This window comes from Streptomyces sp. NPDC033178 (assembly GCF_055577685.1).
On the sequence record NZ_JBVIPT010000001.1, the window covers coordinates 742,022 to 797,762 of the forward strand.

55 protein-coding genes (2 of these 55 cut by a window edge) are annotated in these 55,741 nt (G+C 70.8%); 37 read left to right on the forward strand and 18 right to left on the reverse strand.

Features of this window, described 5'->3' with window-relative positions:
• Positions 1–374, forward strand: the 3' end of a protein-coding gene (locus ACZ5VQ_RS03575) for a serine hydrolase (RefSeq protein WP_469103474.1). 1,246 nt of this gene lie to the left of the window's left edge; only the last 374 of its 1,620 coding nucleotides appear in the window; its start codon lies beyond the left edge, outside the window; the stop codon is at positions 372–374.
• Here ACZ5VQ_RS03575 and ACZ5VQ_RS03580 read toward each other — a convergent pair.
• Positions 361–1,341, reverse strand: a complete 981-nt coding sequence (locus ACZ5VQ_RS03580) for a D-2-hydroxyacid dehydrogenase (RefSeq protein ID WP_469103475.1) — start codon at positions 1,339–1,341, stop codon at positions 361–363. The two genes, ACZ5VQ_RS03575 and ACZ5VQ_RS03580, sit on opposite strands and share 14 nt — an antisense overlap.
• A 460-nt stretch (positions 1,342–1,801) precedes the next feature.
• Between ACZ5VQ_RS03580 and ACZ5VQ_RS03585 the strand changes: the two genes are divergently transcribed.
• From ACZ5VQ_RS03585 to ACZ5VQ_RS03620, 8 genes are all read left to right on the forward strand, one after another.
• A complete protein-coding gene (locus ACZ5VQ_RS03585) occupies positions 1,802–3,157 on the forward strand; it encodes an MFS transporter (protein WP_469103476.1) in 1,356 nt (451 codons plus the stop codon).
• Between the two features lie 63 nt (positions 3,158–3,220).
• The gene (locus ACZ5VQ_RS03590; RefSeq protein ID WP_469103477.1) at positions 3,221–3,886 is read left to right on the forward strand and encodes an HAD-IA family hydrolase; all 666 of its coding nucleotides are present in this window, start codon (positions 3,221–3,223) and stop codon (positions 3,884–3,886) included.
• A 42-nt stretch (positions 3,887–3,928) separates the two neighbouring features.
• Complete coding sequence (locus ACZ5VQ_RS03595) at positions 3,929–5,323, forward strand: NAD(P)/FAD-dependent oxidoreductase (protein WP_469103478.1); 1,395 nt, start codon at positions 3,929–3,931, stop codon at positions 5,321–5,323.
• 220 nt (positions 5,324–5,543) lie between these two features.
• Positions 5,544–7,157 carry a PucR family transcriptional regulator gene (locus ACZ5VQ_RS03600; protein WP_469103479.1) on the forward strand — a complete coding sequence of 538 codons (1,614 nt, stop codon included), beginning with the start codon at positions 5,544–5,546 and terminating at the stop codon, positions 7,155–7,157.
• A 99-nt stretch (positions 7,158–7,256) separates the two neighbouring features.
• Positions 7,257–7,466 (forward strand): heavy-metal-associated domain-containing protein, encoded by a 210-nt coding sequence (locus tag ACZ5VQ_RS03605; RefSeq protein ID WP_469103480.1) that lies wholly within the window; start codon positions 7,257–7,259, stop codon positions 7,464–7,466.
• A 131-nt stretch (positions 7,467–7,597) separates the two neighbouring features.
• Positions 7,598–9,439, forward strand: coding sequence for a hypothetical protein (locus tag ACZ5VQ_RS03610; protein WP_469103481.1), 1,842 nt, complete (start codon positions 7,598–7,600; stop codon positions 9,437–9,439).
• 25 nt (positions 9,440–9,464) lie between these two features.
• Positions 9,465–9,872 (forward strand): hypothetical protein, encoded by a 408-nt coding sequence (locus tag ACZ5VQ_RS03615; RefSeq protein WP_469103482.1) that lies wholly within the window; start codon positions 9,465–9,467, stop codon positions 9,870–9,872.
• Between the two features lie 73 nt (positions 9,873–9,945).
• Positions 9,946–10,734, forward strand: coding sequence for a hypothetical protein (locus ACZ5VQ_RS03620; protein ID WP_469103483.1), 789 nt, complete (start codon positions 9,946–9,948; stop codon positions 10,732–10,734).
• A 28-nt stretch (positions 10,735–10,762) separates the two neighbouring features.
• Here the strand turns inward: ACZ5VQ_RS03620 and ACZ5VQ_RS03625 are convergent, their stop codons facing one another.
• Complete coding sequence (locus ACZ5VQ_RS03625) at positions 10,763–12,232, reverse strand: FAD-binding protein (protein ID WP_469103484.1); 1,470 nt, start codon at positions 12,230–12,232, stop codon at positions 10,763–10,765.
• A gap of 156 nt (positions 12,233–12,388) precedes the next feature.
• Positions 12,389–13,399: a LacI family DNA-binding transcriptional regulator gene (locus tag ACZ5VQ_RS03630; protein WP_469103485.1), complete on the reverse strand. Its 1,011-nt coding sequence runs from the start codon at positions 13,397–13,399 to the stop codon at positions 12,389–12,391.
• A gap of 133 nt (positions 13,400–13,532) precedes the next feature.
• Between ACZ5VQ_RS03630 and ACZ5VQ_RS03635 the strand changes: the two genes are divergently transcribed.
• Entirely contained in the window at positions 13,533–14,687 is a 1,155-nt protein-coding gene (locus tag ACZ5VQ_RS03635; protein WP_362079073.1) for a Gfo/Idh/MocA family protein, read from the forward strand.
• Between the two features lie 52 nt (positions 14,688–14,739).
• Here ACZ5VQ_RS03635 and ACZ5VQ_RS03640 read toward each other — a convergent pair whose 3' ends face one another.
• A complete protein-coding gene (locus tag ACZ5VQ_RS03640; protein WP_469103486.1) occupies positions 14,740–16,167 on the reverse strand; it encodes a carotenoid oxygenase family protein in 1,428 nt (475 codons plus the stop codon).
• 84 nt (positions 16,168–16,251) lie between these two features.
• Here ACZ5VQ_RS03640 and ACZ5VQ_RS03645 point away from each other — a divergent pair, with 84 nt between their 5' ends.
• The 8 genes from ACZ5VQ_RS03645 to ACZ5VQ_RS03680 all read left to right on the forward strand — a co-directional run bounded on the left by ACZ5VQ_RS03645 (position 16,252) and on the right by ACZ5VQ_RS03680 (position 24,918).
• Positions 16,252–16,767 (forward strand): PadR family transcriptional regulator, encoded by a 516-nt coding sequence (locus ACZ5VQ_RS03645; RefSeq protein WP_469103487.1) that lies wholly within the window; start codon positions 16,252–16,254, stop codon positions 16,765–16,767.
• 66 nt (positions 16,768–16,833) lie between these two features.
• Positions 16,834–17,217 carry a cupin domain-containing protein gene (locus ACZ5VQ_RS03650; protein WP_469103488.1) on the forward strand — a complete coding sequence of 128 codons (384 nt, stop codon included), beginning with the start codon at positions 16,834–16,836 and terminating at the stop codon, positions 17,215–17,217.
• 12 nt (positions 17,218–17,229) lie between these two features.
• On the forward strand, positions 17,230–17,949 hold the full coding sequence (locus tag ACZ5VQ_RS03655) for a formylglycine-generating enzyme family protein (RefSeq protein WP_469103489.1): 720 nt from the start codon (positions 17,230–17,232) through the stop codon (positions 17,947–17,949).
• Positions 17,950–18,254: 305 nt separating this feature from the next.
• Positions 18,255–18,857 (forward strand): hypothetical protein, encoded by a 603-nt coding sequence (locus ACZ5VQ_RS03660; RefSeq protein ID WP_362079058.1) that lies wholly within the window; start codon positions 18,255–18,257, stop codon positions 18,855–18,857.
• Between the two features lie 156 nt (positions 18,858–19,013).
• Positions 19,014–21,596, forward strand: coding sequence for a tetratricopeptide repeat protein (locus ACZ5VQ_RS03665; RefSeq protein ID WP_469103490.1), 2,583 nt, complete (start codon positions 19,014–19,016; stop codon positions 21,594–21,596).
• Positions 21,597–21,659: 63 nt separating this feature from the next.
• Positions 21,660–23,063 (forward strand): Si-specific NAD(P)(+) transhydrogenase, encoded by a 1,404-nt coding sequence (gene sthA / locus ACZ5VQ_RS03670; RefSeq protein ID WP_362079052.1) that lies wholly within the window; start codon positions 21,660–21,662, stop codon positions 23,061–23,063.
• Between the two features lie 153 nt (positions 23,064–23,216).
• The gene (locus tag ACZ5VQ_RS03675; protein WP_055611488.1) at positions 23,217–23,837 is read left to right on the forward strand and encodes an L-threonylcarbamoyladenylate synthase; all 621 of its coding nucleotides are present in this window, start codon (positions 23,217–23,219) and stop codon (positions 23,835–23,837) included.
• Between the two features lie 313 nt (positions 23,838–24,150).
• On the forward strand, positions 24,151–24,918 hold the full coding sequence (locus tag ACZ5VQ_RS03680) for a sulfite exporter TauE/SafE family protein (protein ID WP_469103491.1): 768 nt from the start codon (positions 24,151–24,153) through the stop codon (positions 24,916–24,918).
• Between the two features lie 94 nt (positions 24,919–25,012).
• Here ACZ5VQ_RS03680 and ACZ5VQ_RS03685 read toward each other — a convergent pair whose 3' ends face one another.
• From ACZ5VQ_RS03685 to ACZ5VQ_RS03695, 3 genes are all read right to left on the reverse strand, one after another.
• The gene (locus tag ACZ5VQ_RS03685; protein WP_469103575.1) at positions 25,013–25,696 is read right to left on the reverse strand and encodes an NUDIX domain-containing protein; all 684 of its coding nucleotides are present in this window, start codon (positions 25,694–25,696) and stop codon (positions 25,013–25,015) included.
• A gap of 109 nt (positions 25,697–25,805) precedes the next feature.
• Positions 25,806–26,606, reverse strand: a complete 801-nt coding sequence (locus ACZ5VQ_RS03690; RefSeq protein ID WP_469103492.1) for a fibronectin type III domain-containing protein — start codon at positions 26,604–26,606, stop codon at positions 25,806–25,808.
• A gap of 10 nt (positions 26,607–26,616) precedes the next feature.
• Positions 26,617–27,219, reverse strand: a complete 603-nt coding sequence (locus ACZ5VQ_RS03695; protein WP_469103493.1) for a hypothetical protein — start codon at positions 27,217–27,219, stop codon at positions 26,617–26,619.
• A 321-nt stretch (positions 27,220–27,540) separates the two neighbouring features.
• On the opposite strand from ACZ5VQ_RS03695, the gene ACZ5VQ_RS03700 reads away from it, so the two are divergent.
• The 5 genes from ACZ5VQ_RS03700 to ACZ5VQ_RS03720 all read left to right on the forward strand — a co-directional run bounded on the left by ACZ5VQ_RS03700 (position 27,541) and on the right by ACZ5VQ_RS03720 (position 36,055).
• Positions 27,541–29,598: a galactose-binding domain-containing protein gene (locus ACZ5VQ_RS03700; protein WP_469103494.1), complete on the forward strand. Its 2,058-nt coding sequence runs from the start codon at positions 27,541–27,543 to the stop codon at positions 29,596–29,598.
• Between the two features lie 26 nt (positions 29,599–29,624).
• Positions 29,625–30,278: a TetR/AcrR family transcriptional regulator gene (locus ACZ5VQ_RS03705; protein WP_307518849.1), complete on the forward strand. Its 654-nt coding sequence runs from the start codon at positions 29,625–29,627 to the stop codon at positions 30,276–30,278.
• Positions 30,279–30,604: 326 nt separating this feature from the next.
• On the forward strand, positions 30,605–31,984 hold the full coding sequence (locus ACZ5VQ_RS03710) for a cytochrome P450 (protein ID WP_469103495.1): 1,380 nt from the start codon (positions 30,605–30,607) through the stop codon (positions 31,982–31,984).
• Positions 31,968–32,975: a (-)-alpha-amorphene synthase gene (locus tag ACZ5VQ_RS03715; RefSeq protein WP_469103496.1), complete on the forward strand. Its 1,008-nt coding sequence runs from the start codon at positions 31,968–31,970 to the stop codon at positions 32,973–32,975. Before ACZ5VQ_RS03710 ends, ACZ5VQ_RS03715 begins: the two co-directional genes overlap by 17 nt.
• A 170-nt stretch (positions 32,976–33,145) precedes the next feature.
• A complete protein-coding gene (locus ACZ5VQ_RS03720; protein WP_469103497.1) occupies positions 33,146–36,055 on the forward strand; it encodes an ATP-binding protein in 2,910 nt (969 codons plus the stop codon).
• A gap of 76 nt (positions 36,056–36,131) precedes the next feature.
• Here the strand turns inward: ACZ5VQ_RS03720 and ACZ5VQ_RS03725 are convergent, their stop codons facing one another.
• Positions 36,132–37,064, reverse strand: coding sequence for a M56 family metallopeptidase (locus tag ACZ5VQ_RS03725; RefSeq protein WP_469103498.1), 933 nt, complete (start codon positions 37,062–37,064; stop codon positions 36,132–36,134).
• A gap of 6 nt (positions 37,065–37,070) precedes the next feature.
• Positions 37,071–37,460, reverse strand: a complete 390-nt coding sequence (locus tag ACZ5VQ_RS03730; RefSeq protein WP_055617888.1) for a BlaI/MecI/CopY family transcriptional regulator — start codon at positions 37,458–37,460, stop codon at positions 37,071–37,073.
• Positions 37,461–37,681: 221 nt separating this feature from the next.
• Here ACZ5VQ_RS03730 and ACZ5VQ_RS03735 point away from each other — a divergent pair, with 221 nt between their 5' ends.
• The 3 genes from ACZ5VQ_RS03735 to ACZ5VQ_RS03745 all read left to right on the forward strand — a co-directional run bounded on the left by ACZ5VQ_RS03735 (position 37,682) and on the right by ACZ5VQ_RS03745 (position 39,380).
• Entirely contained in the window at positions 37,682–38,257 is a 576-nt protein-coding gene (locus ACZ5VQ_RS03735; RefSeq protein WP_384082720.1) for a TerD family protein, read from the forward strand.
• Between the two features lie 114 nt (positions 38,258–38,371).
• Positions 38,372–38,974, forward strand: a complete 603-nt coding sequence (locus tag ACZ5VQ_RS03740) for a hypothetical protein (protein ID WP_469103499.1) — start codon at positions 38,372–38,374, stop codon at positions 38,972–38,974.
• Between the two features lie 94 nt (positions 38,975–39,068).
• On the forward strand, positions 39,069–39,380 hold the full coding sequence (locus ACZ5VQ_RS03745) for a twin-arginine translocase TatA/TatE family subunit (protein WP_362079023.1): 312 nt from the start codon (positions 39,069–39,071) through the stop codon (positions 39,378–39,380).
• A gap of 15 nt (positions 39,381–39,395) precedes the next feature.
• On the opposite strand, the gene ACZ5VQ_RS03750 is transcribed toward ACZ5VQ_RS03745, so the two are convergent.
• The 6 genes from ACZ5VQ_RS03750 to ACZ5VQ_RS03775 all read right to left on the reverse strand — a co-directional run bounded on the left by ACZ5VQ_RS03750 (position 39,396) and on the right by ACZ5VQ_RS03775 (position 45,045).
• Positions 39,396–40,442: an alpha/beta hydrolase gene (locus ACZ5VQ_RS03750; RefSeq protein ID WP_469103500.1), complete on the reverse strand. Its 1,047-nt coding sequence runs from the start codon at positions 40,440–40,442 to the stop codon at positions 39,396–39,398.
• An 84-nt stretch (positions 40,443–40,526) separates the two neighbouring features.
• The gene (locus ACZ5VQ_RS03755) at positions 40,527–41,300 is read right to left on the reverse strand and encodes an ABC transporter permease subunit (protein ID WP_469103501.1); all 774 of its coding nucleotides are present in this window, start codon (positions 41,298–41,300) and stop codon (positions 40,527–40,529) included.
• A complete protein-coding gene (locus tag ACZ5VQ_RS03760; RefSeq protein WP_469103502.1) occupies positions 41,300–42,232 on the reverse strand; it encodes an ABC transporter ATP-binding protein in 933 nt (310 codons plus the stop codon). Before ACZ5VQ_RS03760 ends, ACZ5VQ_RS03755 begins: the two co-directional genes overlap by 1 nt.
• A 76-nt stretch (positions 42,233–42,308) precedes the next feature.
• Positions 42,309–42,977 (reverse strand): response regulator, encoded by a 669-nt coding sequence (locus ACZ5VQ_RS03765; protein WP_469103503.1) that lies wholly within the window; start codon positions 42,975–42,977, stop codon positions 42,309–42,311.
• Positions 42,974–44,173: a sensor histidine kinase gene (locus tag ACZ5VQ_RS03770; RefSeq protein ID WP_469103504.1), complete on the reverse strand. Its 1,200-nt coding sequence runs from the start codon at positions 44,171–44,173 to the stop codon at positions 42,974–42,976. The genes ACZ5VQ_RS03765 and ACZ5VQ_RS03770 overlap by 4 nt, the downstream gene beginning before the upstream one ends.
• Before the next feature lie 80 nt (positions 44,174–44,253).
• A complete protein-coding gene (locus ACZ5VQ_RS03775) occupies positions 44,254–45,045 on the reverse strand; it encodes a LysR substrate-binding domain-containing protein (RefSeq protein WP_469103505.1) in 792 nt (263 codons plus the stop codon).
• A gap of 37 nt (positions 45,046–45,082) precedes the next feature.
• Between ACZ5VQ_RS03775 and ACZ5VQ_RS03780 the strand changes: the two genes are divergently transcribed.
• From ACZ5VQ_RS03780 to ACZ5VQ_RS03790, 3 genes are all read left to right on the forward strand, one after another.
• Entirely contained in the window at positions 45,083–45,508 is a 426-nt protein-coding gene (locus tag ACZ5VQ_RS03780) for a DUF5997 family protein (protein WP_469103506.1), read from the forward strand.
• A 62-nt stretch (positions 45,509–45,570) separates the two neighbouring features.
• Positions 45,571–46,281 (forward strand): AAA family ATPase, encoded by a 711-nt coding sequence (locus tag ACZ5VQ_RS03785; protein ID WP_469103507.1) that lies wholly within the window; start codon positions 45,571–45,573, stop codon positions 46,279–46,281.
• Positions 46,282–46,378: 97 nt separating this feature from the next.
• Positions 46,379–47,416 carry an LLM class flavin-dependent oxidoreductase gene (locus tag ACZ5VQ_RS03790; RefSeq protein ID WP_469103508.1) on the forward strand — a complete coding sequence of 346 codons (1,038 nt, stop codon included), beginning with the start codon at positions 46,379–46,381 and terminating at the stop codon, positions 47,414–47,416.
• 35 nt (positions 47,417–47,451) lie between these two features.
• Here ACZ5VQ_RS03790 and ACZ5VQ_RS03795 read toward each other — a convergent pair whose 3' ends face one another.
• Complete coding sequence (locus ACZ5VQ_RS03795) at positions 47,452–47,760, reverse strand: GNAT family N-acetyltransferase (RefSeq protein ID WP_466774094.1); 309 nt, start codon at positions 47,758–47,760, stop codon at positions 47,452–47,454.
• Positions 47,761–47,923: 163 nt separating this feature from the next.
• Here ACZ5VQ_RS03795 and ACZ5VQ_RS03800 point away from each other — a divergent pair, with 163 nt between their 5' ends.
• Positions 47,924–48,733: an SAM-dependent methyltransferase gene (locus ACZ5VQ_RS03800; RefSeq protein WP_469103509.1), complete on the forward strand. Its 810-nt coding sequence runs from the start codon at positions 47,924–47,926 to the stop codon at positions 48,731–48,733.
• A 71-nt stretch (positions 48,734–48,804) separates the two neighbouring features.
• Here ACZ5VQ_RS03800 and ACZ5VQ_RS03805 read toward each other — a convergent pair whose 3' ends face one another.
• A complete protein-coding gene (locus ACZ5VQ_RS03805; protein ID WP_469103510.1) occupies positions 48,805–49,602 on the reverse strand; it encodes a VOC family protein in 798 nt (265 codons plus the stop codon).
• A 187-nt stretch (positions 49,603–49,789) separates the two neighbouring features.
• On the opposite strand from ACZ5VQ_RS03805, the gene ACZ5VQ_RS03810 reads away from it, so the two are divergent.
• The 7 genes from ACZ5VQ_RS03810 (at position 49,790) to ACZ5VQ_RS03840 (ending at position 54,826) form a co-directional block, all read left to right on the forward strand.
• Positions 49,790–50,002 (forward strand): DUF4287 domain-containing protein, encoded by a 213-nt coding sequence (locus ACZ5VQ_RS03810; RefSeq protein ID WP_469103511.1) that lies wholly within the window; start codon positions 49,790–49,792, stop codon positions 50,000–50,002.
• Between the two features lie 83 nt (positions 50,003–50,085).
• Positions 50,086–50,634, forward strand: a complete 549-nt coding sequence (locus ACZ5VQ_RS03815; protein ID WP_469103512.1) for a HEAT repeat domain-containing protein — start codon at positions 50,086–50,088, stop codon at positions 50,632–50,634.
• 281 nt (positions 50,635–50,915) lie between these two features.
• Positions 50,916–51,590, forward strand: coding sequence for a response regulator transcription factor (locus ACZ5VQ_RS03820; RefSeq protein WP_469103513.1), 675 nt, complete (start codon positions 50,916–50,918; stop codon positions 51,588–51,590).
• A gap of 8 nt (positions 51,591–51,598) precedes the next feature.
• Positions 51,599–53,275, forward strand: coding sequence for a hybrid sensor histidine kinase/response regulator (locus ACZ5VQ_RS03825; RefSeq protein WP_469103514.1), 1,677 nt, complete (start codon positions 51,599–51,601; stop codon positions 53,273–53,275).
• Positions 53,276–53,358: 83 nt separating this feature from the next.
• On the forward strand, positions 53,359–53,664 hold the full coding sequence (locus ACZ5VQ_RS03830) for an Atu4866 domain-containing protein (RefSeq protein WP_469103515.1): 306 nt from the start codon (positions 53,359–53,361) through the stop codon (positions 53,662–53,664).
• A 231-nt stretch (positions 53,665–53,895) separates the two neighbouring features.
• Positions 53,896–54,459 (forward strand): hypothetical protein, encoded by a 564-nt coding sequence (locus ACZ5VQ_RS03835; protein ID WP_469103516.1) that lies wholly within the window; start codon positions 53,896–53,898, stop codon positions 54,457–54,459.
• A gap of 145 nt (positions 54,460–54,604) precedes the next feature.
• On the forward strand, positions 54,605–54,826 hold the full coding sequence (locus ACZ5VQ_RS03840; protein ID WP_469103517.1) for a hypothetical protein: 222 nt from the start codon (positions 54,605–54,607) through the stop codon (positions 54,824–54,826).
• Between the two features lie 344 nt (positions 54,827–55,170).
• On the opposite strand, the gene ACZ5VQ_RS03845 is transcribed toward ACZ5VQ_RS03840, so the two are convergent.
• A protein-coding gene (locus ACZ5VQ_RS03845) for a sensor histidine kinase (protein ID WP_469103518.1) crosses the window boundary here: on the reverse strand, positions 55,171–55,741 show its final stretch. The gene runs 1,340 nt beyond the window's last position; only the last 571 of its 1,911 coding nucleotides appear in the window; its start codon lies beyond the right edge, outside the window — the gene reads right to left on this strand; it ends in the stop codon at positions 55,171–55,173.

A 55,741-nucleotide genomic window follows, 5' to 3' on the forward strand; every position in this document is an offset into this window, starting at 1 on the left:
AGGTGTACCAGCAGCAGTTGGACGCGGACCGCTCCCCCACCGACTACAGCCAGCCGCCGGGGAACGCGGCCGCCGCCCGGTCCGACGACACGTACACGGGCACGTACGAGAACGACTACTACGGTCCGCTGACCGTGACGGCCGCGGACGGCGAACTCACCATGAGCCTGGGGCCGAAGCCGACGACGTTCCGGCTCACCCACTTCGACGGCGACACGTTCAGCTTCCGGACGGCCGGGGAGAACGCGACCGGACTGTCCGGCGTCACGTTCGACGTCGGTTCGGGATCCGAGAACGCGGGCGGCGCGCAGGCGTCGAAGGTGACCGTGGAGGCCTTCGACGAGAACGGCCTGGGCACCTTCACGCGCCCCTGACCTCCCGTACGTAGCCGCGTTCCTTGTCGACCACGTTGCGCAGTTCCCGGCCCTCGGCCCTGCGGGTCAGGTTGTCGAGGAACAGGTCCGCGAGGTCGTCGCGCCAGCCGGTGACCTCGCCGGCCGTGTGCGGGGAGACGATGACGCCGGGCAGGTCCCACAGGGGTGAGGCGGCGGGCAGCGGCTCGTGGGCGAAGACGTCCAGGGCCGCTCCGGCCAGGCGGCCGTCGGTGAGGTGCCGGACCAGTGCCTCCTCGTCGACGAGTCCGCCCCGGCCCACGTTCACGAGCCGCGCGCCCGGCTTCATCGACGCGAGCACGGACGCGTCGACCATGCCCCGGGTGGCCGTCGTGAGGGGAGCCGCGAGCACCACGTAGTCCGCCGCGGCCAGGGCGGGACGCAGCCCGGAGAGGGCGTGCACCCTGCCGAAGTCGGGGTCCTCCGCACACTCCGTACGTCCTACGGCGCTCACCCGCATGCCGACGGCGCGGAGCATGCGGGCCACTGCACGGCCGATGGGGCCCGTGCCCCACACGAGGACGGTCCGTCCGTCGATGCGTTCGCTGTCCCGGGGCCGCCACTCGTGGCGCCGCTGGTGTTCCCAGGTGCCCGGGAAGTCCTTGGCGAGGGCCAGGATCAGGCCGAGTACGTACTCGGCGATGGGCCGGTCGTAGACGCCGCGCGAGTTGGTCAGCACCACCCGGGGGTTGTCGACCAGGGCCGCGAAGAGCAGTGAGTCGACACCGGCGGCGGCCACATGCACCCAGCCGGGTGCGCTCGACGGGTCCGCGGGCCAGGCCGCCTCGACCGCCGGAGTGATCGAGTGCCAGCAGAGCAGGGCGTCCGCGCCGGGCAGGAGGTGCGGCAGTTCCTCCTCGGTGGCGTACACCGTGTCCGCGAGGCTTTCGATGCCGGCGGCGTTGTGCGGCAGGATGCCGCGGTGCAGGACGACAAGCCGGTCGGCCAAGGCGGTTCTCCCACGGCGTGAGTAGGTGCGGGGCGGCTGGTACCAGGTACCGCTCCCACCCTCCGGGGGTCGTGGCGGAAGGGTCAACGGCCACGGTGTTCTCCCGGGACGGCCGCTGTGGACGGTGTGTCAACCGGTCGGCGGCCACGGAACACACTGTCCACCCGCCGTCTCCCAAGAGAACACCGTGTTCATTGACGGTGGATACGCGCTGAACCAGGGTGATGGCCAACCCCGGACCGCCTCGCCCGGCCACCCCGGTGACGACCGGTCCGCACCGCGTACAGCGCTGTGCGCCTTCCTCCGCCCTCGCATCCCCCAAAATCTCGCGGATCCCCCGCGTTCCCCCGTATCTCCCGCATCCCGCTTTCCAATGCTTGACGTACGAAGCCTCCTTCGCCCGGTCCCCCTGCCGGCGCGCGTCCCCCTCGCCTTCCCGCGTCCCCCAGGAGCCTCAAGCATGTCCCTGACCTCATCGACCACCGGCGGGGCCTCGTCGCTCGACGACGCGCCCGTCAGTTCCTTCCACCGCCGGATCATGGTGGTCGCCATGGGCGGCCCCTTCTGTGACGGCTATCTGCTCGGAGTGATGGGTGTCGCCCTCGGCCTCATCACGCCCGCACTCGCCCTCGACACCTTGTGGACGGGCCTGATCGCCGCCTCCGTCCTGGTCGGCGTGTTCATCGGCGGCGCGGTCTTCGGTCCCATCACCGACCGGGTCGGCCGCCATCTGATGTACGTCCTCAACCTGGCCACCTTCGTGGTCTTCTCGGCGCTCCAGTTCTTCGTCACGGAGGTCTGGCAGCTGCTGGTGCTGCGGCTGCTCATCGGCATCGCGATCGGCGCCGACTACCCCATCGCCTCCGCCCTCACCACCGAGCTGGTGCCCCGCCGGATGCGCGGCCCGGCCCTGTCAGGCCTGGTCCTCGCGTGGTGGGTCGGGTACGGAGTGAGCTACTGGGTGGGCTGGGCGCTGACCGGCCTCGGCGACGACTCCTGGCGCTGGATGCTGGCCTCCGGCACGGTCCCCGCGCTGGTCTTCCTCTTCATGCGGGCCGGCATCCCCGAGTCCCCGCGCTGGCTGGCCTCGCGCGGCCGCACGGACGAGGCGAAGGCGGTCGTCCGCAAGCACCTCGGCCAGGAGGTGAGCGACGAGGAGCTGCTCGCGGAGGGCCGCCAGGAGAAGCGGGGCGGCTCCGGGCTCGGCAATCTCGTCGAGATCTTCAAACGCGGCTACACGGTCCCGGTCATCTTCTGTTCCGTCTTCTGGATCTGTCAGGTGGCGCCCGCCTTCGCGGTCCGCTCCTTCCAGCCGCAGATGCTGTCCGCGTTCGGCGTGGGGAGCACGTACGGCGCGAGCGCGTTGATCACCACCATCGCGGTGGCCGGCATCGGGCTCGGCCTGGTGGTCGTCAACCGGATCGGCCGCCGGTCGCTGCTGATCAGCAGCTTCGTGTGCATCAACGTCTCGTTGATCGCGCTTGCGGTCCTGCCGCTGCACTGGGCCTTCGTCGTGGTGGCGCTGTTCGCCGCCTTCCAGTTCTTCGAGGCGGCGGGCAGCGGGCTGCAGTTCGTCTACCCGAGCGAGCTGTTCCCGACCGACCTGCGGGCCACGGGCGTGGGCATCGCCACCGCCATGAGCCGCGTGGGCTCCGCCTCCTCCACGTTCCTCCTGCCGATCGCCGCCGAGGACCTGGGCGTCCGCGGCACGCTCGGCATCGCCGTGGCGATCACGCTCGTGGGACTCGTCGTCTCCTACTTCCTGGCCCCCGAGACCAAGGACCTGGGCCTGACCGAGGCCAGCAACCGGTCCTGAACCCCACTCACCCCCCTTCCCTCTTACGCCTCAACCCCCGTCCCACACAGAGGAGTTCACTCCATGCGCAAGGTCGTCAGCTTCGACTGCTACCGGACCCTCATCAACTTCGACACCCGGACCGCCACGCACGACATCGTCAAGGACCGCCTGGCCGAGTTCGGAGTCGACCCGGACCAGTTCCACCACGACGCGTACGTCATGCGCTTCCAGGGCGTCGTCGACGACTACCGCCCCTACCGCGAGGTCGTCCGCCGCACCCTGCGCAACGTCATGCTGCTGCACGGCCTGGAGTACCGGGACGAGGACGGCGAGGCGCTGATCGAGGCCATCAAGAAATTCACGCCGTTCCGCGAGGTCCCGGACGCGCTGCGCCGCCTCAAGGGCGAGTACGACATCGCCATCCTCTCCAACAGCGAGGACGACCTCATCTCGTACGCCGTCGACGAGCTCGGCGTGGAGTGGGACTACGTCCTCACCGCCGAGCAGGCCGGAGCGTACAAGCCGCTCCCGCAGGCTTTCGAGTACCTGATGAAGGCCACAGGACGCGGCCCCGAGGACATCATCCACACCGCGCAGGGATGGGAGTACGACATCATGCCGACCAAGCGGTACGAGGGCATGCGGCGGATCTGGGTGAACCGGTACGGCTTCCCCGGCTCGGCCGCCTACCAGCCGTACGAGGAGATCAGCGACCTCTCCGAGCTGCCTCCCCTGCTCGGCGTCTGACCTTCGTCGTCTCCTCGTCCAGCCGCCGTGAAAGGACACCCCGTGAGCGCCACCACGCTCGGCCTGCCCGGCCCGGTCAACGGCCGGGTCTCCCACTGGTTCGCCGAACTGCCCACCCCACGCGCCGCGTTGCCCGGTGACCGCGACGCCGATGTCTGCATCGTGGGCGCCGGACTGACCGGACTGTGGACCGCGTACTACCTCAAACTGGCCGACCCGTCGCTGCGCATCACCATCCTGGAGGCCGAGTTCGCCGGGTTCGGCGCCTCCGGCCGCAACGGCGGCTGGGCGTCGGGGCTCGTGCCCGGCGCCCGCGACCGACTGGCGAAGCAGTACGGGCGGGATGCCGTGCTCGACTACCAGCGCGTGATGAACGAGTCCGTCGACGAGATCGTCGCCGTGGCCGAGCGCGAGGGCATCGACGCCGGCATCGTCAAGGGCGGCATCCTGCGGGTGGCCCGCACCCCCGCGCAGGCGACCAGGCTGCGCCACAAGACCGCGGCCGACCACGAGTGGGGCGTGCCGGACGCCGTGATGCTCACGCCTGAGGAGGCCGCGGACCGCATCCGGGTCGACCGTATGACGGCCGCGGCCTGGACCCCGCACTGCGCCCGGCTGCAGCCCGCGGCCCTGGTCCAGGGGCTCGCCGCGACGGTCGAACGGCTCGGCGTGACCCTCCACGAGAAGTCCCCGGTCACCGCCATCGAGCCGGGGCGGGCGGTCACCGCGCACGGCACGGTCAGTGCACCTGTCGTCCTGCGTGCGACAGAAGGGTTCACGGCCTCGTTCAAGGGGCTGCGCCGCGCCTGGCTGCCCATGAACAGCTCGATGATCGCCACCGAACCGCTACCGAAGGAGGTGTGGGAGGAGATCGGCTGGGCGGGCCGGGAGACGCTGGGCGACACGGCGCACGGGCACATGTACGCGCAGCGCACCCCGGACGACCGGATCGCGATCGGGGGCCGCGGTGTCCCGTACCGCTTCGGCTCCCGCACCGACGACGCGGGGCAGGTGGACGACCGGACCATCGGCCAGCTCACCGACACGCTCCACGAGATGCTGCCGCAGACCGCCGGTGCCCGGGTCGACCACGCCTGGTGCGGTGTGCTCGCCGTGCCCCGCGACTGGTCAGCCACCGTGGGACTCGACCGCGCCACCGGGCTCGGCTGGGCCGGCGGCTATGTCGGACACGGTGTGACCTCCACGAACCTCGCCGCCCGCACCCTCACCGATCTGGTGCTCCGGCGTGAGTCCCGGCTGACCCGGCTGCCGTGGACCGGGCACCGCCCCGGCACCTGGGAGCCGGAACCGCTGCGCTGGCTGGGCGTGCGCGGGCTGTACGTCGCCTACCGGTGGGCGGACCGGCACGAGGCGGGAGGGCGGGCCCGTACGTCTCCGATCGCCACGGTCGCGGATCTGATCGCGCGGCGGCCGTGACGCGTGCCGTTGGTTCTGGTCGCCTCTTCGCCCAAGGGCGCGTTGTGCGTTCGCGGCTGCCGGTTCTGTGTGGTTGCTCGCGCCGTTCCCCGCGCCCCTACGGGGCGGGGCACGGCGCTGAGCTGGGCAATCGGGCCTTGCGCCGGTCTGTCTCACCCTTCAGAGTGGTCCGGACATCGTGCCGGGTCGGTCGGCACGTCGTCGGACTGGAGCTGCCCCCATGCCGTTCCTCACGGTCGCGGACGTGCTGCGGCTGCCCGTCATCGCCGCCGGTCTGCCCCGGGTGGCGGCAGGCAAGGACCAGCTGTCGCGCACGGTCCGCTGGGTCCATGTCACCGAACTGCTCGACCCGGCCTCCTTCCTGGAGGGCGGCGAGCTCGTCCTCACCACGGGCATGCCGCACCCGGCCGATCCCACCCAACTGCGCGGCTACGTCGACCAGTTGGCGGACGTGGGCGTGGCCGGGCTGGTCGTGGAACTGGGGCGCCGCTACCAGCACGCGCCGCAGGAACTGGTCACCGCCTGCCGGGAAAGGGACCTGCCGCTGATCGTGCTGGCCCGCGGGGTTCGGTTCATCGAGGTCACCCAGACCGTCCACGCGCTGATCCTGGACGCGCAGGGCGAACTGCTGCGCCGCGCCCAGCAGGTGCGCGAACTGTTCACCTCGCTCACCCTGCGCGGCGCGGACCCGGAGGAGTTCGTACAGGCCGCCGCGGACCTCACGGGGTGTCCGGTGGTCCTGGAGAACCTCATCCACCACGCGGTGATCTGCCGGACCGCCGGTCCTCCGGACGGACAGGTCCTGGAGGCCTGGCCGCGACGCTCGCGCACCGCCCCCACGCCGGACCGGGCGGCGGCGAGCGGGCCCGAGGGCTGGCTCGTGGCGCCGGTCGAGGACCGGGGCAGACGGTGGGGGCGGCTGATCATGCTGCCGCACGTGTCCGGTCCGCCGATCGGCCCCGAGCAGACGATGATCCTCGAACAGGCCGCCACCGCCCTCACCCTGGCGCGGCTCACCGGCAAGCCCGAGTGGGACCGGCGCGCGCACAGTTCCGTCCTGATCGATCTGCTCCACTGGCGCTACCGGAGCCGTACCGAGGCGCGCCTGAGGGCCGAGGCGCTCGGACTGCCCACCACCGGCCACCGCCTCGTCCCGGTCGTCATCGACCACGCGGGCACGGCCGACGGCGACACCACGGTGACCGGGCACCTCGCCACGGAACTGCCCATCTCGGGGGTCAAGGCCCTGGTGGGAGACCTGTCCGAACACCGGACCGGACTGCTGCTCGCGCTGGCCCGCGCCTCGGCCTGGCAGCCCGTCGTGGAACGCGTCGGCCGGGATCTGCGCGGCGCGTTCGGGGAGGGGCTCGTGGTGGCGGTCGGCCCCGGAGTCACCGAACTCAGCCAGGTCACCAGGTCGTTCCGCGAGGCCGAACAGATCGCCGACGCGATCGGCCCCGGGACGGGCGACCGCCCCTTCCATGTCGCGTCGGACATCGGTCTGCCGGAACTGCTGTACTCCCTGCGCGACGACGTGCGCGTGCAGCGGTACGTGGAACAGCAGCTCGGGCGCCTCGTCCAGCACGACGCACGACACGGCAGCGACCTGCTCTCGACCCTGCGCGAATATCTCGTCGCCGCCGGCAACAAGTCGATCGCTGCCAAGCACGTCGGGCTCTCCCGGCAGGCCTTCTACCAACGGCTGCGGACCATCGAGCGGCTCCTGGGCAACGACCTGGAGTCCGGCGCCCATCGCACCCAACTGCACGTGGCCGTCACGGCGTTGGACGTGCTCGGCGGTGCGGGCGGGACCGTCCGACCGGCTTCCCTGTGAGTAGCCGGCGGGGGTGAACACCGCCGTCGGCGGACGCGTATCTGATCCCGGAGCGGCTCCCACAGCGTGCGTGCGCACGTCGGGAAGAGACGAGGGATCATGACTGAACAGCGGTACCACGTCATCGGAATGACCTGCGGCCGCTGTGCCGACGCCCTGGAGACCAAGGTCTGCGGGGTGTTCGGCGTCGACCGGGTCGGCATCGACCTCGACACCGGTTCGGTGACCGTGACGGGCGAGGCGCTCGACGGTTCGAGGGTGTGCGCCGCGATCACCGAGGCGGGCTTCGAGGTGGCCGCCGTTCTCTGACTCCTCCGGGACCCTGTCCAGCGGAAGCGCGGCCTTTCACCCTAACGAAGTGCCGGTGCCCGACGACCGGACGGACGGGGCCGGTCGTCCACTAGCTTCCTTCCCCTGACACCAGGGGACATAGGAGCGACGTGGCCGGAGTGAGCCTCCCGGAACATCCGTACAGCCGCACGGAGGCGACCCGGCTGTTGTGTGCCGGCGTCTATCAGGACGCCGGTTTCCGGCGCCGGGTCATCGATGAACTCGTGGATCACCAGGAGCGGCCCGTGGCCCCTCCGCTGGGGGTCGACGTCCTGCCCGTACTGGCCCATGCCGTGCGCGTCACACGGCAGGAGGCACGCACGGCGGGGCTGATGCTGGTCGCCTGGCTCGGGTTCCTGCTGTCCGACGTCGTGATGTTCTGGGACCGCGTCGCCGACAGCTGGGGCGACGGAGCCGAGGTCGGATTCGGCGACGTGTTCACCGCGTTCTACACCGGCGACGAGAAGCTCACCGCCGGAATGCCCATGCCGTGGTCGCAGTTCTACGCGTTCGTCGCCCTCGGCCTCTGGTTCGCCCACGCCGTGAAGTCGCAGAGCTCCGAGGGGCGTCAGGCAGGCCTTCCCGATCCGGTGGCCAAGGCGGCCGTGGGCTTCGGCCGCACGGTGACGTGGTGTGCGGTGATGTTCGCGGTCTTCTACTGGTATTGGTTTGTGGCCGGGGTGCTCCGCGGCACCGTACAGACTCCGTACCCGCTGCTGTTTCCGCTGCTCATCGCCCTGATCGCATGGTGGCACCAGGCAACTCAGCGCCGAGCCCTGTGCCGCTGGCTGTCACGCTGGACCTTCCAGAAGACGGCTCAACCGGAGCTGCCATCAGGGCCGTTGTACGAGGACCTGCTCGCCAACATTCAGCGCGAGCAGAAGGCAGCCCTGACGCTCTACGAGGCGGACAGCCCCTTCGTCGGACTGGGTGCGGGGCGTCGCGCCTGGTCCTTCGCGATGGAACTGCGCAAGCGCTCCGGGCCGCCGACCGGACCCGCCGCCCCGGCCGATGCCGCCTCGAACGGAGCCCTGATCCCGCACCAGGACAAGGGACCGCTCACCGCCGAGCGCGCACTCGCCATGATCGAGCCCCAGTTGCTGCGGCTGCGCGACTCGGCCGCACGCACCGGGAAGGACCGGCTCCGGAAACTGGAGATCGACCGGTTCGTGTATCTGCCGGGCGGTGTCGCCCGTGACGAGAAACTGCACGTCGGCGGCAGCCCGGACGCGAGCGCGACGGCCGCGGGCGGAGCCGGCGGGGACGGTCTGACGGTCTACGACCCCGTCCAGGTCGCCGCCCACCTGAAGGAAGCCGTCGACGAGGGCGGCGAGGGGCGGCGCGTGTTCCTGCGCGTCCGCATCGGCGCCTGGCACGAACAGGTCGTGGTGACGGTCCTGGTCCGCGTGCACACCCAGGGCGGCATGCTCGTGCTGGAGGTCTCGCCGTACGTACTCGGCCCGGTCCGCAAGGACTTCAGGAACGTGGACGCCCTGGTGGACCGGCTGCCCGAGGGCTGGGCGCGCGGCGCGGTGCGGGCCCTCGGCCACGGACCCACCACCGGCGTCAGCGCGGGCATCAGCGCCTTGAAGACCGTCTCCAGGGAACTCAGCACCGGCTGGACCACCCGCGAACCGGCCCCCGACGTGCCCCGGGTCTCGCTGCGCCAGCTGACCGCCACCTCCTGGCTGTCGCCCTATCAGGAGATGGACGTCACCCGGTACATCAAGACCGTCGAGGAGCGCATCGTGAACGGCGTGCGCCAGGCGCTCCACGCCCACGGCTACCAGACCGAGCAGTTCGAACAGCACGTCTACCAGGTCAGCGGTGGCAGCGTCTTCGTCCAGGCGATGTCCGGCGGCTCCGTCGCCACCGGCGCCCACGGCAGTGCCACCTCGCACAACACCGCCCCCGCACCGGCGCAGGGCACACCGCGCACCGATCCCAGCTAGGCACCGGACCCCAAGGACCCAGCACATGAGCGACACAGGACACCCCATCCCCGGCCGGCCGACGCAGGACGGCGGGGGCGTGCACATCGGCTCCATGAGCGGCGGCTCGATCGCCACCGGCAGCCATGGCAGCGCCTACTCCGTCAACCACACCGCGGCGGAGCCGGACGTGCGGCACGAAGAACTGCTCCGGGCCATTCGCGCCCTCCGCGAAGCCCTGCCCGCGCGGGAGCCGAGCGCCGAGGACACGACCCTCGACGGCGAACTGGCGGACGCGGAGGCGGAGATCACGCGCACCGGCGCCGCCGGGCCTGACCGCCTCACCCGCCTGCTGACGGGCGTACGCGGCTGGCTGGGATCACAGGCCGCGGCCGCCGGAGCCGTCGCCTCGGCCACAGCCGTCGTCCAGGGCATCGCCCAGCTCCTCGGATGACCGGCGCGATGACGACGCACGGCGGCAGGCAGCCGATGACGGGCGCGGGACGGCGACACGGAGGGCCGCGGCGATGAGGGTGTTCGACACCGAGCGGCAGGAGTGGGGCGGTTCCCGGCGCGAACGTCTCTTCCACACCGACCAGTACCTGGACGTGCCGCGGCAGAAGAGCGTCCGGCAGCAGACGGGGATCGTGCTCGCGGTCACCGGGCTCGCCTTCGGCATCTGGGCACTGGCCTGGAAGGACGAGCCGGAACCGTACAAGGACCCCGCCGCCCAACAGGACTCCTCGCAGACGACCTCGGGCGGGACCGGAGACGACGTTCCCGCGGACGGATCGCCCTCGCAGGACACCACCTTCGAGTCGTCGGCCGCCCTCCCCGAGGACTACGAGTCCCTCCAGGACCTCGCGGGGTATCGGGTGGCGCTGCCGAAGGGCTGGGAGCGCGAGAGCCGGTCGTCGCAGTACGGCATCGACATCGTCGACTACCGCAGTCCGGACGGCACCCGACGGCTTCAGGTGTTCCAGGTGATGGAGACCTCTCCGTACTCCTCGCTGCAGGCCGCGCAGATCGAGGCGGAGAAGCTCGACGGATACGAACCGGTCGCCATGGAGGAGGTCCCGAGCGCCGTGGGGCAGGCAGCCGAGCATGAGTACCGCGCCGACGAGATCGCGGGCGAGCTGGGCGGCGGCACCCGGCACGTCATCGACCATCGCTTCGAGGCGACGGACGGCGAACGGTACGCGCTGGTCGCGTACGGCTCCGAGGCCGACGGGACCGAGGACGAACGGGAGCTCGTGGACACGGCCCTGCTCTGGTTCTGCCCGCCCGGGCCCCGGTGCGACGACCCGGTCGGCTGACCGGGTCGTCGCAGCCTGACCCGCCCGGTCAGAAAATTCCCTGTCCGGGGACGAGGATCCCGCGCGGGTCGTACCTCTTCCGTGCGGCGGCGAACCCGGGCCAGGCGGGCCCGAAGTGCCGTCGCCAGTCGGCCTGGTCGAAGGGCACGGAGCCGACCGGGTACCGGGTGCCGCCGGCTGCGCGCACGAGGTCGTACGCGGACCGGTTGGCCGCCAGCAGTCGCCGGACCGACGCCGCGTCGTCGGGAGGGGTGGTCCGCAGGATCGCGAAGAGGTAGGGCACGGGGTCGTCGGGCATGCGCAGCAGCGGGGTCCGCAGGTGTTCGCGCACCAGCGGGTACAGCAGCACGACGCCGCCCGGACCCACGTCGTCCGGGGTGAGCGCGTCCAGGAGCCGGCCCGCCACGTCGGCCGCCTTCCGGCCGGGCAGGAGCAGGTTGAGCCATGGATGGGCGTACGCCCACAGCCCGGCTTCCTTGAGGGCGGCGACGGCCGGGGCGAGCCGGTCGAGGAAGTCGTAGTACGGGATGTCGGTGATCTCCGCGCCGGACGGGTCGTGCCGCAGGCCCCGCAGGAGCGCGGCGTCGTCGGGAACGTCTCCCGCGGGAGGTCCGTACGCGACGGCCTCGATGACGTACCCGCGGAAGGCACCCGTGGCATCCGGAACGATCTGCCCCTCGACGTAGGCGAACCGTCGGTCGCGCACGAGCAGGCGCTGGTCCTCCACGAAGGTCCGCAGATCGTCGTACGGCAGAAGGTAGTGGCGCACGGTCTCGGGCGCGCGGACCAGTCGTACGGTCGCGCCGACGACCACGGCGCACTGGCCGAGGCCGGCGAGTACGGCGAGGAACAGGTCTTGGTGGCGGGTCGGGGAGCAGCGCAGCAACTCCCCCGCGCCGGTGACGACTTCGAGCTCCAGGACGTTGTCGACCTGCGCGCCGTGGCGGTGGGTCTGGCCGCCGAGGCCGCCGACGGACAGCGTTCCGCCGACGGAGAGTTCGAGGTAGTCGGTGAAGACGGGAGGGGTCAGGCCGTGGACGAGGGTGGCCTTGGCGACGTCGCTCCACTTCGCGCCGGCGCCTACCCGGACGCTGTTGCTGCCGGGGCCGAGGGGCTGGATCGCGGCGAACGGAGTGGTCTCGACCACCAGGCCGCCGGCGACCTGTGCCTGACCGTTCGTGGCGTGGCCCTGTCCGCGTGGGGCGACCGGGATTCCGCGCCTGTCGCAGAACCGCACCATCGCCACGACGTCCGCGACGGAGCCCGGCCGCAGCACCGCGGCCGGACGGCGGTGCACGATGTGGCCGAAGTCGTCGGCGGCGGCGCTCAGCGAGGCCTCGTCGGTGTGGAGGGTGCCGTCCAGCTCGGGGATGCCGTGCAGCGGCCGGTCGGACGGGGTCACCGCCCAGCTCCGTGTGAAGGGGTCGAAGCCGATCACCGCGGTTCCGGCGGCGGCCAGGCCACGCAGCACGGAACGTCGGGGCGGTCTGCGGGACATGCGCTCCTCCAGGGGGAAGGACACGGTGAACCGGTCAGAAGCCGCCCACTCTAGAGCCGTTGGCGCACGAGGACACGGCCCCGCGCCGGGGCTCCCCGGGCTTCGTCCGGGTCGGGCGGTCACCCGTGCCGTCGGGGCTCGTGGCGTGCGTGACGCTCAGGCGTGGGGCTCGTGCGGGGCGGCCGTCGTGCCCCGTACCTCCAGCACCGGCGTGCTGAGGACGACCTCGGCTGGACGGGCGGGGTCGGCGATGCGGTCGAGCAGGCACTGTGCGGCGCGGCGGCCGACGTCGTGGCCGGCACTGTCCACAGTGGTGAGCCACAGGTGGCGCAGGCGCGCGAGGTAGGTGTTGTCGTAGCCGACGAGGGAGAGGTCGTGCGGTACGCGGAGGCCGAGTTCCTCGGCGGCCGACAGGGCGCCGACACAGGCGATGTCGTTGAACGCGAAGACGGCGGTGGGCCGTTCGCCGGAGCTCAGCAGCCTGACCGTGGCCCGGTAGCCGCCCTCCTCGGTCGGGTCGCCCTGTTCCACGACGGCCGTGTCGGACAGTCCGTGTTCGCGCATGACGGTCTCGAAGCCGCGGCGGCGCAGTTCGCCGACCATGCCCTGTCCCGCGATGTGGGCGATGCGCCGGTGGCCGAGCGCGATGAGGTGCTCGGTGGCGAGCCGGGCGCCGTGCTGGTCGTCGTTGGCGACGAGGTCGACGTGCGGCAGTACGGGTTCGCGGGCGCCCGCGACGACGGTGGGCACCCGCGTGGCCGCCGTGCGCAGCGCCTCGGGGCCCGGCAGCGTACCGACGGCGATCAGGCCGTCGACCCGCAGGTCCGTGAAGGCGCGGGTGAGGTCCTCGCCGAGGCGCAGGTTGAGGTGACCGTCGGCAAGGAGCATGCGCAGGCCGTGGGCGTGCAGCAGGGAGTTGAGGCCGTCGAGCAGTTCGACGAACCAGGGGTTGCGCATGTCGTTGAGGAGCACACCCACCGTGCGGGTGCGCCGCTCGCTGAGGCTGCGCGCTGCCGCGTTGGGCCGGTAGCCGAGTTCCTCGACGGCGGCCAGCACGGCCTGCCGCTTCTCGGGGCGCACCTGGCCGGATCCGCGCAGCACGAGCGAGACCAGGGATTTCGACACTCCGGCCCGTTCGGCGACGTCGCGGATCGTCGGGGGTCTCATGAAATGGACCGTTCCACAGGGATCGACGGGTTGTCAAAGGGACCTCATGGAGTCCTCCTGGGGTTGACACGTGCGGGAACGGGCCTTCAGTGTGAACCGGAAGAGTTCTGGACCGGTCCAAAGAAGGGCAGTCATGGTGAGTACGCTCGGCGTCGCCGTCGTGGGGTTCGGCTGGATGGGGCGGGTGCACACCCAGGCGTACGCCCGTGTGCCGCACCACTTCCCTCAGCTGTCCGTGCGGCCCGAACTGGTCGCCGTGGCCGACGAGGTGCCCGGCCGGGCCGAGGAGGCCGCCGAGCAGTACGGCTTCGCGACGGCGGCCCGGGACTGGCGGGAGGTCGCCGCCGACCCGCGGGTCCGGGCGGTGAGCATCGCCGCCCCGAACTTCCTGCACCGCGAGATCGGCGTCGCCATGGCCGAGGCGGGCAAGCACATCTGGATCGAGAAGCCGGTCGGTCTCACCGCCGAGGACGCGCGGGCCGTGGCCGGCGCCGTGGCGAAGGCGGGCGTGCAGGGCACGGTCGGCTTCAACTACCGCAACGCACCTGCCGTCGCGGCGGCCCGCGAACTGATCGCCTCTGGCGGGATCGGCACGGTCACACACGTCCGTATCCGTCTCTTCAGTGACTACGCGGCCCACCCCGAGGGCGCCCTGACCTGGCGGTACGAGCGTGAGCGCGGCGGCAGCGGAGTGCTGGGCGACCTCGCCTCGCACGGTGTGGACCTGGCCCGCTTCCTGCTCGGCGAGATCGCGTCGCTGGCCGCCGACACGGCCGTCTTCGTCCCCGAGCGTGCCCGGCCCACCGGTGCCACCGCGGGCCACACCCGCTCGGCGGGCGGCGAGCTGGGCCCGGTGGAGAACGAGGACTACGTGTCCTGCCTCCTGCGCTTCGCCTCCGGCGCCCGCGGTGTCCTGGAGGCCTGCCGGGTCTCGGTCGGCGAGCAGAACAACTACGGCTTCGAGATCCACGGCACCGAGGGCGCGGTCTCCTGGGACTTCCGCCGCATGGGCGAGCTGAGCGTCAGCCGGGGCACGGCGTACCAGGACCAGCCGGTCAGCACGCTGTACGTGGGCCCCGGGCACGGCGAGTACGCCGCGTTCCAGCCGGGCTCGGCCAACAGCATGGGCTACGACGACCTCAAGGTGATCGAGGCCTACAACTTCCTGCGCTCGATCGCAGAGGGCACCGCGTACGGCGCCACGGTCGAGGACGCCGTCCACAGCGCGGCCGCCCTGGACGCGATGTCCCGCTCCGCCGAGAGCGGGACCTGGGCGAGTCCCGCGTAAGGACCGAAGCCCGCGTGAGGGCCGAGGCACTCGCAAGGGCCGAGGCCCGTACCTACGAGGTGTGCCGGGTGAACAGCCCGTGGAAGCCGAAGGGGATGACGTGCGGCACGTCCGCGCGCGCCAGCACCTCGTACGTGCGGGCGTCCAGCACGAGCAGGAACGACGAGCCCCGCGCCGGGTCGAGGACCACCGACAGCACGACGCCGTCGTCCTCGCCCTCCGCGCCGGGCGCCGCCGTCGGTGCCGCCACGAAGACCGGCTCGCCCGGATAGCAGCCCTCCTCGGACCACTTCAGCGTCCGCCCTGTCGTCACGTCGACCTTCACGAGCTGGTTGAGGAAGTCGTCACCGCTGCGGTCGCGAGCGCCCACACCGTACGCGTAGCGGTAGTCGACGCCGTTGTGCCGGTCGTACGCGATGCGCGGCAGCTCCAGTGGCTCCTCCGACAGCCGCCGCACCTCGACGTCGCCGGTGCCGAGGCCGATGCGGTAGCGGGTGGGCAGCGCGAACGGGATCGCGTCGCCCGCGCGCAGTCGGTCCAGGTACAGCGCGTCGATGACGGAGGCGTCCTCGTACGAGCAGATGTCGAGGACGAGGTCGTCGCCGTCGTCGAAGGCGTTGATGTGGTGGAAGGCGAAGAACGCCGGCCCCTCGTACACACCACGCACCGAGCCGTCGCGCAGGTCCATGACCGTGAAGCGGGTGCCGCGCTGCGGCTCCCAGCGGTAGTTCTCGATGAACGGCCGGCCGCTGAGCACGATGCTCAGCGGGTTCACCACGAGCGGGAACTCCGCGAGGACCGCGTACCGGCCGGTGATCGCGAAGCTGTGCATGTAGGAGGGGCGGGCGGTCCGGCGGCTGCCGATCAGCTCGCGGGCCGTGCCCGTGGCCTTCTGCCGGTAGACGCGGTACTCGCTGGTGCGCGAGAAGTGCAGCAGGTAGTTGACCAGGTCGCCGGTGGTGGGGTCCTGGTGTGGGTGGGCCGTGGTCAGCTGGCCGCTCAACTCGTCCTCGTAGCCAACCACTCCAGCGGTCGCGAGCGTGTCCCGGTCGAAGGCGACCGGTATCGGCGTCTCGGTCAGCGCCACAAAGCGGTCGCCGAAGCGGGTGATGTTGACGTTCGCGTTCACGGAGGGCCTGCGCGAGAAGCGGGTGAAGAAACGGGCGAACAGTGAGCGGCACGGGTCGGTCGCGAACTCGGGGTAGGCGATCGTCCCCGACTCGACGGCACGTCGGGAAGCGGTGTCGAGGAACCTGTTGGCGTAGGAGACCCTCCCGTCGTCGATGGTGAAGCGGTGCAGCATCGCCTGTCCGTCGAACCAGTGCCGCAGGGAGCGCTCCCCCGCGTCATAGCGCGCCGGCCCGTTGCGCAGCAGGCTCCCCTCCAGCCAGCCGGGGAGCGTCCCCTTGACCGGCAGCTCTGCGACTTCGGCCTCGTCGTGCAGCCCCTGAAACCCGGCCGCGAAACCCGGTGTACTCATGATCGCCTCCCGACATGCCACAGTGGACTGTGCTCTTCATTTCATGGCACACCGTCCACAGTGGAATGTCAAGGGAAGAACGGGATGGCCGACCTCAACCCCACCGCGGCTTCGCTGCTCGGTTTCCTGCACGCCGGGGAAGCCAGCGGGTACGAGCTGGTGCACACCGCCGAGCAGCTCATCGGCGACTTCTGGACCCTCACCAGGAGCCAGGTCTACCGCGAGCTCGCGGCCCTCGCCGGCCGTGGGCTCGTCGAGGCCGGGCCCGCGGGCCCCCGGTCGCGGCAGCCCTACCGCCTCACCGACGAGGGCCGGGCCGCCTTCGCCGCATGGCTCGCCGAGCCGCCGGGCTCCGAACAGATCCGCTACCCGCTGCTGCTCACCATCGCCTTCGGCTCCGCCCTGGACCGGGACCGGCTGACGGAGTTCATCGCCGGGCACCGCGCCGACCACGAGAAGCGGCTCGCGGACTACCGGGAGAGGGTGGCCGCGGGCGCCCCCGACCGCTTCACGGAGGCCACGCTGGCCTTCGGCATCCGCTACGAGGAGGCGGTGCTGGCCTGGATGGACGAGCTGCCCGCGATCCTGGACGGACGGTAGGCCGGGGTACGCGCGAACCGCCCTCGGCACGGCACCGGACGCGGGCAACTGCTAGCGTCCGGGCGCGTGAACGACAGTGTGTATGTGGGAAACGCGGGCAAGGACGCGGCGCTGGACCGGGGGTGGCTGCTCGGGCACTTCAAGGACGCCGACGATCCGCGCCACAGCGAGGCCCTGGAGATCAAGTGGGGCGTGCACCCCAAGGGCGACGAGCGGACGCGGTGGGTCGAGGGCGAGGAACGCACGGCCCTCCAGGTCCTGGTGAGCGGCCGCTTCCGTGTGGAGTTCCCCGGCCGCAGCGTCACGCTGCAGCAGCAGGGTGACTACGTGGTGTGGGGGCCCGGAGTCGACCACTCCTGGTTCGCGGAGGAGGAGTCGGTCGTGCTGACCGTCCGCTGGCCGTCCGTGCCCGGCTACGCGGTCCCGGAGACGGACCGAGATCCTCAGTAGGATCGACAGCTCATGGACACGAGCACGGTGAACGAGATGATCGCTGTCCCGCCGGGGCAGGTGACGCTGTCGGACCGGCGGACGCAACGCAGTTGGCAGGTCGACCTCGCGCCGTACCGGCTCGGGGCGTTCCCGGTCACGCAGGCGCTGTACGCACAGGTCACCGGTGCACGGCCGAGCAGCACGGAGGGCGACCGGCTGCCCGTGGAGGGCGTGTCCTGGTGGGACGCGGTGCGGTTCTGCAACGCCCTGTCCCGGCAGGAGGGGTTCACCCCCGCCTATCGCTTCCACGCCGACTCCGAAGGCGTGGAAGGGCTGGAAGGCGCAGAAATCGTAGAAGGCACAGAAGGCATCGAGTGGGACAGGGCCGCGGACGGGTACCGGCTGCCCACCGAGGCCGAGTGGGAGCACGCCTGCCGCGCCGGTACGAACGGGCCGCGCTACGGGCCGCTCGACGACATCGCCTGGTACCGCGGCAACTCGGACGAGCGCATCCACGGCGTGGGCGGCAAACAGCCCAACCCGTGGGGCCTGCACGACATGCTCGGCAACGTCTGGGACTGGTGCTGGGACGTCTACGACGCCGAGGTCTACGGGACCTATCGGGTCCTGCGCGGCGGTGGCTGGTTCGACGAGCACTGGAGCTGCCGGGCCTCCGCCCGGCGCCGCAGCCACCCCAGCTACCAGGTCGACGACGTGGGGTTCCGCGTCGCGCGCTCCGTCACGCCCTGATCCGCCCACGGGGACGGGGAGTTGCCGGGATCGGCGGCGGACCCGGAGCCCAAGCCAACCCGGAACTCAGGCGAACCCGGAGCTCAACGTGTCCTCCACGCCTGGGCGCCGCGCCTCACACAACGTTCACATTTGTTGACGCAGCGCATTGGGTTGCACCAAGATCTACAACGGATCAGTGATCGCGCCCTCGGCGAGGTGCGCGAACTCCCCCATGCCCCGCCCGTGTTGACCGCGGCCCGCCAGGCCGCGCCGCCACCGGCAGCCGGGGCCTCCCCCACACCTTTCATCTCAAGGAGTCTGTCTTGCTGCGCCACAATTCCGCGCTGCGCGCCGTCGCACCCGCCGCCGTCCTCGCGCTCACCCTCAGCGCATGCGGCGGTGGCGACGACACCGGCACGGACGCGAAGAAGTCCTCCCGGCCCAAGGCCACCGCGTCGCAGGCCGAAGCGCCGTCCGGGGGCGAGCTGGCCACCGGCGAGAGTGCCACGGGGAAGGTCGAGGAGGAGGACGGGAAGGTCACCTACGAGATCACCGCCCAGAAGGTCGACCTCGGCACGGAGGCCGAGGCCGAGAAGCTGGTCCAGGACAAGGCCGACGCCAAGGGCTTGGCCCTCGCGGTCGCCCATGTGAAGTACACCCACAAGGCGGGCCCGGCCCTCACGAGCGACTCCGACGCGGGCGACGGCACCACCATCTGGGCCGACGGCCGACGCGGCACCCTCCTCCTCGGCTCCGCCGACGACGCGCCCGGCTGCGAGGACCCGTACGACGTCACGGCCTGGAAGTCCGGCGAGAGCCACGTCTTCTGCGAGTCGTACCTGGTGCCCTCGAACGCGAAGTCTCTTGAGGTCCACTGGTCGGAGGAGGACGGCGAGCCGTACATCTGGAAGTTCCCCAACGAGTAGGCGGAACGCCCCCGCATGGCTACACCGGCCCCTGAGCGGGAAAAGGAGGGTCAACAGCCGCACGGGGGTGGTGTCATGGCGTGGCGGGCGGGGTGGTTCGCGTCGGCGGGGGCCGGGGTGGTGCGCTTGGTGGCGGCCTTGGCCAGGCCGGTGCTCATGGCGGTTCTCGGGCCGCCGGGTGCTGCCGTCGCAGCGCCCGCGGGGGCCGCGGCGGCCTCGGGTGGACAGGCCTTGGACCGGGTCGCGGCGCGGCAGCAGGCGTTACCCGGTCTGCTGAGGATCTCGCGGCGGGGGCGTGTGCCGACCGTGGCCGACGCGCGGGATCCGATCTGGCTCGGTGTGCATCCGGCGCCGCCGGGCGGTGGTGGGGCGGCAGGTCTCGGCCGGGTGCCCGCGTTCATCGACCGGGACATGATGCCGCAGGTGGAGGCCGCGCTCAGTGCGGGTGAGGGGTTCGTCCTGCTGGTCGGCGAGTCGACGGCGGGCAAGTCGCGGCTCGCGTACGAAGTGATGCGCAAGCACTTCGCCAAGTACCGGCTCATCGTGCCCGACAGCCGGGAGTCGGTGGTCCCGCTGGTCGACCTCGTCGTGCGGATGCGCCGTGCCGTGGTGTGGCTCGACGAGCTGGACGTCTTTCTGGGGGTCGGCGGGCTCACCGCGGGTCATGTGCAGCGGATGCTGGGCTCCGAGGACTCCAGTGTGGTGATCCTGGCGACGATGAGCGCCCAGCAGCACGGCAAGTTCGGGGCCAGGTCGGGGGCCGACAACGAGCCCGGGTTCGACGTCCTGCGCAGCGGTCGTGAGGTGATCCGGCTGGCCACCACGGTGCGGGTCGACCGTACGTGGAGCGCGGCCGAGATCGCACGCGCCGAACGGCACACCGAGGACCCCCGGATCAGGGCGGCGGTCAAGGGCGCCGGCCGGCACGGGCACGGGGTGGCCGAATACCTGGCCGCCGCACCGCAGTTGCTGGACGAGTGGCATAACGCCTGGTCGCCCGGCACCCATCCGCGCGCCGCCGCCCTGGTGACGGCCGCCGCGGACGCCCGCCGTACGGGCTTCCACCAGCCGCTGCCGCAAGAGGACCTGCGCCGGTTGCACGAGGTGTATCTGGAGCGGCGCGGCGGCACCGCGCTGCGTCCGGAGCCCTGGGAGGAGGCGCTGACCTGGGCGACGGAACCCCTGCACGCCACCTCCAGTCTGCTGCTGCCCCACGACGGTGACCGCTTCCAGGCCTTCGACTACCTCCATCACACCCTCGACGAGCAGGTCCCGCCGCCGCGCATCCCGGACGCCGTCTGGGAGACCCTCATCGACCACGCGAACGCCACCGGCGCACTCGACATCGGCACGACCGCCTACCAGCGCGGAGACCTCTCGCACGCCATGGCCGCGTTCGAGAAGGCGGGCCTGGGCCGCGGACGGCTGCCCCGCCAGTGGTACGCGACCTGTGTGGGCGAAGCCGGCAACCCCGCGCGGGCCGTCGAGCTGTACGGGGAGCTGGTGACCGAGTCGACGGGCGAACTGGGCCCGGACGCCCGCGAGTCACTGGAGAACCGCAACGCCTACGCCCGGTACGTCGGGATGGCCGGCCGCCCCGCCGAAGCGGCGGACCTGCTGCGCGACGTCGTCGCCGACCGCGCACGGGTCCTGGGTGCCGGCCACTCCCACACCCTCAACAGCCGCAACAACCTTGCCCTGTTCCTCGGTGAGTCCGGCCGGATCGGCCCGGCGCTGGCGGAGTTCGAGTCCGTGCTCGCCGACCGCACCCGGCTGCTGGGCGCCGACCATCCGCACACTCTCAGCACCCGCTACGGGCGCGCGTATCTGCTGGGCGACGCGGGCCGCCCCGCGCATGCGGCCCGGCTCTTCGAGAGCCTGGTCGCCGACCGGACCCGTACACAGGGCCCCTACCACCCGTACACGCTCAACAACCGGCGCCACCACGCCCACTTCCTGGGCGAGGCCGGACACGCGGCGCAGGCTGCCGAGCTGTTCGAGGAGCTGATCCAGGACTGCCTCCAAGTCCTCGACCCGGACCATCCCGACACCGTCGCGGCCCGTCATGGGCACGCGCGCTTCCTCGGCGAGTCCGGAGACCCCGCCAGGGCGGCGGCGCTGCTCACCGCGCTGCTGGCCGACGCCAACGGGGACGGCGCGCGGGACGGCGGAACGCACGGCTCCCGCAGCCCGGTCGCCCTGGTGTGGCGGCGCTACCGGGCCTTCTTCACCGGGGAGGCGGGCGATCCCGACCAGGCCGCGCGGCTGCTCGACGAGCTGCTCACCGACAGCCGTGCCGTACTCGACGACGGCCACCCGCATCTGTTCGCGATCCGCGCCGCCCACGCCCGCAGCACCAGCCGCCGCGGCCGCACCCAGGAAGCCCTGGAGCTGTACGAGCGCCTCGTCGACGACTGCCGGTCGGTCCTGGGCGACGACCACCCGCACACGCTCGCCGCCCGCAGCGGTCACGCGCGGGGCCTCGGCTCCGTCGGCCGCGCCGCGGAGGCCGCCGACCTGCTGGAGATCCTCGTACAGGACCGCACCCGGATCCTCGGCGACGACCACCCCGCGACCCTGGGCAGCCGCAACGCCCACGCCCGCTGTGTCGGTGAGGCCGGCGACCGGGCGCGTGCCGCACGGCTGCTGCGGCAGATACTCCAGGACCGTGTCCGGCACCTCGGCGAGGAGCACTCCTGGACCTTGCGCACCCGGCAGGAGCTCGCCCAATTCCAGTGAGCGGGCAGAACCGACACCCGTTCACCCTTTCGGGCGAGAGCCTCGGGCTGACAGACTCCGGAGGTGCGCGACTTCGACTTGCTCGTCATCGGATCCGGCCCGGGCGGCCAGAAGGCCGCCATCGCCGCGGCCAAGCTCGGCCGCCGGGTCGCCGTCGTCGACCGCCCCGACATGGTCGGTGGGGTCTCCATCCATACCGGGACCATCCCCTCGAAAACTCTGCGCGAGGCGGTCCTCTATCTCACCGGTCTCACCCAGCGCGATCTGTACGGGCAGAGCTACCGCCTGAAGGAGGACATCACCGTCGCCGACCTGACCGCGCGCACCCAGCACGTGGTCAGCCGCGAGGTCGACGTCATCCGCAACCAGCTCTCCCGCAACCATGTCTCCCTCTTCGCCGGCACCGGCCGCTTCGTCGACGACCACACCGTCGCCCTGCGCGAAGTGACCGGCCACGACCGGATGTTGAGCGCCGACAACATCGTCATCGCCACCGGTACGCGCCCGGCCAGGCCCGCGACGGTCGAGTTCGACGAGCGGACGATCCTGGACTCCGACAACGTTCTCAACCTGGAGCAGGTACCGCGCTCCATGGTCATCGTCGGGGCCGGCGTGATCGGCATGGAGTACGCCTCCATGTTCGCCGCCCTCGGCAGCAAGATCACCGTGGTCGAACAGCGGCCCGGGATGCTCGACTTCTGCGACGTCGAGGTGATCGAGTCGCTCAAGTACCACCTGCGGGACCTCGCGGTCACGTTCCGCTTCGGCGAGACCGTCGCCGCGGTCGAGAAGCACCCCAAGGGCACGCTCACCATCCTGGAGAGCGGCAAGAAGATCCCCGCCGACGCCGTCATGTACTCCGCGGGCAGGCAGGGGCTCACCGACGAGCTCGACCTGGACAAGGCGGGGCTGTCCGCCGACCGGCGCGGGCGGATCACGGTCGACGAGCACTACCGCACCGAGGTGCCGCACATCTACGCCGTCGGCGACGTCATCGGCTTCCCGGCGCTGGCCGCGACCTCGATGGAACAGGGGCGTACGGCGGCGTACCACGCGTGCGGCGAACCGGTGAACCGGATGCACGACCTCCAGCCGATCGGCATCTACACCATTCCGGAGATCAGTTTCATCGGGAAGACCGAGGACCAACTCACCGAGGACTGCGTGCCGTTCGAGGTGGGCATCTCCCGCTACCGCGAACTGGCCCGGGGCCAGATCATCGGCGACTCCCACGGCATGCTCAAGCTGCTGGTCTCCCCGGAGGACCGGAAGCTGCTCGGCGTCCACTGCTTCGGCACGGGCGCCACCGAACTCATCCACATCGGGCAGTCGGTGATGGGCTGCGGCGGAACCGTCGACTACCTGGTCGACGCCGTCTTCAACTACCCGACGCTCGCCGAGTCGTACAAGGTGGCCGCCCTGGACGCGACCAACAAGATCCGGCAGATCGACCGCCTCAGGGACTGACTCCCCTCCACGCCGAACCCGCTCACGGCGCTGGTGAGCCCGGCTCACCAGCGCCCCGCGGACACCGGCACCGGACACCGCACGGGAACTCCGCACGGGACCTCCTCACCGGGCCTGCGTCGGCCGCCGGGGCCGAGAGCATAAGCTCGGCACGTGGCCAAGTACTTCGACGTTCATCCCGAAAATCCTCAGCAGCGGACGATCAGCCAGGTCGCCGACTCCATCCGCGCGGGCGCGCTCGTCGTGTACCCCACGGACTCCTGCTTCGCGCTGGGCTGTCAGCTGGGCAGCCGTGACGGCATCGACCGGATCCGGTCGATCCGCCGGCTCGACGACCGGCACCACTTCACCCTCGTGTGCCAGAACTTCGCGCAGCTCGGGCAGTTCGTGCAGGTCGACAACGACGTGTTCCGCGCCATCAAGGCATCGACCCCCGGCAGCTACACGTTCATCCTGCCCGCGACCAGGGAGGTGCCGCGCAAGCTGCTCCACCCGAAGAAGAAGACGGTCGGGGTCCGTATCCCCGACCACGTGGTCGCCCAGGCCCTGCTCGCCGAACTCGGTGAGCCCCTTCTGTCCAGCACCCTGCTCCTGCCCGACGAGGAGGAGCCGATGACCCAGGGCTGGGAGATCAAGGAACAGCTCGACCACGTCGTCGACGCGGTGATCGACTCCGGGGACTGCGGCACCGAGCCGACCACGGTCATCGACTTCTCCAGCGGCGAGGCCGAGATCGTGCGCAAGGGAGCGGGCGACACGGCACGGTTCGAGTGATACGCCGCTCGGCGGTGCGGCCGGCGGTGGAGCCGCGCCGCACGCCGACGCTGGGCCGGGCCGAGAGCCCGGTGAGAACAGCTCGCGGCCGGATCGGGAGCCGGGTGGGAACACCTCACAGCCGGGCCGGACGCCGGGTGGAAACGGCTCGCGGCCGGGCCGGGAGTCGGGCGGGAACGGCCGGGACACTTCGGCGGGTGCCGAAGCGTTCGCCGCTTAGCGTCGGTTCCATGAACATCTCCCGGCGCCTCTTCCGCCGTGCCGCCGCCGTCCGGCCGACCACGGGCAGTGATCACGCCTGGCGGGGCGCCGCGTGACACCACTGGAAGGACTCGCCGTGTTCGCCGCCGGGGTGGGCGCGGGCGGCATCAACACCGCGGTCGGCTCGGGGACGCTCATCACCTTTCCGGTCCTGCTCGCCACCGGTCTGCCGCCCGTCACCGCCACGGTTTCCAACGCCCTCGGGCTGATCCCCGGCAACATCAGCGGAGCCTTCGGCTACCGGGAGGAACTGCACGGCCAGCGCCGGCGCATCCTGAAACTGGGCGTCGGCGCCCTGCTGGGAGGCCTGACGGGCGCCACGCTCCTGCTGGCCCTCCCCGCGACGGCGTTCGAGAGGATCGTGCCAGTCATGGTGGGACTCGCCCTCGTTCTGGTCGCGTTCCAGCCGCTGATCGGCAAGTTCCTGCGCGGCCGCCGCGCACGGACCGGCGTCCCGGCCCGCAAGGACGGCGGCCCTCTGCTGTTCACCGGCATGACCCTCGCCAGCGTCTACGGCGGCTACTTCGCCGCCGCGCAGGGAATCATCTACGTGGCAGTGATGGGCACGCTCCTGGACGAGTCGCTCCAGCGCCTCACCGCCGTCAAGAACGTCCTGGTCGCCGTCGTCAACACAGCAGCCGCGACGTTCTTCCTCTTCGTCGCGGACTTCGACTGGACGGCCGTCGCACTGATCGCCTGCGGTTCCGCGCTGGGCGGCCGGTTCGGGGCCAGGATCGGCCGCCGTTTCAGCCCCGCAGCTCTACGGGCCCTGATCGTGGCGGTCGGCACCGTCGCGATCGTCCAACTACTGCTCCGCTGAGCGCACATGGAAGAGGTCCTCCGCACCGGTGCGGAGGACCTCTTCCATACGTGCCGCGTGGACTGCTCGGGTTCCATGCGCGCCCGGGGTGGGACTACTCGGTGGCGGACGCGTCCTTCCCGCTGAACGGCCCTTCCAGCGCCGCCCACTGCAACAGCATGATGGTCTTCGCGTCGGCGATCTCGCCGGTGCGGATCATGGCCAGGGCCCGGCGGAAGGGCAGTTCGACGATCTCGATGTCCTCGCCCTCCTCGTCGAGGCCGCCGCCCTCGTGGGTGCGGGTGGCCGGTCCGTACGAGGCGGCGTAGAAGGTCACGCGCTCGGTGACCGATCCCGGGCTCATATAGACGTCGAAGACGCGCTGGACGTCTCCGACCGTGTGGCCGGTCTCCTCGATGACCTCGCGGCGTACGGCGACCTCGGGGTGTTCGTCGTCCTCGTCCAGCAGTCCGCCCGGTGTCTCGACGAGCATCCCGTCCGGGTGGCCGTTGACGTACACGGGATAGCGGAACTGCCGGGTGAGCAGCACGGTTTCGCGGACTTCGTCGTAGAGCAGGATCGTGGCGCCGTTGCCGCGGTCGTGGGTTTCGCGCTCCTGGGTGGACCAGGTGCCGTCGGCGTGCTGGAAGTCGAAGGTCGTGGTGCGCTCCACGTACCAGTGGCAGGACAGCAGTTTCACGTCCCGCACCTTGACCCGGTGGTTTCCCGTCAGGTCGAGGCCGACCCGGTCGAGTCCGGTGCGCCCCCTGCTGTCGGGGGTGTCGATGCCCGCGGTCATCGTGCGCCGGCCGGAGAGGAGGTGCGGGTGGTGCCGGAGGTGAATGTGCAGGTGGAACAAGTGGTCATGTCCTGCTTCTACCATCCTGGTCCGGTCCGTGTCAGGCAGGTCAGGGACCGGTGGACTCGCCGGTGGTCAGCCGCACCACGTTCGACCGCTCGCCGTAGGTGAAGGCCCGGACCCGGTAGGACGCCTCCTTCTCGGTGGGCAGGGTGATCAGCCCGGTGGAATTGACGTCGGGATCGAGGACCACGACGGGTTCGTAGGCCGAGCCTGTCCTCGTACGGGCCTCCAGCAGGAACCCCGCCTCGTCGGAGGCGTGGTCCGTCCATGTGAAGAGGATGCCGTTCGCATGCTTGACCGCGGCCTTGAATCCGGTGGGCGCTCCGGCACCGGCGGACCGGAGGGGCCGGCCCGGGGCCGTCCGCTTCGGATCCTTGCGTGCGGGCAGCCAGTCGTGGCTGGAGTTCTCGTCCGCCGCCTTCAGTTCCCCCTTCGGGAGGGTGACGTTCACCGGCTCCGAGGCAGGACCGTGAAAGGCCCGCAGCCGGTAGAAGAACGTGGTGTTCGGCATCAGATCGGGGTGCCGGTAGTTCCTCACGCTGGGTGGCAGATACTGCAGGACGGTGTACGGTCCCGACTCCTCCGTCGCGAATTCGAGTATGTGGCCGGAGGCACCCGAACCACCGCCCTGCCAGCGCAGATCGATGTCGGTGGGTGTGGTGCGCTCGGCACGAAGTACGACCCCCGAGGCGGTATCGGCCTTCCCTGCCACGGGATGCCGGGTGGTCGCGGGACGCCTGTCCGCCCCGCTCTCGCCCGTCGTCCGTGTGGCGGAGCAGGCCGACAGCGCCAGGAGGAGGGCGAGGACGAGCGCTGTCGGCGCCGCGACGCGTACGGGAACACTCATCGGTTCTCGGCTACTTGCGCCAGAAGCGGACGTTGCTCCACGCGACGGTGGCCGGTCCGTTGCCGCTGTTGGTACGGTAGGCGCCGAACTTGTCGTAGAAGCTGCCGCCGGGGCTCGCGTAGGTGTGCTGGAGCGAGCCGTTGATGTACGTGCGGTGCGAACTGCCCACCTGGTGAACGGTGTTGACGCGGACCGTGGCGCCGACCGTGCCCGCGTTCGACAGCGTGGCGCCGCCGTGGACCGCGTACAGGCGCCCGCCGCGTTCGACGGCGAGCATGAAGTACGGGCCCGCCGCGGACTCGTTGAAGGTCTGCTTGAGGCTGATGCGGGTGCCGCTGAGGCTGCTGATCCGGAAGTAACCCTCGAACTGGCGGGTGCCGCCGGTGTAGGTGGCGTACCGCCGCTCGGCGCGCTGGTCGCCGCTTGCCGTCGAGCAGGTGAGCTGGAAGGTCAGGCCGTCGACCTGTCCGCAGCCTCGCTCCTGGACGGTGAAGGTGGGAGAGACCGAGGTCCAGCCGCCGGGTTCCACCTCGGCGACGGCGTTCGGCAGGGCCAGGAACGTTGAAGCGCACACCGCACCGGTCACGGTGAGCGCCCGAAAGCGCGTGAGCATGTCGGCTCCTTGGGCGTGGGGGGTTCAATCGGGATTCACAGACATGAACTATGACTGCCTTTTTGAACGATTGACTGGAAGGTAGGACTAGACCAACGGGCCGTCAAGAGGCCCATGTGCACCAGCTGTTCATCGCCGCGACCCGTCACGGCCGACGAACCATCAGGTCATCTGTCCCGGACTCTTGACTCCGTTCACCGCAGTAGCGATTCTCGACCCATCGTTTGCACGAGTCATGACAACCAGCTGCCGGGGTGTCGAGCCCCGGCCGGCCGGCTCATCGACTGCGCCGTCCGCCGACCGAAGACGTGGGTGATGACCATGACTCAACAGCCGCACCACAGGCGCAGACCCGTCACGGTTCTGTCGTTGCTCCTGCTCGTGATGGCCGTGACGCTCGGCCCCACTCCGAGTTCCGCCGCGGGGACGGACTGGTGGAACCCGGTCGCGCGGCCGGCACCGGACTCCCAGATCGGTGTCACCGGTGAGCCCTTCAAGGGGACCAACTCCCAGGGCGAGGTACGCGGGTTCGTCGACGCGCACAACCACATCATGGCCAACGAGGCCTTCGGCGGCCGGCTCATCTGCGGCAAGCCGTTCTCCGAGGCGGGAGTGGCCGACGCGCTCAAGGACTGCCCCGAGCACTATCCCGACGGCTCGCTCGCGATCTTCGACTTCATCACCAACGGCGGCGACGGCAAGCACGACCCCGACGGGTGGCCCACGTTCAAGGACTGGCCGGCCTACGACTCGCTGACCCACCAGCAGAACTACTACGCCTGGGTGGAGCGGGCCTGGCGCGGCGGACAGCGCGTACTCGTCAACGACCTGGTCACCAACGGCGTGATCTGCTCGGTCTACCCCTTCAAGGACCGCAGCTGCGACGAGATGACGTCCATCCGTCTGCAGGCGAAGCTGACGTACGACATGCAGGACTACATCGACGCGATGTACGGCGGCACGGGCAAGGGCTGGTTCCGGATCGTCACGGACAGCGCGCAGGCGCGCAGTGTCATCGAGCAGGGCAAGCTGGCCGTCATCCTGGGCGTCGAGACGTCCGAGCCGTTCGGCTGCAAGCAGGTCTTGGACATCGCGCAGTGCGACAAGGACGACATCGACGCCGGTCTGGACGAGCTGTACGACCTGGGCGTACGCAGCATGTTCCTCTGCCACAAGTTCGACAACGCGCTCTGCGGGGTCCGTTTCGACGAGGGCGGCCTCGGTACGGCGATCAACGTCGGCCAGTTCCTGTCGACCGGCACCTTCTGGCAGACGGAGAAGTGCACGGGCCCGCAGCACGACAACCCCATCGGGGGTGCGGCGGCACCGGGCGCCGAGGAGGAGCTGCCGGCGGGGGTCGAGGTCCCGTCGTACGACGATGACGCCCAGTGCAACAAACGCGGGCTGACCGAGCTGGGCGAGTACGCCGTACGCGGCATGATGCAGCGCAAGATGATGCTTGAGGTCGACCACATGAGCGTCAAGGCCACCGGCCGGGCCCTCGACATCTTCGAGTCGGAGTCCTACCCCGGTGTACTCTCCTCGCACAGTTGGATGGACCTCAACTGGACCGAGCGCGTCTACGGTCTCGGCGGCTTCATCGCCCAGTACATGCACGGATCCGAGGGGTTCAGCGCGGAGGCCGACCGCACGAAGGCGCTGCGCGAGAAGTACGACGTCGGATACGGCTACGGCACCGACATGAACGGCGTCGGCGGCTGGCCGGCCCCGCGCGGCACGGACGCCTCGAACCCCGTGACGTACCCCTTCCGCAGCACCGACGGCGGCTCGGTCATCGACAAGCAGACGACCGGTTCGCGCACCTGGGACCTGAACACCGACGGTGCCTCGCACTACGGGCTGGTCCCGGACTGGATCGAGGACATCCGGAAAGTCGGCGGCCAGGACGTCGTGGACGACCTCTTCCGGGGCGCCGAGTCGTATCTCGACACCTGGGGCGCGTCGGAGGGGCACAAGGCGGGGGTGAATCTCGCCAAGGGCGCGTCCGCGTCGGCCAGTTCGTCGGAGTCCAACCCGTTCACGAGCTACGCCCCCGGCCGTGCGGTGGACGGGAACACGGACACCCGCTGGGCGAGCGACTGGAGCGACGACCAGTGGCTCCGGATCGACCTCGGCTCCACGAGCACGGTCAAGCGTGTCACCCTCGAATGGGAGCGCGCCTACGCGAAGTCGTACCGCGTCGAGGTCTCCACCGACGGCACCACCTGGCAGTCCGTCTGGTCCACCACCGCCGGTGACGGCGGTCTGGACACGGCCCGGTTCAACGGCGTGCCTGCGCGCCATGTACGGATCCACGGGCTGGACCGGGGCACCGACTGGGGCTACTCCCTTTACGAGGTGGGCGTCCACAGCAGCTGACGCCCACCGGAACGAAGGGAACACCCATGGCACGGATGCCGTCGGCCGAACGGCGTCGGCAGCTCACCGAAGCGGCCATCCGCGCGATGACCCGGGACGGCGTCTCCAGGACGACGACCCGGTCCATCGCCGCGGAGGCCGGTCTGTCCCTGAGCGTCTTCCACTACTGCTTCGACTCCAAGCAGGCCCTGATCGAGTCCGTGATCACGACGATCACCGAGCACTCCGTCACGGTGGTCAGGGAAGCGATCAGGCCGAAGGCCACCCTTCGGGAGACCGTCCGGGCCGGCTTCCAGGCCTACTGGGACCATGTGTCCGCGCATCCCGGCGAGCACATGCTCACGTACGAGCTGACGCAGTACGCCCTGCGCCAGCCGGGGTTCGAGCATCTGGCACGGCGGCAGTACCAGCTGTACTGCGACACCTACACCGAGCTCGTCGAACAGCTCGCCCGCAGCATGGACTTCGAACTCCGCGTCCCGGCCCCTGTATTGGCCCGCTACCTGGCCGCCATGACCGACGGGCTGACCCTGAACTTCCTCGTGCTGGGCGACGACGCGGCCTGGGCCGACATCCTCGACACGATCACCGACCATGTCGCGGGCCTCGTGCGCGATGCGGACGAACTCCGGCCCCGTACAGGATCCGGGCCCGCCGGTTCCTCTTTTTCGTCCCCCTGATGTGACCCTTCACAAAAGGCCACTTGAGTGACGAAAGGCAATTCCAGTAAATGCAGCATGCATCAACAATGTCTCACTCAACGCCTCTTTGTGCTCCTGTGCGCCCCCACGGAACGTGGATCTGGGGAGCCGACAGCAGTTGAACTGGGCAGGACATGACTCAAGCACCGAGCCGGTGGCACGTTCACCGATTTACGTGAGTCGACTGAGGCAGGTGGTTTTCGATGAGCGAGGCCATGCCCGAACCGGATCGACTATGGACTGTGGGCACTGCGCCAGGCATATTCCCAAGCCTCAGCCACGGTATCGCTTTGTTCCGTCGGCCGTTGGCTTTTCTGAATTCCCTGCCCGCCCGGGGCGATCTGGTCGAGTTACGCCTGGGCCCGCTGCGGGCCTGGATGGTGTGCCACCCGGAGCTGGTCCACCGGATGCTCATGGACGCGCGCACCTTCGACAAGGGAGGTTCGCAGTACGACAGGCTCCGGGCACTGATGGGTGACGGGCTGGTCACCTGCCGCCAGGAGGCACACCGACGGCAGCGCACCTTGCTCCAGCCGGACTTCCGCGCCTCTCGCGTCGCCGATTACACGAAACTGATGGGCGAGGAGGCCGGGTCGGTGTGCCGGGCGTGGCGGGCCGGGCAGCGGATCGACGTCAGCGCGGCGATGATGGCCCTGACGACAAGGGTGACCAGCCGTGTCCTCCTCTCGGACTCGCTCGACGACACCAGGGCCGCCCAGCTGCGCAGCGCCCTCGGCACCATCGTCCGTGGCCTGTTCGTCCGCACGGTCGTGCCGGTCGACGCCCCGTTCCGTGTCCCCACACCGGCGAACCGTCGCTATCGGCGCGCGGTCGACCGGCTGCACGGGATCATCGACTCCGTCATAGCGGAACGGCGGCGGGGCGCTCCCCGCGACGACGTGCTGGGGACGCTGTTGGCTGCCGCGCGCGACGGGGGCGAGGACGCGGCGGTCACCGAACAGGAAGTCCACGACCAGCTCATCACGCTCCTGCTCACCGGCGTGGAAACCACCGCACTGTGCTTGGCCTCCGTCTTCAGCCTCCTGGCACAGCATCCGGAGACCGAGCGCCATCTGCACGCCGAGGTCGACACCGTGCTCGACGGCCGGCGACGGCCCGGCCTCGACGACCTGTCGCGGCTCACCTACACCCGGTCCGCCGTCACCGAGACGCTGCGCCACTCACCACCGGGCTGGCTCTTCACGCGTGTCACGACCAGAGAGACAGAGCTCGCCGGGCGCCGGCTCCCCAGGGGCGCCACTGTCCTGTACAGCCCCTACCTCCTGCACCACGATCCCGCGTCGTTCCCGGACCCCGAACTGTTCCTGCCCGAGCGCTGGTTGCCGGGTTCGGAGCTGACCGGTGCCGCACAGCACCGCGCGATGCTCCCTTTCGCCACGGGAAGCCGCAAGTGCATCGGGGACGCGTTCGCGATGGCGGAGGCCACGGTTGCCGTTGCGACCATCTCCGGTCACTGGCGGCTGCGCCACCCGCCCGGACCGGTCGGACAACCGCGCCCCGCCGTGACGTTGGGGCCGAGGTCGCTGCCGATGATCTGCGAACCACGCGCACGCACACCGGTCGGCACACCACCCAGTGCCCGTTCTCTCGCTCCCCGAGCCACGGTGACATCCCGCGCGCAGGAACCCCGAACGGCAGGTGACAACGGTGTCGACAACGCATGAGGAAATCACGGTCGCTCTGCAAGAAGAAACTCCCGCGGACAACTTGAAGGACCTCATCGACGCCAATCTCTATATGCCGTTCCCTTTTCTGAGCAACCGCCATGAATCAGAATCGGCGGCAGGCGTCGACACTTGGCTGCGTACCTGGGGACTGACCGACGACCCGGCAGTCGCGGCCATGATCGTCAAAACCCGCCCGGCGGAACTCGCGTCCTACAACAGCCCGACCGTGGACAGCGATGTCCTCCAGATCGTGGCCAACCAGATCGCCTACCAGTTCATCTTCGACGACCAGGCGGAAGAGGTCGGCCGACGGCGTCCGGGCCGCCTCCTGCCCATGCTCACCGAGAGCATCGGGATCCTGCGCGACGGCCAACCGCCCAGCACCCCGCTCGGGGCGGCGCTGGCCGATCTCCACCGCCAGGTCCAGGAACGGTGCACGCCCGCACAGGCCGCGCGGTGGGCGTGGAACAGCCGTGAGTACGTGCACGGGTTGCTGTACGAGGCGGTGGCCCAGTCGCACTCGCCTCCCGTGGGGATGGGACTGTGCAGCTCGATACGCTCGCTCACCGCCGGAGTCGAGCCCTTCTACCCGCTGTGCGAGGCCGCTCAGCCGCACGAACTGGACCCCGCGGAACTCCACCATCCCGTCATGCGGCGTCTGGGACGGCTGTCGGCCGACGCGGCGGTGTGGATACCCGACCTCTTCTCCGCGGTCAAGGAGCAACAGGCGGGCGAAATGATCAACCTGGCCCTCGCCTATCAGCGTGCGTACGCATGCTCCCTGTCGGGGGCCGTCACGCTGGCCATCCGACGGATCAACAGCACGATCGGCGAGTTCGAGGCGCTCTACGAGAAGATCAAGCCGGAGCTGAGCCCGGCCGGCGTCGGTTATGTGGAGGGCATGTCCGGCTGGATCCGCGGGTGCTACTACTGGTCCCGCACCGTGCCGCGCTACGCGGACGCGGCGGCCATGCCTTCCGTCAATTGAACGCAGACCAATCAACTTACGTTACCTGAAAGGAAGGCACTCAAACCGTTCCGGTGCATGATTCGCCCTTCCCTGTGTACTCATTGCTCAATACGACCACCCGATGTCCGCAAGGGCGTACGCTCATCGCTGCCTTCCGAAGGATCAACGAACAGGAAGCGATAGGGCATATGGCGCATGAGCTGCGGCAACCGGACCCCGAGAGCCATCTGTTGCTGGAGCGTCATAGGGAACTCCGTGCGATCGACGCCGCGTTGGCCGACCTCAGCGACACAGGCGACGGTGTGCCCCGACCGCGGCACACCGGACTGCTCACCTTCACCGGCTCGGCCGGGCTGGGCAAGACGGCGCTCATGACGGAGGCGCGCGCCCGGGCCGTGGCACACGGATTCACGGTGTTCTCGGGCAAGGGCGGGGAGAAGGAGCAGGAGCTGGCCTTCCACGTGGTGCGCCAGCTCGTGCAACCCGCCCTGGCGGCGATGGAGGAGACCGAGCGCCGGGCCTTCCTCGGGAGTTGGTACGACATCGTCTCCGCCGCGCTCGGTCTGGAGGCGACGGGCACCGCCCGGGTGCCGGACCCGACCGGCGTGCGCGACGGACTCGACTGGGTCATGACGCGCCTCACGGTGATGAAAGCGCCCGTCATCCTGCTCCTGGACGACATGCACTGGGCCGATGCCGAGTCCCTGAACTGGCTCGCCTCCTTCGCCCCACGGGGGGAGGACCTCCCGCTGCTGATCGTCGCCGCCTACCGGCCCGACGAACTGCCGAACGAGGCGGCGGCCTTCCGCACACTCGTCGAACGCCACCGGAACCGCCCCTACTCCCTCGCACCGCTCACGTCCGTGGGAGTGGCACGCCTGGTCAGGGACGAGCTGGGTGAGGAAGCCGAGGACGAGTTCTGCGACGAGTGCTGGACGGCCACCGGCGGAAGCCCGTTCGAGGCCGTCGAGCTCGCCATCCGACTCGGCGAGCGCCGTCTGAAGGGCACACAGGACGAGTTGTCCACGATGCGGGACCTCGCCTCGGCGGTCAAAGGCCCCGGGCTGCTCGACCGACTGCACCGGCTCGGTACGACCACCGTCCGCTTCGCATGGGCCGCGGCCGTCCTTGGTACATCCATCTCTCCGGAGCTCGCCGCCACCATCGCGGTGGTCGGCAGCGAAGAGGCCGCCGAGGCGACCGAGAGGTTGCGCACCGCCCGGATCCTGAAGGACGCCCCGGGTCAGGGACGCGGCCTGGAGTTCGTACACCCCCTGATCGCCACGGCGGTCTACCGCGACATCTCCGCGAGTCTGCGGGTCGGTCTGCACAACGCGGCGGCAGAGGCGGTCCACGCTGCGGGGTTCGGCCCCACCGCGGCTTCCCGGCATCTGCTGGAAGTCCCGTGCGAGGGCAGGCCAGAGGCGGTCGCGTGCTTGCGGGAGGCGGCCCGCGAGTACCTTCGCGCCGGGGCCCCGGAGGCCGCCCGGCGCGTCCTGACCCGGGCCCTGCAGGAGCCGCCCCTTCCGGAGGACCGTGCGGCGCTGCTCCACGAACTCGCCTGCTCGACCTTCCTGCTCGAACCCGCGGCCACCGTCAGCCATCTCCGGGCGGCTCTGGCGGAGCCCGGAGTCGACCCCGACCTGCGCGCCTCCATCGTCTACCGGCTGACCCAGGCGTTGGCCCACATCGACCGGGTGGCCGAGGCCGCGGCCGTGGCCGCCGACGAGGCGCAGCAGGCGACCAATCCACGCATCCGACTGCGTATGCAGGCCGACCACTTCGTGTGGAGCGCGTTCCGTACCGACGAGCCCGACTCGGCCGCCCGCTCGCGCAAGCTGGCGCGGCTGGCCGGGCGGCTGACCGGCCGCGGTCTGGAGGAGCGGTACATCCTGGGCCTGCGGGCCTGGGACGCCATGATGCGCGGTGAGCCGCGGCAAACCGTTCTCGAGTATGCCGAGGAGGCTCTGCGGGGCGGACTGAGCTGGACGGCCGAGAACCGTGGCTTCGAGGTACCCGTCTCGGTCGCCGTGGCTTTCGCCTACTGCGACCAGCCACGCCGGGCCGAAGAGCTGTTCACCAAGGGTCTGGCGGAGTGCGAGACCAAGGGGTGGCGCGGTTCCCATCTGGCGCTGGGCCAGACGCTCTTCGGCTACATCCGCTACCGTCGCGGCTGCCTCACCGAGGCGGAGGACCTCGTACGTGAGGGACTGCGCACCGCCGACCGGGTGGAAGGAGCGGTGCCGGCCCAGTGGTTCGCCATCGGCATCCTCATCCAGACCCTTCTCGCCCGTGGGCGGACCGAGGAGGCGCGACAGCTCGCCGACGTCTACCACTACGGCGAGGTCGTCCCGAACGCCGTCATCTACCCGGATCCCCGCACGGTGTACGCCGAACTGCTCCTGGCCGAGGGCCGGCACTCCGAAGCCGAGCACCTGCTCTCCGAGGTCGGGGAATGGCTGGATTCACGGTCCTGGCGCAACCCGACCTGGTGCCCCTGGCAGCTGGAGCTGGCGTCCGCCGTCGCCCACACCGCTCCCGACCGGGCGATCCGTCTCGCCCAGGACGCCGTCAAGCGGGCCCGTGACTTCGGTGCGGCCTCCGCGATCGGCCAGGCGCTCCACACCGAGGCCGAGGTGACCGGCGGACCCGCGTCGCTCGACCTGTACACGGAGGCGATCGAGCATCTCGAACGGTCGCCCGCCTCGTACGAGTTGGCCCGCGCGCTCGTCGGCCACGGGGCCGCTCTCTCCCGGAACGGCAGGCTGCAGGAGGCCGCGGACCGCCTCTACCAAGGCCAGGAAGGCGCCGTCCACTGCGGTGCGGAGGCTCTGGCGACCCGGGCCAGGGCGGAACTCTCGGCAGCCGGACTGCGGCCGCTGCCCCTTCGCTACGGACAGACGGACACGCTCACCGCGCCGGAACGCAAGGCCGCCGAGATGACGGCCCAGGGGCTCCCGGCAGCGGTGGTCGCGAAGGCACTGAACCTCACCGAGCAGGGCGTGACGCGACTGCTCTCCTCGGTCTACCGCAAGATCGGCACCGACGCCTCCGGCCTCGCCAGAGCCCTGGAGACCTTCCCTCGCCCTCGTCCGTGACCTGATGATCCGGCGGCCCGGACCCGGACCGTCCGGGCGCCGGGGCCCCGGCGCCCGGCCCACTTCGTCCAGCGGCTCAGAGTGGTGTCGCGGCGTGCAGGATCAGGACCATCGTCACGGCGGAGTTGGCCGATGACATCGCGGAGAGGGCCGTTCCGACGGCCGCCGTCCAGGTGGCCATGCCCACCGTGGTGAACAGGGAGGGCCAGTTGCGCGCGGCGGGCGCGGGTTCCAGGAGAGCCGCCACCCGACGGGGTACCGGGCCCGGTGCGGCGAAGCCGGCGAGTGTCCGGAGTGGGGTGCCGCGGGAGACCAGCGCCGCCTTGCCGATCGCGCACGCCACGACCCTGCGGCTGCCCACGGCGTGGGCAGCCTCTTCGTCGGCCCAGCGTTCCGCCGTGTAGGACACGGCCGTTCGCAGGGGTCGCAGGAACGGGTTGGCGCGGGCCGCGAGTTGTACGACCAGGAGGAAGCGGTGGTGGCGGGCCGTCAGATGTGCGCGCTCATGGGCGAACAGGGCGCGCCGTTCGGCGGGTTCGAGGCAGGACAGCAGGGCGGTGGTGACCACGACCCGGTCGCGGGCTCCACCGGGCAGGGCGTACGCGTAGGGCGTCTCGTCGGGCAGCACCGCGACCCCCGTGCCGGGCAGTCCGGCCAGCGCACGGTGGGCGCGGCGGCGCACCCTGCCGTGCCGCCACAGCGTGCCCGCGCACACCACGGTCACCGCCAGAAGAGCGGGGATGGCCGCTCGTCCGGCGACCTCGTCGTACGGGACGGCCGCACGCACCTCGGGGTCCGACCACCCGTCGGGCAGCGGGTTTCCGGGCAGTTGCGCGGTGCCGACGACCATCAGCAGGGCCAGGCACACCGTGCTGCAGACGGCCATGACACCGGCCACGCCGGTCAGCAGCCGGGTGGCGGTGCCGGGATGGAGGCGCTGCTCGGCCAGCCGGGCGATCGGCCAGGCCTTCAGGGGCAGGACCAAGGGCAGAAAGACGAACACCCCCATGAGGCTTCAGTCTTCCCTCTCCGTCTCGGGCTGCCCGAGCAGTTCGCGCAGCAGCCGCTCGTCGTCCGGCGACAGCGCGGTGACGAAGCTGGCCAGCACCGCCTCCCGGTCCGGTTCGCCGTCCAGCACCTTGCGCATCTTCCGCGCGGCGAGCCCCGCCTCGTCCGACGCGGGTGTCCACGCGAACGACCGTCCCGCGCGCTCCCGGGTCACCGCGCCCTTGGCCAGCAGCCGGGTCAGGATCGTGATCACGGTCGTATAGGCGAGGTCCCCGCCGAGGCGGTCCTGCACCCAGCCCGCCGTCGCCGGCCCCTCCGCCTCCCGCAAGGCCGACAGGACCTGCACCTCCAGCTCACCCTGCCCCCGCCGCCGGGGACGCCGCCGGTGATCCGTCACGCCCTGTCTCCCTTCCGCTGCCGCGCACTTCACGGGCGGTCCATCGTATAGAGATCCGCTCGCGCTTCATTCGCCTGCGAGCCGCTGCCTCGTTCCGGCCGGCCCCGCGAGCGAGTACAACCGACTCACCCCTCATATTTCTACAGTGATGTAGATTTATTTCCGGGTTCACCACACGGACCGGACCCGGCACCGCACAACCGAGCATGAAGGAGAGCAGCGTGGGAGTTTCCCTGGCCAAAGGCGGCAATGTCTCGCTCAGCAAGGAGGCTCCGGGCCTGACCGCGGTCCTGGTCGGCCTGGGCTGGGACGTCCGGACCACGACGGGCACCGACTACGACCTCGACGCGTCCGCGCTGCTGCTGAACGAGGCCGGAAAGGTCGCCTCCGACACTCAGTTCGTCTTCTACAACAACCTCACCAGCCCCGACGGGTCGGTCGAGCACACCGGTGACAACCTCACCGGCGAGGGCGAGGGCGACGACGAGGTCATCAAGGTGAACCTCGCGGGCGTACCCGCCGAGGTCACCCGGATCGTCTTCCCGGTGTCCATCCACGACGCCGAGAACCGCGGCCAGAGCTTCGGCCAGGTCCGTGGCGCCTTCATCCGGATCGTCAACCAGGCCGGCGGCGCCGAGATCGCCCGCTACGACCTGTCCGAGGACGCCGCCACCGAGACCGCGATGGTCTTCGGTGAGCTGTACCGCAACGGCGCGGAGTGGAAGTTCCGCGCCGTGGGCCAGGGTTACGCGTCCGGCCTGGCCGGAATCGCCTCCGACTTCGGCGTCGGCGTCTGAGACAGCGGTTCCCGCTTTCCGTATCCACGGGCCCGCCCTCTTCACCGAGGGCGGGCCCGCAGCCCGCCCGAAGCGGGCCGCACCTCCATCGTTCGAGCCACCCAGGGAGACCACTTGGCCGGCCCGCCCCGCCTCCGCCCGGAGGACCGAGCGGATTTCGAGGACGTACTGAGCCAGGCGCTGAGCACGACGGACATCCGTACGGCCCTGCTCGCCGATCCCACGAGCCCGGCCGCCACGCGGCTGCGCGCCCAGGCGCTGCGGGCCGTGGACGAGATCACGGCCGCGGCAGCTGACGAGTACCGGGAGTACCTCGCCGCGCGTTCGGCCGTGGAGGACGGCCGGCAGTCCCGGCCTGCCGGTCCCGGAGCCCTGCTGCCCGCCCTCGCCGCGCTCACTCCGCCGATCGCCGCCACGGCGGCGGCCGTCCTGCTCGTGCTCGGCTACAGCCTTCGGCTCGCCGATGCGCAGGGCCCGATGGGCGGTTCGCTCGTCACCGCCGGCTGGGTGTTCGCGCTCATCGCGGCCGCGAGCACCCTCGCCGGGCTGACCGCCCTGCTGTGCACCGCGTTGCGCACCCGCCCCGGCCACGGCGACCGGACCGGGGCGTCGGCCCGTAACCTGCACCATGCCCGTGCGAGGTGGCAGCGGGCGCTGCTGGAGCGCGGTGTGCTGCCCTACCTCCGCCGGCAGCTCGCCGCCACCCGCTTCGACTGACTCCCCGCGCCGCGCCACCCGCCACCGCACCACCCCGTCCCCGTAGTGCCCGCGCGCCCCGACCGGCCCGGGCAGAGAAGAAGGCAGGACCCGAATGTTCGGACTGAGCGAAATCGCGATCATCCTCGTCGTCGTCATCCTCGTCCTCGCCGCCAGGAAGCTCCCCGACCTGGCCCGTTCGGCCGGCAAGTCGGCCCGCATCCTCAAGGCCGAGGCCGCGGCGACGAGGGACGAACCGACCGGGACGGACGGGCAGACGGCTCCCCGCGTCATCCCGGGCGAGACCGTCGGCCCGCAGCACGGCGCCGCTCCCACCGACACGGCCCGGCCCACCGACGCCGCCCGGCCTTCCGCAGCGCCCGGGCCCGCGCAGCCGGACCCCGGGCAGCCCCGTCCGCGGGACTGAAGCAGCGCGTCACGGTCACCGGTCCCGGATCCCCAGGGCACTCAGCAGCATGGGGAGCGAGCGGTACAGCTCGCGCTTCCAGTACGGAGGCGAGTGCGTCCCGGCGTAGAAGTGGGTGGTCACCGGAGCCCCGAAGGACGCCAAGCGGGTGGCCAGGGACCGGGACTGACGTTGCATGAGGGTCTCCGTGGGGGAGATCGCGTCCTCGGGGAACGGTTCGGCCGGGTCCTCAAGACCCGGGATCTCCACGTCCGGTGGTGTGCCGGGCGGGTCGAGGACGCCTGCCGTGCCGTCGCCGCCGGAGAGGTGGACCGGGGTGGTGCGCAGCCGGTCGGCCAGGTAATAGGGGTCGTGGGCCTGCCAGTTGGCCCGTTGGGCGACCGGGTCGCCCCACACCGCCGTCCAGTCCAGGCCCAGGTAGGTCATCCCGGCCCGGACCGCGTGCGGATGCCGCAGTGGATGCACGAATCCGCTGTAGCTCGCCACCGCCCTGAACAGCCCGGGGTGGCGTGCCGCGTAGGAGAGGGCGCCGAATCCGCCCTGCGACTCCCCCGCGGCCACGCGGCGGGCGCCCGCTCCGAAGCGGCGCTCCAGAAGAGGGCGTACCTCCCTGAGGTGGAAGGTCTCGACCGCCGGCGGTCCGCCCTCGCCGCTGTTGAACCAGTCGCTGTAGAAGCCGAACAACGGCATCTCCGGCATCACGACCAGTACGTCCCGCAGGTCGGGCAGTTCCTGAAGACGGGCGTCGTAGTCCTCGCTCCAGGCCTTGTGGTTGCCGTCGCCGCCGACCAGGAGATAGAGGGTCGGCCAGGTCTCGCCGGGCCGTCGCCCCTCCCAGCCGTCCGGGGTCAGCAGCCGGACCTTCGCGGTACGGCCAAGCGCGGGCGAGTCCACCGTGAGATCGACCAGGCGCTCACCGGCCTTCTCCTCGGCGATGATCCGGGCGCCGGGCGGGGCGGAAACGGCCGCCTCCGCACACGTCGCGGACACTGCCGCCAGCAGCAGGAGATCGGCGATCACCAGGGCGAGCAGGGTGCGTACGCGAGCAGCGCTCCATGGCATGGGAGTTCCTCCGTTCCTGTCGTACTCGGCTCGCTTCGTACTCGGCTGGTGCGTGTAGGTCGGCGGATGCCGGCCGTGGGGCCGTCAGACGTCCCGGCCGCGCAATGCCCCGGCGGCGAGGAGGAGCAGCGCCGCCGTGTAGCCCGCCACCAGCAGCAGGGACGGCCAGGGGCCGAGGCTGCCGACCGTTTCCGCGGTCGCGTCCGAGGTCTGGGTCAGCTTCTCCAGGGCGCTCGTCGGGGAGACGCCCGCGATCCAGCGCTGGGCGTCGCCGAAGAGCGGGCCGAGGAGCGAGGGCAGGAGCAGTACGCCGATGACGGTGGTGACGGCTCCCGCCGAGTGGCGTACGAGGGTGCCGACCGCGAGGCCGAGCAGCCCGGCGACGGCGAAGGAGGCGGCGATGCCGAACAGGGCCGGCAGCGGCTCGCCCTGGGCGTAGCGGGCGTTGTCGAGCATCGCGTCGCCGATCAGGTGGGCGAGGGTGCAGGAGACGAGGGCCAGGACGTACATCAGTGCCGCGATCAGGGTGGCCTTCGCGGCGAGCACGGTGGCGCGGCGCGGGTTGGCGGCGAAGGTGGTGCGGACGGTGCCGCTGCCGTACTCGCCCGTGATCAGCAGGGCTCCGACCACCGCGGCCAGCATCTGGGCGGGGACGGAGGCGGTGAGGCTGCCGCCGAGCACCGTGTCGTCCGGCTGCAGGCTCTCGGTCGCGGCCACGAACACCGCACCCAGCACGGGCACGACGGCGGTCGCGAGTGTCGTCCAGACCGTGGAGCGCACGCTGTTGAACTTGATCCACTCATGGGCGAGCGCCCCCGGGAAGCCGGCCCGGGCGGGGGTGAGGGTCGTGGTCGCCATCAGACCGTCTCCTTCCGGCTGCTCCGGACCGCGCTCGTCCGGTACTCGGCCGAGTCCTGGGACAGGGCCGTGTAGACCTCCTCCAACGAGGAGCGGACGGGGGTGAGTTCATGGATCGCGAGTCCGTGGTCGCGGGCCAGGTCGCCGATGGCCGCGGTGTCCGGGCCGTCCACGCGCCAGCCGCCCCGCGGGTCGAGCCGGACGTCGGCGCCCTTCTCCTCCAGCAGGCCCCGCAGCTTCTCGGGTTCCGGGGAGCGGACCAGCGTATGGGCGCGGGAATTGGTCTCGATGAAGTCGCGCATCGTGGTGTCGGCGAGGAGCCGGCCGCGTCCGATGACGATCAGATGGTCTGCGGTCAGCTCCATCTCGCTCATCAGATGGCTGGAGAGGAAGACCGTACGGCCCTGCGCGGCAAGGGACTTCATCAGACCGCGGATCCAGCGGATGCCCTCGGTGTCCAGCCCGTTCACCGGCTCGTCGAGGATCAGCACCTCCGGATCACCGAGCAACGCGGCGGCGATACCGAGCCGTTGGCCCATGCCGAGCGAGAAGCCGCCGAACCGGCGCCCCGCGACCTCGGTCAGACCGGTCAGGTCCAGCACCTCGTCGACGCGGCGGCGCGGGATGCGGTTGCTCGCCGCGAGCCCGGCCAGGTGCCGGTACGCCGAACGCCCGCCGTGCGCGCCCTTCGCGTCGAGCAGCGAGCCGACGGCACACAGGGGTGCGGCCAGTTCGGCGTAGGGCTTCCCGCCTACCGTGACGGCGCCCGAGGTGGGCGCGTCCAGGCCGAGGATCAGTCGCATGGTGGTGGATTTTCCGGCGCCGTTCGGGCCGAGGAAGCCGGTCACCCGGCCGGGCCGGACCGTGAAGGACAGCTGGTCGACGGCGGTCTTGTCGCCGTACCTCTTGGTGAGTTCGCGTGCCTCGATCATGTCCTCGACGGTAGGGAGCGGCGACGCCCCGGACATCCGCCGCCGGGAGTCGGCCGCTACTCCCGCGGGAGTACCCTCACCGCTCCCCCGCCCGGACGAGCCCCGTCTCGTACGCCAGTACCACCAGCTGTGCCCGGTCGCGCGCTCGCAGCTTGGTCATCGCCCGGCTGACGTGGGTCTTCGCGGTCAACGGGCTCATGATCAGCTGCCGGCCGATCTCCTCGTTGCTCAGTCCGGCGGCGACCAGGGCCATCACCTCGCGCTCCCGGTCGGTGAGCGCGGCCAGCCGCTCGGCGCCCGCCGTCTCCGGGGCCTTCAGCCGGGCGAACTCCTCGACGACCGACCGCGTGACCGCCGGTGCGAGGAGGCTCTGTCCGGCCGCGACCGTGCGGATCGCCGCGCGCAGCCCGTCCGGCTCGATGTCCTTCAGCAGAAAGCCCGCGGCGCCGTGCCTCAGCGCCTCGAAGACGTACGCGTCGACCTGGTAGGTGGTGAGCATGACGACGCGTACTCCGTCGAGGGTGCGGTCGGCGGCGATGCGGCGGGTGGCCTCGATGCCGTCGACACCGGGCATCCGGATGTCCATCAGCACCACGTCCGGCCGGGTCAGCCGGACCGCCTCGACGGCCTGCGTCCCGTCGGCCGCCTCGGCGACGACGACCAGGTCGTCGGTCAGGTCCAGCAGGGCCCGGAATCCGGCCCGAACGACGGTCTGGTCGTCGGCGAGCACCACGCGCACGGTCATGGCCGCCCTCCACGGAGTGCCTCGGCCGGTAGTACCACCGGGAGTACGGCCCGTACCCGGAAGCCGCCGCCGGGCACCGGACCGTACTCGATGCTGCCACCGACCGCGGCGGCCCGCTCCCGCATGCCGACGAGTCCGAAGCCTTCGTTCGCAGGCGGCCCGGTCCGCGAGGGTGGTCCGTCGTCCGCGATCTCCACGCACAGCCGGTCGCCGTGCCGGGCGACCGAGACCGCCGCGTGGCGTGCGCCGGAGTGCTTGACCACGTTCGTCAGCGCCTCCTGCACGATGCGGTACGCCGCCAGCTCGACCATCGGCGAGAGTCCCTCCGCCGTGCCGTCGTGGCGCAGTGCCGCGTCCACGCCGCTGTCGGTGAACCGGCCGACCAGGTCGGGCAGTTGGGCGAGTCCGGGCGCGGGCGCCGTGGAGTCGCGGTCGTGGTCACGCAGCACGGTGACGGTGGCCCGCAGTTCTCCCACGGCCTCCTTGCCCGAGTCGCGTACCTGTCGCATCGCCTGCCGGGAGACCTCGGGGCGGGTGTCGAGTGCGTCGAGGGCGACTCCGGCCTGCACCGTCATCGCGGTGACCGTGTGCGCGACGATGTCGTGCAGTTCGCGGGCTATGCGCAGGCGCTCCTCGTGCACCCGGCGGGCCGCCTCCCGCTCCCGCTCCTCCTCCGCGCGGACGGCCCGGGCCGCGTACTCGTCCATCAACTGCCGCCGCGTACGGATGACTTCGCCGAGGAGCAGCGGCACCAGCGGCCAGATCATCTCCAGCACCGGCAGCCCCTGCGGGTTGGCCACGTCACGCCCCACCCGCAGCGCGACCGCGCCCGAGACGAGGGACGCGACGAGCCCGGTCCACAGGGTGCGCCGCCGGTCGCCCAGCACCGCGACGGTGTACAGGGCGACGATCACCGGCAGGTTCAGCAACTCCCCGATGTGCCCGTGCAGCGCCCAGCCCGCGCAGGCGGCACCCGTGACGATCGCGACCGGGACCGGCCACCGTCGGCGCCACACGAGTGCGATCAGGGAGATCGCGAGCAGCAGCCAGGTGAGCCCGTCGGCCTGCTGGTAGTCGGGGTCGTTTGACGCGGCGTCGGACGCCGTGAACAGCCCGACCACGGCGACCACCAGCAGATCCGCGGTCAGTGGCGACAGCGATCTCGCACGCTCCACCAGTCCGTCGAAGCTCGTCACGTCATCACCGTATGGGCCGGATCACACCGGCGCATACGCCACCGGGAGTAGCCCGCGAGACTCGTCGGCCCCCGCAGTGGCTAGGACTTGCGACGGGGCTTTCCGCGTTTCGTTCCCTTGGGGGCGCCGGAGCCTGTCCGTGGGCTCCTGCCGGTCGGCTTGCCCGTTGCCCTGCCAGCGGCCGGTTTCCGACGGTCATTGCCCTTGTCGGAGCCCTTGCTCTTGGACTCGGACTCGCCCTTCGGCTGCGACTGGGCCGTGGAACGGCCCCGGGAGCTGTTGACGGTCCGGCCGCGGACGATGCCGATGAAGTCCTCGACCAGCTCCGTGGTCCGGTCCTCGGGCCAGGACAGGGCGACGCGCGACTCGGGGGCGTCGGTGACCGGCCGGTAGGTGAGGTCCTTACGGTGGTGGAGGCGGGCGAGCGACTGCGGGACGATCAGGAGTCCCACCCCCGCCGCCACGAGTTCGATCGCGTCCTCCGTCGTCGCGGGGCGCTCGATCGCGGGCCGGCCCGGCAGCTGCTCCCAGTCGAGGGTGTCGTCGAGGGGGTGCAGCACGATGTCGTCCGCCAGGTCCTCGGCGGTCACCTCGTCGACGGCCGCCACGACGTGGTCCTTCGGGACCACGACCACGGTCGTCTCGGTGTAGAGGGGGATCGCGCTGAGGTCCGTACGGTCGACCGGCAGCCGTACGAATCCCGCGTCGGCGTCGCCGCGCCGCAGCACGTCGAAGACCTCGGCGACGGACACCGCGAGGAGGGTGAGGGGGACGTCGGGCAGCCGCTCGTTCCAGATCCGCACCCACTTGCTGGGCGTCACTCCCGGGACATACGCGAGCCGGAACGAAGGGGAATCTTCCGAGCCTGTCACCTGGCCAGGTTACCCGGCGTGGTCGGCGGTGGTTCACATGCTCGATACCCTGGACAGCATGACGTCGCACCAGAACACCCAGACGATGAAGCCCGCGACCGCGGCCAAGAAACTGGGTGTGTACCTCGAGGCCACCCCGACCGAGTTCCAGGAGGGTGTCGTCTCGCGATCCGAGCTCACCGCACTCCAGGCTGACCCCCCGCAGTGGCTGCAGGACCTGCGACGCGACGGCCCGCACCCCCGTCCGGTCGTCGCGGCGAAGCTCGGCGTATCCATCGCGGGGCTCGCGCGCGGCGGTGTCACGGAGGCTCTCACCACGGAGCAGATCGAGGCGCTGAAGACCGAGGGTCCCGAGTGGCTCCAGAAGGAGCGCGCCACCCAGGCCGAGGTCCGCAAGGAAGCGGTCCGTATCAAGGAGAAGAAGGCGGAGCGCGACGACAAGGGCGACCAGCAGCGTCAGTAGCGGTCCTCCGGCCGCCCCGGCACTCCTCGAATCGCCGCGGCGCGCTGTGGAAGACTCGACCCGTGATCATCGAACGCGCGTACGCTCAAGTGGCTTCGTACGACGAGAACGCCTGGCCCTGGTCCGTGCCCTGTGTACGCGGGCTGCTGGCGGACGGGATGCGGTTCACGGCACCGGTGACCTTTGTCGTCGGTGAGAACGGCTCGGGCAAGTCGACCCTGGTCGAGGCGCTGGCCGAGGGCTTCGGTCTGGACTCCTGGGGCGGCTCGCACGACTGGCGGTACGCGAGCCATCGGGCCAAGTCGGTGCTCGGCGAGCGGATCCGCTTCGACGCGGCGGCAGCACGCGGGCGCCGCATGCTCGGCAGCTGGTCGGCCCGCAAAGGGTTCTTCCTGCGGGCGGAGACGGCGATGGACGCGCTGGACCGGGAAGGGCTCGCGCCGGATTCGGTCAGTCACGGAGAGGGCTTCCTCGCGGCGTTCCGCGGGAAGTTCCTGGAGCCCGGCCTGTATGTGCTGGACGAACCGGAGGCGGCCCTGTCGTTCGGCTCGTGCCTCGAACTGCTCGGCCATCTCGACCAGTTGACGAAGCAGGGCGGGCAGGTCGTCTGCGCCACGCACTCGCCCCTGCTGACCGCTCTGCCGGGCGCGGACATCATCGAGGTCGGCGACCACGGGATGCGCCGGGTGGCCTGGCAGGATCTCGCCCTGGTCGACCACTGGCGCCGCTATCTCGCCGATCCGCACGCCTACCTCCGGCACATTCTCGGCTGAGGGCGAACCCGCGAGCGCGGCCTCCAGTGATCGCCTGCCAGAATGGCGATCAGCGCAGGCGTTCGACAGAACCCGCCCCGGACGATGGAGGAGCCCCGTGCCGCTGCCCTCACAACCGTTGCGCAAGCTGGGCTTCTTGACCATCGGGTTGTTCGACGAGGCCGACCCCCGCAAGGGCCACGAGTCGACGCTGGAGATCATCCAGCTCGGTGAGCGACTGGGCTTCGACAGCGCGTGGCTGCGCCACCGCCATCTCCAGTACGGCATCTCCTCCCCCGTGGCCGTCCTGGCCGCAGCCTCCCAGCGCACCACCCGCATCGAGCTCGGCACCGCGGTCATCCCGCTGGGCTGGGAGAACCCCCTGCGGCTGGCCGAGGACCTGGCCACGGTCGACATCCTGTCCGGCGGCCGGCTCAATCCCGGCATCAGCGTCGGCCCGCCGATGCACTACGACCAGGTCAAGCAGGCGCTGTATCCGGACACCGCCGACGCCGAGGACTTCGGGTACGACCGGGTGGCCCGGCTGCTGGACTTCGTGCGCGGCAAGCCCGCCACCGACTTCAGCGGGGTCGAGGGCTTCGAAGTGTTCTCCGACCGCGTCCAGCCCCATGCTCCCGGTCTGGGCCGCCGTCTCTGGTACGGCGGCGGAAGCCTGCGGTCGGCCCAGTGGGCCGGTGAGCACGCGATGAACTTCCTGACCAGCAGCGTCGTCAAGGCTGAAGGACCACAGGAACCCGAGGACTTCGCCGAGGTCCAGCTGTCCCACGTACGCGCCTTCCGTGCCCACCACCCCGACGGCGACCGTGCCCGGGTCTCCCAGGGGCTCGTCGTCATCCCGACCGACAGCGCCTCGGCGGAGCAGCGCGCGAAGTACGAGGCGTACGCCGAGAAGCGGCTGCCACGGACCGCCACGCCGCAGGGACCTGCCCGCCTGATGTTCGCGCCGGACCTCGTCGGCACCTCCGCGGAGATCGCCGAACGGCTCCACGCGCACGCGGCGTTCCGGGAGATCGACGAGGTGGCGTTCGCGCTGCCCTTCACCTTCGAGCACGACGACTACGTCCAGATCCTCACCGACATCGCCACCCGGCTCGGCCCGGCACTCGGCTGGCAGGCGTCGGCCCAGCACGGTTAGAGGGCCCGTCGGCCCCGTCGCCGTGTTCGGCGGTGTCAGTCGCTGACCTTGCTGCGCGCCTGGTAGAGCAGGTCTCCGTACGCGGGGTGGCGGGCGATCCAGCCCGCGTAGAAGGGGCAGGTCGCGAGCACCCGCAGGCCCGCGGCACGTGCCTCGTCCAGGGATGCCCGGACCAGCGCGGAGCCGACGCCCTTGCCCTCGCACTCCGGACTCACCTCGGTGTGGACGAACGCGATCAGCTCGTCGGTACGGATGTACTGCGCGAAGCCGGCGACCGTCGGCGCTCCGTCGATCCGGGCCTCGTAGCGACGCGCCTCGGCCACGTCACTGATCTCAATCGCCATGTCTCCTCCTTGAACCCCGTTGAGCCGGTGCACGACACTAACCCACAGTGGCCAAAACCCGTACGGTCCGCCCGAGTTGCCCTCCGGAGCTCGGACGAGCGGGCGGATCGTTCGGCTAAGTTGACGTTCGATTGCCGAACAACGATCCGCAGGAGGCCCTCTCGTGACAGACCACGAACCCGAACTCGCCGCAGCTGCCGAGATACGGGCCCGGATCGACACGGACAAGCCGCACTCCGCGCGCTTCTGGAACTACTTCGTGGGCGGCAAGGACCACTACGAGGTGGACCGTGAGATCGGGGACCACATCAAGGAGATCTTCCCCGGCCTGGTCGACGTGGCGCGCACGAGCCGCCACTTCCTCGGACGCGCTGTCACACACCTCGCCGGCGAGCAGGGCATCCGGCAGTTCCTGGACATCGGCACCGGTCTGCCGACCGCCGACAACACCCACGAGGTCGCCCAGCGCGTGGCCCCGGACGCGCGCATCGTGTACGTCGACAACGACCCCCTGGTGCTCGCCCACGCCCGCGCGCTGCTCACCAGCACGCCCGAGGGCGAGACCGCGTACCTCGACGCCAATCTGTACGAGCCGGAGGCCGTCCTCAAGGCCGCGGCGCACACCCTCGACCTCTCCAAGCCCGTCGCCCTGATGATCCTCAACACGCTCGGCCATGTCGCCGAGTACGACCAGGCCCGGGATCTGGTCTCGCGCCTCATGTCCGGTCTGCCGTCGGGCAGTTACCTGGTGATCAGCGACAGCACCGCCACCAGCGAGGGCATGATCGCCGCGTCGGAGGCGTACAACTCCAGTGGCGCCGTCCCGTACTACGTGCGCGCCGTCGACGAGATCGCCGGGTTCTTCGACGGGCTTGATCTGGTCGAACCCGGCATCGTGCAGGTCACCCAGTGGCGTCCGGAGTCCGCCGGTTCGGTGGTCGACGCCTACGGAGGGGTCGGCCGCAAGCCGTAGCGCGACACCGCGGTCGGGCCCGTCCGAGGACGGGCCCGGCTCGCCCGTGCGGCTCGGGTGCGCACCCGAGCTCAGGACACGTCGGTCAGCTTCGGCATCTCGCCCTCGGTCGTGGTGACGTCGATCACGGAGAACGACGCGCCCTGGGGGTCGCTGAGCGCCGCGAACCGCCCGAAGGGGCTGCTCATCGGGCCGAACCGCAGGATCGCGCCACGTTCGGTCGCCTTCGCCACGGCGGCGTCACAGTCCTCGACCGTGAAGTAGACGTTGACGTAGGACGGCACCTCGGGCGGGAACTCGTCCGTCATCTTCATCCGGCCCAGAACGGTCTCCTCGCCGAGGTTGAAGATCCTGAAGTCGATCGCGTCGTCCTCCATCTGCTGTGCGCGGTAGGGGAAGACGGCGGGAAGGAAGCCGTCCACCTTCTCGGGGTCCCGGGTGAAGAACTCGCCCCAGCAGTAGGCGCCCGGCACGGCCGTCGCCTCGAAGCCCTCGTGGACGCCGGCCTGCCACACGCCGAAGACGGCGCCGCTCGGCTCCTGGGCCAGCAGCATGGTGCCGAAGTCGCCGACCTTCATCGGTTCCATCAGGACCTGGCCGCCGTTGGCACGTACCTTCTCGGCGGTGGCTGCGGCATCGGGCGACGCGAGGTACAGACACCATGCCGACTGGCCCTCCGCGCCGGGCATCGGCGGGACGACGGCGGCCACCGCCTTGCCGTTCGCGTAGGCCTGCGTGTAGTTCCCGAACTCCGACGACGCCTCGCCGAACGTCCACCCCAGCACGTCACCGTAGAAGCTCTTGGCACCCTCGACATCGCTGAAACTGGCGTCGGCCCAGCACGGTGTTCCCTCAGGTTGTACGGCCATGGCTCTGACTCCCTCGTCATTGAAGGCTCTGGCTTGTCACGCTAGCCAGCCGTCGGCGGACGCGCGCGGTGAACGCCACGAGACACGTGACGCAGGTCACTTTTGTGCGCCGATGATGTTCCGTGACCGCCTCGGTCCACCACTGCGACACCACTCGAAGCAGCAGACCAGAGGATGGGACACCGACATGAGTGAGAGCGTGAAAGGGCCCGCGAGCTACTTCCCCTTCATCGAGAAGAAGTACGGCCGTCCCATAGCCGAGTGGAAGGGCCTCATCCGCTCCTCGCCCCTCACCAGGCACATGGAGCTCGTGGCCTGGCTCAAAACCGAGCACGGCATGGGCCACGGCCACGCCAACGCGCTCGTCGCCCACACGCTCGCCGAGGACAGCAGTAAGTGATCCACCGGGAAGAAATGCGTTGCGGGCCATGAGAGGGCATCCGCAGACTCGTCGACGAGGGGAGCCAGGGACGGGGAGGCGCCATGTCGGTCACGGAGACACACGAAGACGCTCTGGTGCGTGCGCTGGGCAGCGAGCCGAGGAGGCCGGCCGCCTTTCGTGAGCTGATGCGGCTCGGCTCCGCCGCCGTGCCGGCCATCCGGCGGGGCCTGGCGCACCCCGAGGCCCTGGTACGGGAGCAGAGCTGCAGGCTGCTGGACCACCTGCTGGTGACCGAGGCGCTGGACGATCTGATCGCCATGCTCGACGACCCCAGTCCCCAGGTGCGCGTCGCCGCGGTGCACGCGCTGGCCTGTGACCGGTGCAAGAGCGACGCCTGCCGCCCCGACCGGGCCGTGGTGCTGCCCCGGGGGATCCAGTTGCTGAGCCGGGATCCGGACGCCCACGTGCGCAACTTCGCCGCCGAACTCGTCGGGCTGTCGGTGCACACCCACGCGGAAGCGGTCGCCGCCCTGGTCCGGGCCCGGGACAACGATCCGTCGCCCGCTGTCCGGAAGAAGGCGGGCTGGTACGCGCCGGGTGGACCCATCCACCTCAGGACCGCACCGCGACCGGCCCGCAGGCCTCGCTGACCGCGGGCTCCCGGCCTGACGGGACCGTTCTTGGACCTGCCGGGACGGTGCTCGACCTGACGGGAGCGGGTTCCGTGGCCGGTTGTGACCCATGTTCCGGCACGGGCTGGTGCGGCGTCACGCGCTCCCCGCGCCGCACGCGCCCGCGCCGGAACTCCCCCGGGCGGCTCCCCCTTGAACCGTGGGTGCCTACTGTTCTACCTTCGCCACATGGTCGGGGCATCAACGCCCGCTCACCAGCGACACAACGTGCGGGCGGCAGTTGGGCCGGGTGATGACGAGTGCGTCCACACCTCGCGCTGATCGAGGACGATCCCGACTTCGCACTGATGTGCCGTACCTATCTGGAGCGTGAGGGTTTCACCGTCACGTGGGCCATGGACGCCCGGGCCGGCAAGGCCGTCATGCACGACGGCGGCATCGACCTCGTCGTCCTCGACCTGGGACTTCCCGACGGCAGCGGTCTCGAACTGCTGCGGGCGCTGCGCTCCACCAGTCGACTTCCGGTCATAGTCGTCAGCGGTCGCGGAGACGAGACGGACCGGGTGGCGGGGCTGGAGATCGGCGCGGACGACTATCTCGTCAAGCCGTTCTCGCAGCGGGAACTCGTGGCCCGTATCGGCGCCGTGCTGCGCCGGTGCCGGCCGCCCGAACTGCCGACCGTCCTCGACGTCGGGACGCTGCGCGTCGACACCGCCGCGCGCCAGGCGAGCGGAACGGGTGTCCTGCTGAACCTGCGCCCCAAGGAGTACGCCCTCCTGGAGGCCCTCGCACGCTCCCCCGGCCGGGTCTTCTCCGCCGGGCAACTGCTGGAGCTGATCTGGGGAGCGTCCTGGCAGCAGCCCGCGACGGTCATCGAGCACGTGTACCGGCTGCGCGGCAAACTCTCCCGACTCCCGGCGCCCGCACCGCGGATCACCACGGTGCGCGGCTATGGATACCGTCTCGATCCGTGAGGGCCGCCATGTCCACGAGCCGTCCGTCCGGCACCCCGAAGCCCGTCCCGGACTTCCGGCGCCTGTTCGACTCCACGCTCTCCCCGCTGCTCGTCCTCGCCCCGGACTTCACGATCGTCGAGGTCAACCGCGCCTATCTGACGGCCACGGGCACGCGGCGGAGCATTGTCGGGCGCCCTATCTTCGATGTGTTCCCCGACAACCCCGAGGACCCGTCGGCCGACGGCGTCACCAACCTGCGCCGCTCACTGGAGGCGGTGGTGGGCACGGGCCGCACGGACACGATGGCGCTGCAGCGGTACGACATCCCGACGGGCGACGAGGGCGGTTTCGTCGAGCGCTACTGGAGCCCGGTCAACACGCCGGTCCTGGACGCCGACGGGCGGGTGACGCACATCATCCACCGGGTCGAGGACGTCACCGAGTTCGTGCGGCTGCGCCGGGCCGGGCACGAACGCGAGCGGGCGGCCGCCGAGGCACAGGTGCGCGCGGAGGGCATGGAGATCGATCTGTTCGTCCGCGCGCGGGAGATCCGCGAGGTCAACGAGCAGTTGCGCCGGGTGAACGGCGAACTCGACGCCGCCGGGCGGCAGTTGCAGGAGGAGCAGCGGGCCAAGGACCGGTTCATCGCGACGCTCTCGCACGAGCTGCGCAATCCGCTGGCCGCCGCCACCGCGGCGACCGAGCTGCTGGCGCTCGACCTGCCCGGCGGCCATCCGGCGCTCCCGGTCCTGGAACGGCAGCTCGGCATCCTGGTCCGGATGAGCAACGACCTGCTGGACGGCACGCGCGCGTTGACCGGTCGTCTGGAGCTGGTGCCCGAGCGAATGGATCTGAGGTCGGCCGTCGAAGGCGCCTGCGCCGACATGCGCGGTCTGTTCGGCCACGAGGGACGGGCCATCGACCTCCGGCTGCCCGACGGCCCGGTGCTCGTGGACGGTGACCGGCTGCGGCTGGCCCAGGTGCTGACGAACCTCCTGTCCAACGCGCTGAAGTACACGCTCCCGGGCGGCCGTACGGACGTTTGTCTGTCGTCCGCGGACGGGCAGGCGCAGCTCACGGTCAGGGACGACGGGATCGGTTTCGAGCCCGGGCAGGCCGAGGAACTCTTCGGGGTGTTCATGCGGGCGGCTCCCGCCGGGCCGCACACTCCCGAGGGGCTCGGACTCGGGCTCGCGGTGGCCCGGACCATCGTCGAACTCCACGGCGGCCGGATCTCCGCGCACAGCGACGGACCGGGCAAGGGCGCCTCGTTCGGCGTGCTGCTGCCGACGGCCGCCTCGGACGCGCCACAGCCGGCGCGCCCCGCGACCACCGGCCGTGCGCAGCGGCAGCTGGTCATCCTGATCGTCGAGGACAACACGGATCTCGCGGCGACCTACCGCACCCTGCTGGAACGCCAGGGGCACCACGTCACGGTCGTCCACACGGGCGCGGACGCCGTCACGGCCACCGGGGCCAACCTCTTCGACGTCGTGCTGTGCGATCTCGGGCTGCCCGACATGGACGGCTACACGGTCGCCCGTACCGTACGGTCCCGTCCGCACGGCGCCGGGCTGCGCCTCATCGCGGTCTCCGGCTTCAGCCGGGGCACCGACCGGACGCTGGCCCACGAGGCCGGATTCGACGCCCACCTGGCCAAGCCGCTGCCGCTCGCGGATCTGCTGGACCTGCTGGAGCGCTGACCTGGGTGTGCTGCACCCAGGAGGCGTCCACCTGGGAAGACGGCGGCCTGGTCGGCCCGTGCTGCCGGAGCGACCGTGGAGCCATGACCACGAGAACGAGCACGAACGACGACACGTCCCGCGATCCGCACCCGTACGTCGGGATGTGGGTGACCGCCGACGGCTACATCCGCCAGGAGCTGCTGCCGAACGGTCGGTACGACGAGGCCCGCGGCGAGCGGCAGAGCGCGTACACCGGCAGTTACACCGTGACCGGCAGCCATATCGACTACGTCGACGACATCGGTTTCACCGCCACGGGCGATGTCCGCGACGGGGTGCTGTACCACGAGCACCTGGTGCTCTACCGGGAAGCGGCTCCGGGGCGCGACCGGCCGCGGCGCAGCTGAACTTCGGGGGCCGGCGCCGGGGCTGACCCCGGGACCGGCTTCAGGGCTGCCGTACCCCGACGGCGGTATGGGCCGGTGCCCGGGGAGTCAGCCGTGCGCCGACGAAAAGCGCAGGTCGGCGGCCTGGTGGGCGAGTGATGGGCGCTCACGTTCGGTGTGTGATCGGTTGCGGTGGGTCGGCGGGTTTCACACGGTGGGGCCCAGATACAGCCGTCCTCGAAAGGAACCGGTATGCGCGCCCTGGTATCCCGCGGGCTCCTTCTCCCGCCCCTCGTCTGTGCCGCTCTCGTCTGCGGGCCGGTCGCTTCGGCCACTGCCGCCTCCGACGTGTCCACGGGCTCCGTGGGCAGCCCCGTCGCGGTGGCCCCGCTGTCCGCCGGCGTGGCCGACGTGACGCTGGAGCAGATCCACGCCCTGGAGACGGCGGATCACGGAGACGTCCTGACGCCTCTCCTAGACGCGCTCACCCCCCTCGCCGACCGGGGTCACGGCCCGCTCGACGCGGCCGAGGCGGCCGAGCACAACAAGGCCGTCACGGAGGCGACCGCGTCCGTCGAGGAGCGGCTGGAGAGCGTGGACCTTCCCGCCGACCGGGCCGCGGCCGATCCGGTGTCGGACGCGGTGGCGGGACTTCAGGAATCGCTCGGCGGGCTGCTCTCGGCTCTGACCTCCCTCGACGTGGGAGGAGTGGTCGCCGAGGTGCCGAAGGTGCTGTCGAACGTGATCGGCGTACTGACGGGGATCCTCGGCGGCGGTCTGTCCGCTCTGCCGAGCCTCCCGGCCCCGACGGAGTAGTCACACACCGGCGGGGTGCCCGCGTCACTGCGGCGCACCCCGCCGGGACGACAACCGGTCGGTGCGGACGGAGGGCTTGCGGGCCTCGCCCGGATCGGCAAGGCGCGCGGGCTGTCGAAAGCGCTCCAGCGGGTACCCGTATGTCATGGCTGATGTCGTGGACTCCGACGAACTCCTGCGCCGTATCCAGCGTGCTCGCGCCTGGGCCGAGCGGGAGGAGGAGACGTGGAAGGCGCGGAGCGACGACCTCAGGCGGGGCGATCCCGGCGGCTCACGTGACGCCGATGTGCGGGGGCATGCCTATGAGGCCGTACGCAAAGTGCTGGACGAGATCCTGACCCCGGGCGTGCATGCCGTGGACGGCTGAAGGAGCCGGGCGAACCGGCCCGACCGAGGGAGCCGGGCCGGTTCGCGCTCCCGACGCTCAGTCACATGCGGGGCGTCGGCCGTCCGACCGTGTGGGCCGTTCCCGGCTCCGTGCGCGCAGGGTGTCGTCGTCGGTCTGTGCGGGAACTGCTCGAAGGGTGCGCGGGACGTATGTGTCGCCCCTGAGGCGACGCAGCGGCGTCACGCGGATCCTGACCTCCGGGTGCTTGGTGGTGTTCATGGGGCAACACTGCGCCATCGGTACCGGAGCAACCAGATCACTGTTGTGGGCAGGACCGCGGATCCTGGTACCGGAACCACCAGTCAACGGTCACGAACCACCAGTCAGCCGGTGTCGGGGAGTCTCAGAGTGAAGACCGACCCGGTGCCGGGTTCGCTGGTGACCGTCACCGTACCGCCGTGGGCCGTGACGAGTTGACGCACGATCGACAGACCCAGGCCGCTGCCGCCGGTGCGCCGGCTGCGGGACTTCTCCGCCCGCCAGAACCGTTCGAAGACGCTGGGCAGATCCTCCGGGGCGATCCCGCTGCCGGTGTCGGCCACGTCGAAGACGACCTCGTCGTCCTGGCGTCGAAAGGTGAGCGTGATCGTGCCGTCGGCCGGCGTGTGGCGAATCGCGTTGGAGACCAGGTTGCCCAGCGCCTGCCGCATCCGGACCGGATCCGCGTCGAGCCAAGGTGTGCCGTCCGAGCCGTCCGAGCCGTCCGAGCCGTGCGAACCATCGGAGCGGGACGAGTCTTCCGAGCCGTCGGAGCCGTGCGAGCCGATTGAGCCGGACACGGCCGTGTGCAGCCGGACTCCCGCCGCCTCGGCCGCCACCCGGTGCGCCGCGACGACCTGTTCGAGCAGTTCGTCGGCGCGGACCGGCTCGCGATGCAGCCTGAGCGTGCCCGCG

What these genes read in the sequence shown, in the direction of transcription:
- ACZ5VQ_RS03690 (WP_469103492.1), bottom strand. Translation starts at nt 26,606, where the DNA reads ATGAGTGTTCCCGTACGCGTCGCGGCGCCGACAGCGCTCGTCCTCGCC.
- ACZ5VQ_RS03685 (WP_469103575.1), bottom strand. Translation starts at nt 25,696, where the DNA reads ATGACCGCGGGCATCGACACCCCCGACAGCAGGGGGCGCACCGGACTC.
- ACZ5VQ_RS03720 (WP_469103497.1), top strand. Translation starts at nt 33,146, where the DNA reads ATGGCGCATGAGCTGCGGCAACCGGACCCCGAGAGCCATCTGTTGCTG.
- ACZ5VQ_RS03620 (WP_469103483.1), top strand. Translation starts at nt 9,946, where the DNA reads ATGAGGGTGTTCGACACCGAGCGGCAGGAGTGGGGCGGTTCCCGGCGC.
- ACZ5VQ_RS03760 (WP_469103502.1), bottom strand. Translation starts at nt 42,232, where the DNA reads ATGATCGAGGCACGCGAACTCACCAAGAGGTACGGCGACAAGACCGCC.
- ACZ5VQ_RS03635 (WP_362079073.1), top strand. Translation starts at nt 13,533, where the DNA reads ATGGTGAGTACGCTCGGCGTCGCCGTCGTGGGGTTCGGCTGGATGGGG.
- ACZ5VQ_RS03815 (WP_469103512.1), top strand. Translation starts at nt 50,086, where the DNA reads ATGTCGGTCACGGAGACACACGAAGACGCTCTGGTGCGTGCGCTGGGC.
- ACZ5VQ_RS03725 (WP_469103498.1), bottom strand. Translation starts at nt 37,064, where the DNA reads ATGGGGGTGTTCGTCTTTCTGCCCTTGGTCCTGCCCCTGAAGGCCTGG.
- ACZ5VQ_RS03625 (WP_469103484.1), bottom strand. Translation starts at nt 12,232, where the DNA reads ATGTCCCGCAGACCGCCCCGACGTTCCGTGCTGCGTGGCCTGGCCGCC.
- ACZ5VQ_RS03700 (WP_469103494.1), top strand. Translation starts at nt 27,541, where the DNA reads ATGACTCAACAGCCGCACCACAGGCGCAGACCCGTCACGGTTCTGTCG.
- ACZ5VQ_RS03765 (WP_469103503.1), bottom strand. Translation starts at nt 42,977, where the DNA reads ATGACCGTGCGCGTGGTGCTCGCCGACGACCAGACCGTCGTTCGGGCC.
- ACZ5VQ_RS03780 (WP_469103506.1), top strand. Translation starts at nt 45,083, where the DNA reads ATGCTCGATACCCTGGACAGCATGACGTCGCACCAGAACACCCAGACG.
- ACZ5VQ_RS03695 (WP_469103493.1), bottom strand. Translation starts at nt 27,219, where the DNA reads ATGCTCACGCGCTTTCGGGCGCTCACCGTGACCGGTGCGGTGTGCGCT.
- ACZ5VQ_RS03830 (WP_469103515.1), top strand. Translation starts at nt 53,359, where the DNA reads ATGACCACGAGAACGAGCACGAACGACGACACGTCCCGCGATCCGCAC.
- ACZ5VQ_RS03630 (WP_469103485.1), bottom strand. Translation starts at nt 13,399, where the DNA reads ATGAGACCCCCGACGATCCGCGACGTCGCCGAACGGGCCGGAGTGTCG.
- ACZ5VQ_RS03640 (WP_469103486.1), bottom strand. Translation starts at nt 16,167, where the DNA reads ATGAGTACACCGGGTTTCGCGGCCGGGTTTCAGGGGCTGCACGACGAG.
- ACZ5VQ_RS03585 (WP_469103476.1), top strand. Translation starts at nt 1,802, where the DNA reads ATGTCCCTGACCTCATCGACCACCGGCGGGGCCTCGTCGCTCGACGAC.
- ACZ5VQ_RS03795 (WP_466774094.1), bottom strand. Translation starts at nt 47,760, where the DNA reads ATGGCGATTGAGATCAGTGACGTGGCCGAGGCGCGTCGCTACGAGGCC.
- ACZ5VQ_RS03825 (WP_469103514.1), top strand. Translation starts at nt 51,599, where the DNA reads ATGTCCACGAGCCGTCCGTCCGGCACCCCGAAGCCCGTCCCGGACTTC.
- ACZ5VQ_RS03590 (WP_469103477.1), top strand. Translation starts at nt 3,221, where the DNA reads ATGCGCAAGGTCGTCAGCTTCGACTGCTACCGGACCCTCATCAACTTC.
- ACZ5VQ_RS03705 (WP_307518849.1), top strand. Translation starts at nt 29,625, where the DNA reads ATGGCACGGATGCCGTCGGCCGAACGGCGTCGGCAGCTCACCGAAGCG.
- ACZ5VQ_RS03750 (WP_469103500.1), bottom strand. Translation starts at nt 40,442, where the DNA reads ATGCCATGGAGCGCTGCTCGCGTACGCACCCTGCTCGCCCTGGTGATC.
- ACZ5VQ_RS03755 (WP_469103501.1), bottom strand. Translation starts at nt 41,300, where the DNA reads ATGGCGACCACGACCCTCACCCCCGCCCGGGCCGGCTTCCCGGGGGCG.
- ACZ5VQ_RS03645 (WP_469103487.1), top strand. Translation starts at nt 16,252, where the DNA reads ATGGCCGACCTCAACCCCACCGCGGCTTCGCTGCTCGGTTTCCTGCAC.
- ACZ5VQ_RS03615 (WP_469103482.1), top strand. Translation starts at nt 9,465, where the DNA reads ATGAGCGACACAGGACACCCCATCCCCGGCCGGCCGACGCAGGACGGC.
- ACZ5VQ_RS03840 (WP_469103517.1), top strand. Translation starts at nt 54,605, where the DNA reads ATGGCTGATGTCGTGGACTCCGACGAACTCCTGCGCCGTATCCAGCGT.
- ACZ5VQ_RS03605 (WP_469103480.1), top strand. Translation starts at nt 7,257, where the DNA reads ATGACTGAACAGCGGTACCACGTCATCGGAATGACCTGCGGCCGCTGT.
- ACZ5VQ_RS03745 (WP_362079023.1), top strand. Translation starts at nt 39,069, where the DNA reads ATGTTCGGACTGAGCGAAATCGCGATCATCCTCGTCGTCGTCATCCTC.
- ACZ5VQ_RS03600 (WP_469103479.1), top strand. Translation starts at nt 5,544, where the DNA reads ATGCCGTTCCTCACGGTCGCGGACGTGCTGCGGCTGCCCGTCATCGCC.
- ACZ5VQ_RS03835 (WP_469103516.1), top strand. Translation starts at nt 53,896, where the DNA reads ATGCGCGCCCTGGTATCCCGCGGGCTCCTTCTCCCGCCCCTCGTCTGT.
- ACZ5VQ_RS03810 (WP_469103511.1), top strand. Translation starts at nt 49,790, where the DNA reads ATGAGTGAGAGCGTGAAAGGGCCCGCGAGCTACTTCCCCTTCATCGAG.
- ACZ5VQ_RS03665 (WP_469103490.1), top strand. Translation starts at nt 19,014, where the DNA reads ATGGCGGTTCTCGGGCCGCCGGGTGCTGCCGTCGCAGCGCCCGCGGGG.
- ACZ5VQ_RS03655 (WP_469103489.1), top strand. Translation starts at nt 17,230, where the DNA reads ATGGACACGAGCACGGTGAACGAGATGATCGCTGTCCCGCCGGGGCAG.
- ACZ5VQ_RS03805 (WP_469103510.1), bottom strand. Translation starts at nt 49,602, where the DNA reads ATGGCCGTACAACCTGAGGGAACACCGTGCTGGGCCGACGCCAGTTTC.